The organism is Floridaenema fluviatile BLCC-F154 (assembly GCF_041929135.1).
Lineage (GTDB): Bacteria > Cyanobacteriota > Cyanobacteriia > Cyanobacteriales > Aerosakkonemataceae > Floridanema > Floridanema fluviatile.
In genome coordinates this window covers 1-57,671 of the sequence record NZ_JBHFNS010000040.1, presented here as the reverse complement: position 1 = coordinate 57,671, position 57,671 = coordinate 1, and the positions used below count along the sequence as shown (strand labels likewise).

Annotated in this window: 49 protein-coding genes and 1 tRNA gene (1 of these 50 running past the window's edge); 15 read left to right on the top strand and 35 right to left on the bottom strand. The window is 40.1% G+C overall.

The genetic code is table 11. The features are described from left to right. Positions 1-1,438 carry the 5' portion of an ABC-F family ATP-binding cassette domain-containing protein gene (locus tag ACE1B6_RS08935; RefSeq protein ID WP_413256906.1) on the bottom strand. It extends 485 nt beyond the left edge of the window, so 1,438 of the gene's 1,923 nt are visible here — the first part of the coding sequence; the start codon lies at positions 1,436-1,438; its stop codon lies beyond the left edge, outside the window. Positions 1,439-1,739: 301 nt separating this feature from the next. On the opposite strand from ACE1B6_RS08935, the gene ACE1B6_RS08930 reads away from it, so the two are divergent. Further along, positions 1,740-2,240: a GNAT family N-acetyltransferase gene (locus tag ACE1B6_RS08930; RefSeq protein ID WP_413256905.1), complete on the top strand. Its 501-nt coding sequence runs from the start codon at positions 1,740-1,742 to the stop codon at positions 2,238-2,240. A gap of 244 nt (positions 2,241-2,484) precedes the next feature. Here ACE1B6_RS08930 and ACE1B6_RS08925 read toward each other — a convergent pair whose 3' ends face one another. Together ACE1B6_RS08925 and ACE1B6_RS08920 are read right to left on the bottom strand one after the other, a co-directional pair. Continuing rightward, positions 2,485-3,477 (bottom strand): pentapeptide repeat-containing protein, encoded by a 993-nt coding sequence (locus ACE1B6_RS08925; protein ID WP_413256904.1) that lies wholly within the window; start codon positions 3,475-3,477, stop codon positions 2,485-2,487. 35 nt (positions 3,478-3,512) lie between these two features. Then, a complete protein-coding gene (locus ACE1B6_RS08920) occupies positions 3,513-4,316 on the bottom strand; it encodes a hypothetical protein (protein ID WP_413256903.1) in 804 nt (267 codons plus the stop codon). 287 nt (positions 4,317-4,603) lie between these two features. Between ACE1B6_RS08920 and ACE1B6_RS08915 the strand changes: the two genes are divergently transcribed. Both ACE1B6_RS08915 and ACE1B6_RS08910 read left to right on the top strand, forming a co-directional pair. Then, a complete protein-coding gene (locus ACE1B6_RS08915) occupies positions 4,604-4,954 on the top strand; it encodes a hypothetical protein (protein ID WP_413256902.1) in 351 nt (116 codons plus the stop codon). Between the two features lie 270 nt (positions 4,955-5,224). Next, positions 5,225-5,362, top strand: a complete 138-nt coding sequence (locus tag ACE1B6_RS08910) for a hypothetical protein (RefSeq protein ID WP_413256901.1) — start codon at positions 5,225-5,227, stop codon at positions 5,360-5,362. A gap of 119 nt (positions 5,363-5,481) precedes the next feature. Here ACE1B6_RS08910 and ACE1B6_RS08905 read toward each other — a convergent pair whose 3' ends face one another. From ACE1B6_RS08905 to ACE1B6_RS08880, 6 genes are all read right to left on the bottom strand, one after another. After that, positions 5,482-7,557, bottom strand: coding sequence for a cation:proton antiporter domain-containing protein (locus ACE1B6_RS08905; RefSeq protein ID WP_413256900.1), 2,076 nt, complete (start codon positions 7,555-7,557; stop codon positions 5,482-5,484). A 371-nt stretch (positions 7,558-7,928) separates the two neighbouring features. After that, positions 7,929-8,576, bottom strand: coding sequence for an HAS-barrel domain-containing protein (locus tag ACE1B6_RS08900; RefSeq protein ID WP_413256899.1), 648 nt, complete (start codon positions 8,574-8,576; stop codon positions 7,929-7,931). A gap of 73 nt (positions 8,577-8,649) precedes the next feature. Beyond that, positions 8,650-8,847: an NAD(P)H dehydrogenase subunit NdhS gene (locus tag ACE1B6_RS08895; RefSeq protein ID WP_413256898.1), complete on the bottom strand. Its 198-nt coding sequence runs from the start codon at positions 8,845-8,847 to the stop codon at positions 8,650-8,652. A gap of 176 nt (positions 8,848-9,023) precedes the next feature. After that, complete coding sequence (gene rodA, locus ACE1B6_RS08890; RefSeq protein WP_413256910.1) at positions 9,024-10,439, bottom strand: rod shape-determining protein RodA; 1,416 nt, start codon at positions 10,437-10,439, stop codon at positions 9,024-9,026. Between the two features lie 241 nt (positions 10,440-10,680). Beyond that, on the bottom strand, positions 10,681-11,751 hold the full coding sequence (locus ACE1B6_RS08885; RefSeq protein ID WP_413256897.1) for an Mrp/NBP35 family ATP-binding protein: 1,071 nt from the start codon (positions 11,749-11,751) through the stop codon (positions 10,681-10,683). A gap of 175 nt (positions 11,752-11,926) precedes the next feature. Then, a complete protein-coding gene (locus ACE1B6_RS08880; RefSeq protein WP_413256896.1) occupies positions 11,927-12,415 on the bottom strand; it encodes an SRPBCC family protein in 489 nt (162 codons plus the stop codon). A 289-nt stretch (positions 12,416-12,704) separates the two neighbouring features. On the opposite strand from ACE1B6_RS08880, the gene hemF reads away from it, so the two are divergent. After that, a complete protein-coding gene (gene hemF, locus ACE1B6_RS08875) occupies positions 12,705-13,733 on the top strand; it encodes an oxygen-dependent coproporphyrinogen oxidase (RefSeq protein WP_413256895.1) in 1,029 nt (342 codons plus the stop codon). 246 nt (positions 13,734-13,979) lie between these two features. Beyond that, on the top strand, positions 13,980-14,348 hold the full coding sequence (locus ACE1B6_RS08870) for an STAS domain-containing protein (protein WP_413256894.1): 369 nt from the start codon (positions 13,980-13,982) through the stop codon (positions 14,346-14,348). A gap of 117 nt (positions 14,349-14,465) precedes the next feature. On the opposite strand, the gene ACE1B6_RS08865 is transcribed toward ACE1B6_RS08870, so the two are convergent. After that, the gene (locus tag ACE1B6_RS08865; RefSeq protein ID WP_413256893.1) at positions 14,466-15,080 is read right to left on the bottom strand and encodes a chromophore lyase CpcT/CpeT; all 615 of its coding nucleotides are present in this window, start codon (positions 15,078-15,080) and stop codon (positions 14,466-14,468) included. Positions 15,081-15,433: 353 nt separating this feature from the next. On the opposite strand from ACE1B6_RS08865, the gene psb29 reads away from it, so the two are divergent. Beyond that, the gene (psb29, locus tag ACE1B6_RS08860; protein ID WP_413256892.1) at positions 15,434-16,156 is read left to right on the top strand and encodes a photosystem II biogenesis protein Psp29; all 723 of its coding nucleotides are present in this window, start codon (positions 15,434-15,436) and stop codon (positions 16,154-16,156) included. A gap of 376 nt (positions 16,157-16,532) precedes the next feature. Here psb29 and ACE1B6_RS08855 read toward each other — a convergent pair whose 3' ends face one another. The 16 genes from ACE1B6_RS08855 to ACE1B6_RS08780 form a co-directional block, all read right to left on the bottom strand. Next, complete coding sequence (locus ACE1B6_RS08855) at positions 16,533-17,285, bottom strand: phycobilisome rod-core linker polypeptide (protein WP_413256891.1); 753 nt, start codon at positions 17,283-17,285, stop codon at positions 16,533-16,535. Positions 17,286-17,340: 55 nt separating this feature from the next. Next, on the bottom strand, positions 17,341-18,090 hold the full coding sequence (locus ACE1B6_RS08850; RefSeq protein WP_413256890.1) for a phycobilisome rod-core linker polypeptide: 750 nt from the start codon (positions 18,088-18,090) through the stop codon (positions 17,341-17,343). 90 nt (positions 18,091-18,180) lie between these two features. Then, positions 18,181-19,020, bottom strand: a complete 840-nt coding sequence (locus ACE1B6_RS08845) for a phycobilisome rod-core linker polypeptide (protein WP_413256889.1) — start codon at positions 19,018-19,020, stop codon at positions 18,181-18,183. 115 nt (positions 19,021-19,135) lie between these two features. Further along, complete coding sequence (locus ACE1B6_RS08840) at positions 19,136-19,744, bottom strand: HEAT repeat domain-containing protein (protein ID WP_459562990.1); 609 nt, start codon at positions 19,742-19,744, stop codon at positions 19,136-19,138. Positions 19,745-19,869: 125 nt separating this feature from the next. Further along, entirely contained in the window at positions 19,870-20,700 is an 831-nt protein-coding gene (locus ACE1B6_RS08835; RefSeq protein ID WP_413256887.1) for a HEAT repeat domain-containing protein, read from the bottom strand. A 20-nt stretch (positions 20,701-20,720) separates the two neighbouring features. After that, on the bottom strand, positions 20,721-20,990 hold the full coding sequence (locus ACE1B6_RS08830; RefSeq protein WP_413256886.1) for a phycobilisome linker polypeptide: 270 nt from the start codon (positions 20,988-20,990) through the stop codon (positions 20,721-20,723). A 104-nt stretch (positions 20,991-21,094) separates the two neighbouring features. After that, entirely contained in the window at positions 21,095-21,958 is an 864-nt protein-coding gene (locus ACE1B6_RS08825) for a phycobilisome rod-core linker polypeptide (protein ID WP_413256885.1), read from the bottom strand. A 121-nt stretch (positions 21,959-22,079) separates the two neighbouring features. Continuing rightward, positions 22,080-22,568 carry a phycocyanin subunit alpha gene (gene cpcA, locus ACE1B6_RS08820; protein ID WP_413256884.1) on the bottom strand — a complete coding sequence of 163 codons (489 nt, stop codon included), beginning with the start codon at positions 22,566-22,568 and terminating at the stop codon, positions 22,080-22,082. A 94-nt stretch (positions 22,569-22,662) separates the two neighbouring features. Continuing rightward, on the bottom strand, positions 22,663-23,181 hold the full coding sequence (locus tag ACE1B6_RS08815; RefSeq protein ID WP_413256883.1) for a phycocyanin subunit beta: 519 nt from the start codon (positions 23,179-23,181) through the stop codon (positions 22,663-22,665). 709 nt (positions 23,182-23,890) lie between these two features. Continuing rightward, complete coding sequence (locus ACE1B6_RS08810) at positions 23,891-24,853, bottom strand: RluA family pseudouridine synthase (protein WP_413256909.1); 963 nt, start codon at positions 24,851-24,853, stop codon at positions 23,891-23,893. A 116-nt stretch (positions 24,854-24,969) separates the two neighbouring features. After that, positions 24,970-26,292: a hypothetical protein gene (locus ACE1B6_RS08805; RefSeq protein WP_413256882.1), complete on the bottom strand. Its 1,323-nt coding sequence runs from the start codon at positions 26,290-26,292 to the stop codon at positions 24,970-24,972. Positions 26,293-26,518: 226 nt separating this feature from the next. Next, on the bottom strand, positions 26,519-27,001 hold the full coding sequence (locus tag ACE1B6_RS08800) for a DUF2721 domain-containing protein (protein ID WP_413256881.1): 483 nt from the start codon (positions 26,999-27,001) through the stop codon (positions 26,519-26,521). Between the two features lie 4 nt (positions 27,002-27,005). Next, positions 27,006-27,809: a uroporphyrinogen-III C-methyltransferase gene (cobA, locus tag ACE1B6_RS08795; RefSeq protein ID WP_413256880.1), complete on the bottom strand. Its 804-nt coding sequence runs from the start codon at positions 27,807-27,809 to the stop codon at positions 27,006-27,008. Further along, entirely contained in the window at positions 27,806-28,600 is a 795-nt protein-coding gene (locus ACE1B6_RS08790) for a sirohydrochlorin chelatase (RefSeq protein ID WP_413256879.1), read from the bottom strand. Before ACE1B6_RS08790 ends, cobA begins: the two co-directional genes overlap by 4 nt. A gap of 240 nt (positions 28,601-28,840) precedes the next feature. Then, positions 28,841-29,530, bottom strand: coding sequence for a manganese catalase family protein (locus ACE1B6_RS08785; RefSeq protein WP_413256878.1), 690 nt, complete (start codon positions 29,528-29,530; stop codon positions 28,841-28,843). Positions 29,531-29,766: 236 nt separating this feature from the next. Further along, positions 29,767-33,579: a PAS domain S-box protein gene (locus ACE1B6_RS08780; RefSeq protein WP_413256877.1), complete on the bottom strand. Its 3,813-nt coding sequence runs from the start codon at positions 33,577-33,579 to the stop codon at positions 29,767-29,769. A 321-nt stretch (positions 33,580-33,900) separates the two neighbouring features. On the opposite strand from ACE1B6_RS08780, the gene ACE1B6_RS08775 reads away from it, so the two are divergent. After that, positions 33,901-36,003, top strand: a complete 2,103-nt coding sequence (locus ACE1B6_RS08775) for an NAD-binding protein (protein ID WP_413256876.1) — start codon at positions 33,901-33,903, stop codon at positions 36,001-36,003. Positions 36,004-36,054: 51 nt separating this feature from the next. On the opposite strand, the gene ACE1B6_RS08770 is transcribed toward ACE1B6_RS08775, so the two are convergent. The 3 genes from ACE1B6_RS08770 to rimM all read right to left on the bottom strand — a co-directional run bounded on the left by ACE1B6_RS08770 (position 36,055) and on the right by rimM (position 38,068). Next, positions 36,055-36,756 (bottom strand): 2,3-bisphosphoglycerate-dependent phosphoglycerate mutase, encoded by a 702-nt coding sequence (locus ACE1B6_RS08770; RefSeq protein WP_413256875.1) that lies wholly within the window; start codon positions 36,754-36,756, stop codon positions 36,055-36,057. Between the two features lie 292 nt (positions 36,757-37,048). Further along, entirely contained in the window at positions 37,049-37,420 is a 372-nt protein-coding gene (locus ACE1B6_RS08765; protein ID WP_413256874.1) for a DUF2237 family protein, read from the bottom strand. 81 nt (positions 37,421-37,501) lie between these two features. Continuing rightward, positions 37,502-38,068 carry a ribosome maturation factor RimM gene (gene rimM, locus ACE1B6_RS08760; RefSeq protein WP_413256873.1) on the bottom strand — a complete coding sequence of 189 codons (567 nt, stop codon included), beginning with the start codon at positions 38,066-38,068 and terminating at the stop codon, positions 37,502-37,504. A gap of 187 nt (positions 38,069-38,255) precedes the next feature. On the opposite strand from rimM, the gene ACE1B6_RS08755 reads away from it, so the two are divergent. The 4 genes from ACE1B6_RS08755 (at position 38,256) to ACE1B6_RS08740 (ending at position 40,499) form a co-directional block, all read left to right on the top strand. Next, complete coding sequence (locus ACE1B6_RS08755) at positions 38,256-38,972, top strand: ClpP family protease (protein ID WP_413256872.1); 717 nt, start codon at positions 38,256-38,258, stop codon at positions 38,970-38,972. 296 nt (positions 38,973-39,268) lie between these two features. Beyond that, the gene (locus ACE1B6_RS08750) at positions 39,269-39,496 is read left to right on the top strand and encodes a photosystem II protein, Psb35-related (protein WP_413256908.1); all 228 of its coding nucleotides are present in this window, start codon (positions 39,269-39,271) and stop codon (positions 39,494-39,496) included. A gap of 199 nt (positions 39,497-39,695) precedes the next feature. Continuing rightward, complete coding sequence (locus tag ACE1B6_RS08745) at positions 39,696-39,911, top strand: hypothetical protein (RefSeq protein ID WP_413256871.1); 216 nt, start codon at positions 39,696-39,698, stop codon at positions 39,909-39,911. 258 nt (positions 39,912-40,169) lie between these two features. After that, on the top strand, positions 40,170-40,499 hold the full coding sequence (locus ACE1B6_RS08740; RefSeq protein WP_413256870.1) for a hypothetical protein: 330 nt from the start codon (positions 40,170-40,172) through the stop codon (positions 40,497-40,499). A 42-nt stretch (positions 40,500-40,541) separates the two neighbouring features. Here ACE1B6_RS08740 and ACE1B6_RS08735 read toward each other — a convergent pair whose 3' ends face one another. From ACE1B6_RS08735 to ACE1B6_RS08715, 5 genes are all read right to left on the bottom strand, one after another. Beyond that, positions 40,542-41,246 (bottom strand): hypothetical protein, encoded by a 705-nt coding sequence (locus tag ACE1B6_RS08735; RefSeq protein ID WP_413256869.1) that lies wholly within the window; start codon positions 41,244-41,246, stop codon positions 40,542-40,544. A gap of 111 nt (positions 41,247-41,357) precedes the next feature. After that, complete coding sequence (gene glgX / locus ACE1B6_RS08730; protein ID WP_413256868.1) at positions 41,358-43,493, bottom strand: glycogen debranching protein GlgX; 2,136 nt, start codon at positions 43,491-43,493, stop codon at positions 41,358-41,360. Between the two features lie 577 nt (positions 43,494-44,070). Next, a complete protein-coding gene (gene glgB, locus ACE1B6_RS08725; protein ID WP_413256867.1) occupies positions 44,071-46,041 on the bottom strand; it encodes a 1,4-alpha-glucan branching protein GlgB in 1,971 nt (656 codons plus the stop codon). A gap of 83 nt (positions 46,042-46,124) precedes the next feature. Continuing rightward, positions 46,125-49,466, bottom strand: coding sequence for a maltose alpha-D-glucosyltransferase (gene treS / locus ACE1B6_RS08720; RefSeq protein WP_413256866.1), 3,342 nt, complete (start codon positions 49,464-49,466; stop codon positions 46,125-46,127). A 432-nt stretch (positions 49,467-49,898) separates the two neighbouring features. Further along, on the bottom strand, positions 49,899-50,729 hold the full coding sequence (locus tag ACE1B6_RS08715; RefSeq protein ID WP_413256865.1) for a DUF928 domain-containing protein: 831 nt from the start codon (positions 50,727-50,729) through the stop codon (positions 49,899-49,901). Between the two features lie 422 nt (positions 50,730-51,151). Between ACE1B6_RS08715 and ACE1B6_RS08710 the strand changes: the two genes are divergently transcribed. Together ACE1B6_RS08710 and hisA are read left to right on the top strand one after the other, a co-directional pair. After that, complete coding sequence (locus ACE1B6_RS08710; protein WP_413256864.1) at positions 51,152-52,804, top strand: transglutaminase domain-containing protein; 1,653 nt, start codon at positions 51,152-51,154, stop codon at positions 52,802-52,804. Between the two features lie 127 nt (positions 52,805-52,931). Further along, positions 52,932-53,705, top strand: a complete 774-nt coding sequence (gene hisA / locus ACE1B6_RS08705; protein WP_413256863.1) for a 1-(5-phosphoribosyl)-5-[(5-phosphoribosylamino)methylideneamino]imidazole-4-carboxamide isomerase — start codon at positions 52,932-52,934, stop codon at positions 53,703-53,705. 34 nt (positions 53,706-53,739) lie between these two features. On the opposite strand, the gene ACE1B6_RS08700 is transcribed toward hisA, so the two are convergent. Next, entirely contained in the window at positions 53,740-56,055 is a 2,316-nt protein-coding gene (locus tag ACE1B6_RS08700; RefSeq protein ID WP_413256862.1) for a sensor domain-containing protein, read from the bottom strand. Positions 56,056-56,377: 322 nt separating this feature from the next. On the opposite strand from ACE1B6_RS08700, the gene ACE1B6_RS08695 reads away from it, so the two are divergent. Together ACE1B6_RS08695 and ACE1B6_RS08690 are read left to right on the top strand one after the other, a co-directional pair. After that, positions 56,378-56,451 (top strand) — tRNA-Val (locus tag ACE1B6_RS08695). A 149-nt stretch (positions 56,452-56,600) separates the two neighbouring features. Continuing rightward, positions 56,601-57,671, top strand: a 1,071-nt coding sequence (locus ACE1B6_RS08690; RefSeq protein WP_413256861.1) for a tyrosine-type recombinase/integrase, incomplete at its 3' end; no start/stop codon positions are given.

Sequence of the window (57,671 nt, the reverse complement as noted above, 5' to 3'; positions counted from 1 at the left end):
CTAAAGTTTGCACATCTAAATCGTTTGTTGGTTCGTCTAAAATCAACACATTTGGCGCACCCATCAACACTTTTAATAAAAACAAGCGCCTTCTTTCGCCACCGGAAAGTTTACTAATAGGTGCATATTGTTGATTCGGCGGAAACAGAAACCTTTCTAACATTTGCGAAGCAGTTATTACACTTCCGTCGGAAGTTTCCACCAGTTCAGCGACATCTTTTAAGTAATCAATTACTCGCTGTTCTTCGTTTATATTTACATCATCCGAGTGTTGATCGAAATAACCGATGTGAATAGTTGAACCAATTTCTACAGTTCCCGAATCTGGTTGTACTTTTCCAATAATTATATCCATTAATGTGGATTTTCCTGCACCATTGCTTCCAATAATTCCGATGCGATCTTCGGGATTAAAATTATAGGTAAAATCTTTGATTAAAGTGCGATCGCCATAAGCCTTACAAATATTTTCGAGTTCAATTACTTTCTTACCAATGCGTCTTCCAACAGTAGAAATTTCCACTTTTCCTTGGGATTGTTTGAACTCTTGCGCTTGCATTTCTCGAATGCGATCGATCCGCGCTTTTTGTTTAGTACTGCGTGCTTTTGGCCCTCTTTTTAACCATTCTAACTCACGGCGCAAAACTCCGGCGTGTTTGCGCTGACTACTAACAGCTGATTCCTCAGATTCCGCTTTTTTCTCTAAATAATAAGCGTAGTTCCCAGAATAAGTGTAAAGGTCTGCGCGATCGATCTCAATAATTCGATTAGTAACTTTATCCAAGAAATAGCGATCGTGCGTAATCAACAACAAAGCACCACGAAATCGATTCAAATAACTCTGTAACCACTCCACCGAAAGCGCATCTAAATGGTTCGTTGGTTCATCCATTAATAACACATCAGGTTCGGATAAAAGCGCAGTTGCTAAAGCAATTCTTTTCCGATAACCGCCTGACAAATCGCCAACTTTTGCATCAAAATCTTCAATTCCCAACTTACTTAAAATCACTTTGGCGTTCGTTTCCAATTCCCACGCACCCACCTCTTCCATGCGTTGCGAAACACTAGACAAACGCGACATCAACTTATCATGATTTCCATGTCCGTGAGCTAATTTATCGGAAATTTCTTCATATTCCCGCACTAACGCCATTTGTTCGCCACTATCAGCAAAAACCTGTTCTAAAACCGTGTGATTTTCATCTAAATTTGGCTGTTGAGGTAGGTAAACAATTTTAGAACCCGCATTAACCCAAATTTCGCCACTATCAATGGGTTCTAAACCAGCGATCATTTTCAATAAAGTCGATTTTCCCGAACCGTTAGTGCCAATTAGCCCAACTTTATCACCCTCATCTAAACTAAAACTGGCATCTTTGAGAATTTCTTTAATGCCGAAGTCTTTTTTTAGCGATCGCAATGTAAAAATAGTCATAATTCCCAGCTTGTCTACCAATAACCTAGTGTAACGCTCTCCCAGACTTCTGTGTTATCAAACTATCATCAAAAATTATCTGCGTTCATCTGCGTTCATCTGCGGTAAAAAAAGACTTCCCATTTTTCAAGTTTATTCAAATTAGCAATCTAATAAATAATATAATGATTTGTGGACGTTAAAGAATAGAATTGTAGGGTGCGTCAGACATTAAACGTGATGGAAAAAATCAGAGTTTTAACTTCTGACGCACCCTACAGATTGTGCCAATTGCGTAATTCCTGTATTTGTAGAGGTTAAAGTGATTATCAGAAACGAAACAGATACGGATATTGAAGTAATTACAGAAGTTACAATAGCCGCTTTTAAAAATCATCCGATTAGCAACAATACGGAGCAATTTATCATACACGCCTTGCGTGCTGCTGGTGTGCTGACTATCTCTTTGGTTGCGGAGATCGATCGCAAAGTCGTAGGGCATATTGCTTTTTCACCAGTAACAATATCAGATGGTACAGCAGGTTGGTATGGACTCGGCCCAATTTCAGTATTGCCAGATTATCAAAAGCAGGGGATTGGCAAAGCCCTTATCAATGAAGGTTTGTCTTTGTTAAAAAATCTGGGAGCCCAAGGCTGTGCCCTTGTAGGAGATCCGAATTATTACAAGCGTTTTGGTTTCAAAAATTATCCAGAGTTAATTTATGAGGGAATTCCCCAAGAATTTTTCCTGATTTTGCCGTTTACCCAAACAATTCCCCAGGGAGTTATTGTATTTCATGATGGTTTTAAGGCGACTAACTAGGATTTCGGATCAAGAATATTATCGTTAATTCTGGAGTTTAGATTAAACTTTTTCCGCAGTTGTACAAGTATAAACTCGTTCTTGAGTTAACCACGCTGCATAAAGCAAAGATTGACGAATATCCTTTGGTTCTAAATATGTTTACGAGATTATTTTAGCGCGATCGGCGTTATTCTTTAGTCCGCGCAGGCGGACTTTGTTTATGTAGCAGCGATTTCAATCGCCCAATCATAAAGGGATTAGCTTAATCATGAATTGAACCATCAGGCATAGTAGCACCCTCCAATTCTGCACCCATTAAATTAGCACTACTCAATTCTGCCCTAGCAAAATTCGCCTTTCGCAAATCTGCACCAGAAAAATCAGCCCTCGCCAAATAAGCCTCAATTAATTCTGCTTCCGATAAGTTAGCTTCTCGGAAATCTACCCGACTTAAATCAACTTTAATTAATCTCGCCCGACTGACATTTGCCCGACTCATTTTCGCCCTACTCATCTTCGCATCCGTCAGCAACGAATCTCGTAAATCTACATTTCTCAAATCCGCGTCAGCTAAATTTGCCCGTTCTAATTTGATACTTCGCATATAAGCACCAGCTAAATTAGCGCCACTCAAATTAGCATCACTCAAATAAGCATTTCCTAATTTTGCCCCAGCTAAATTAGCGCCACTTAAATCCGCTTCCCGCAAAGTTGCTTCAGTTAAATTAGCGCCACTTAAATCAACTTTCGCTAAATTAGCGCCTGTTAAATTCGCCCCACGTAAATCAGCTTTATGTAAATTTGCGCCGATTAAATTCGCCGTGTAAATTCGCTTTTCTTCCCGGAAATTTGCCCCCCGTAAGCAAGCACCAGTGAGATTAGCCCCGCTTAAATTAGTTCCCCGCAAATCTGCATCTATTAAATTAGCATCTAAAAGATTGGCTAAAGTGATATCTGCACTGCGTAAATCAGCGCCTTGCAAACTAGCGCCGTGTAAATCAGCATTGTGTAAATTCGCAGCTGTTAAATTTGCTTGATTTAAGTTTGCTCCATCCAGTTTAGCCCGAATTAAATTGGCTTTTCGTAAATGTGCCCGACTCAAAAAAGCAAAAATTAAGTTAGCCCCATTTAAATCTGCCCCCGTGAGAGTGATGCCAATCAAATCTGCATTAAATAGATTGACACCTCGCAAATTAATTCCGACAAAGTTAGTTTCACCTGCGGCATAACGTTTTAAAAGTTCATTTGGGTTCATATTTTTCTAATTATGAATATAAATTTTTCCAGTTTTTAAGATGGGCGAATTTGACGAGTTTCTTCGCCTTCATCATCTCGATCGTCATTATCATCTTTAACTTTACCATCAAAATTCATTACAAAGTTTTCTAGTTGATAATGATTTAATTCTCGATTACCATAGTAACGTTTCATTGCTTGGTAAATTGCCCCAGCTGCTTGTGTATGTTCATCGGTTGGATTTAAGCTTTTTGCTGCTGTTTGCAGACGATATTCTAAGTCTTTTAAAGTTTTACATCTGTCAAATAACTTGTGCAACAAAACGTCTAGTTCTTTGGTTTTTAAGCTTAACCAATCTTGGGAACTAAAGTCAAAGAGATGATATACTACCGAATATGCCAAAATTTTTGCCCGGAGTGGATTAGTATATTTCATAATCTCTATTCGCAATTCAAAGGGATCGTAACTTATTGAAGGTTCCTCCCATCCTAAGTTAGGTTTATATTCCAAACTTTGTTGCATAGTTTGGTTTTTTATTACTACCTGTTGGGTAGCTTCTTCGGGTTCTGGATAAAGTCTGGTCATTTGTTCAACAATCACATTAGCTACTAAAGTATACTCTCCTGGTTTATTCAGAGTTTTGACAAGTTTATCTAAAGAATATTTCAAATAATCTAAAGTAGGATTGGCAATTTGTAATTCTTGAATGAGTTCTTTTAGTTTTATGCTATTTAACCTGTTGACATCATTTTCCCACTTGCTTTTACAAATTGCATAAATTAATTTTTTAATTCGTAAAGAATTTTGATGTTCTTCTAAGTTTTTGACCACTTCATCAAGCAAAGATAAAGCTTTCATTATCGCTACCACACTCAACTATTGAGATGAGAAAGTCTTGAGTCTATTTTATTACGATCGGACATTCCCAGACTGTAAATCAAGACTTCTTATAGATTACCTCACAGTGCAACCAGACTATCTCATCTTGACAAAGATTTAATTAACTCGTAGCGAAAATTGGAAAAAAATTCATACTTTGCCATCCTGCCTAAGATATATTAGTCTCCTCCTTTGGGTATACTTAGCAGAACAGTAATTTTTTAACGAACAAGCTGTACGTTTGGTAATTTACAAGGTGTTGTTGCATGAATTATTTCCAATTAGAAGAAGAAATTTCTAAGTTGACTACGGCAATGATGACTCGCCATCGAGAGATTGTTTCCGACTTAATTTTGAGTTTGAAAGCACAGCTGACTCTAGAAGAGTTAGCTGGTGTAGTGCTGGTAAGTATGGAAAGATTGTTATGGTTTGATGTAGATTTATTTTTTTGGTGTGCGGAAAATCTAATTCCGGCAGATATTAAAGGCGAAATCAAGAGAATAATTGCAATCACTAACTATAAACAGTTAATTGCCAAAGGTTTAATTCCCGGACAAGATTTTAGTATAGATCGAGACGGTAAACTGTTACAAAATCCTTGCCATCGTACTTACTAAGGGGCAGAGGGAGGAGGGAGAGTTGTTTTGTTGATGTAAATGTCAAAAACTTCCTCCCACCTCCCCAGTCCCGTAGGACAGGCATCTTGCCTATTATTCCCAGTCCCCAGTCCAGCCAATAGCTTTCCTGATAAGCAAAAGTTTTAGCAATTATGAGGAATTCCAAGCAAACTTAGCCAGCAGATAGAGTATAAATTACTAGAAATCGGTAGATAAAACGATCGCAATTGAGGGAATATTAGAAATAGCATAATGTTCAGGAGGCCAATTATGGCACCATACATTCCCTTCTCTTCAGCACTACAAACATTCGCACTTGCCTATTTAGTTCCCGTTGTGCTGCTATTGGCGCTCTCTTATATCGGTTGGGTGATAATTGAAATTATGGAAGAATCCCACGAAATTTAATTATCTCAACTCGCTCCTCACTAAAGAAGACAGAAGGCAGAAAAACTTGTCAAGGCAGGTTTTAGCCTTTTGATAAACGGATAGTTATTTCCGCCATTCTGCACTAAGAAATTTTTATTTTAGTAAGATACAACTCCTCGATAGTTTTTTTGTGGTTCTCCCAGTAACACTAAAGAGCAATTAAGTTGTTTCACTATTTCTGTAGTAATGTTACTCATAGCTAGTCCCGCAGCAGTGCGTTGCCGTTCCGATCGCAAAACTACCAAATCCGAAAGTTGTGACGCATAAAGTACTGCTCTTACTACATCATCATTAGCCAATACTTTAACATCAGTATTAATGTCAGGAATCCATTTTTCAATTAACAGATTCATTTGGGAAGTAGTCCAAGCAATTTTACTATCAGAAGTGCGGCGATCGCAAACATTTAACAAAGTTACCTGCGCTTGATTCGCATCAGCTAAAATCTTGGTAAATCTGATTAACCTCACAGCTTGATTAGTTAAATTTTCCACAGGTACTAAAATGCGCTGAATCTTGCTAGGTGAATCCAGCAACCGGGTAATTGCTACTGGGCAATGAGAAGCCCATAAAACCTCATCGATCACATTTCCAAATAACCGGGCGCGAAAACTCGTGCGATTACCCCAACCCATGACAATTAAATTAGCATTCTTTTCCCGACTAGCACGACTAATTCCTTGAGAAACTGAATCATCAATACGTAATATTGCTTCCGCCTCCACGCCAAATTCCCGACTCATTTCCATTGCCCGTTTGAGTAAGGTTTGATTCCGTTTTAAGGCACTATCCAACTCCGAAGCATCCATGTGAACATGAGCTTGGGGAATCGCTAAGGGCAAAATTCGACCGCCTTCATGCTTCGCCAAAATCGCCGCCATTTCAATTAAATACCTTTCCGTTTGGGGATTTCTGACTGGCACTACTACTGTGAACTTAGAGCTAAGTTTTTCCTCTGCTTCTATTTCTAATTTTGGTGGTAAAGGTGCGATATGAGACTCTTTTACCCGCAAGCCCGGAGCAACTTTACTAGTAATTAATGGCCCTAAAGTAGCGGTTACTAACATTAAAACTAAAACACTATTCAATACTGCTTCATTGAGAATTCCTGCTCGAAAACCAACCAAAGTTGCTGCTAAAGTTGCCGCTACTTGAGGGATAGACAACGACCACATTGTTAGCATTTCTTGCTTGTTGTAGCGGTACAATAATTTAGCGAACAAAGCAGCTAAAAATTTGCTGAGAACTAATCCGACAACAATTGCCAATGTCAACCAAACTGATGATAAACTTTTCACAAAGCCAGGAATATTAATTAGCAGTCCCATATCCACAAAGAAAACGGGAATAAATAGGACACTACCAACAAATATTACCTTTTCTTTTACTGGTCCTTCTCCGATCGCATCATTCACCGCCAACCCTGCCAAGAAAGCCCCAACAATTTTTTCCACTCCAATTAATTCTGCACCCAAAGCAGCCAGAAAAACTGCTAACAAGACAAATAAAAACTGATTACCTTGATCGTCACCTGTGCGGCGAAAAAATTGCCTTCCTGCCCAATCAAACCCGAATAAAACGATCGCAGAATAAACAATTAACATCCCCAACAAAGTGATTAAACTAGTTACAGAAAACTCACCTTTATGAATCGCAATACAAACTGCTAAGACTAACAAAGCACCAATGTCAGTGAAAATTGTCGCCCCAATTGTCACTGTCACCGCTTCATTTCCCACCACCCCAAGACGGCTGACAATTGGATAAGCCAAAAGAGTGTGAGAAGCAAATAGAGAACCAATTAAAATTGAAGCATTCCAGTCAAAACCAAAAACTCGCCCCACAATTGTTCCAAAAATTAGCGGCACAATAAAAGTAAAACTGCCAAAACCTGCGGAACGATATTTAGTTTTGCGGAACTGTTCCATATCCACTTCTAATCCAGCGACAAACATCAGGTAAACTAACCCAATGTCTGAGAGTAATTCCATCGTTGGCTGTTCAGTTTGCAGTATATTTAAAGCATTGGGGCCAAGAATCACACCTGCTGCTAGTAACCCAACTAATCCCGGCAATCGCAACTTTTCAAATAGGGGAGGTACAGTAAGAATTACTGCTAGCAAAATCGCAAAGGGCACAATTGGCTGCTGAACTACGTGCAAAATTGATTCCATAATGTGGCAGGTTAGATAAGGGGCTCCGTCATTCAATGAAGAAACATCAATAGTTGCTTTGTTTCTTAGGTTAGATTTTTTTCAGTTTAGGGTGTTGCAAGATTGCTCTGGCTAAATCAACAAGTATTTTTAATGTTTAATTTTAAGTATTACATTGTTCAGTTTATCCCAGCTTAATAAGTTGTGCCAAGTTAATTTAACCCGATCGAAAATACTTAGTCTACTAGTCTGTGGATAGATTTAATACTACGTCTTTAGGGGAAAATGAATATTGGTAACGTAGATTTATCTCTTAATTTTAAGCTTTTCGGCAATTAATTTATTGTTGCTAAAGCTACAAAGAAACTGATTAAATAGAAAAACCGATCCTTTTATAAATGGATTTGACTTAAAATCACTCTTAAGCGATCGTAATCATCCCTAAGTAAGGTACTTAAATAACGTCCAGCTTTTACCAACCAAGTACGATCGCCCTTTCGTAGCTGATAAATTTCGCGTATTGCTGCGGCGCAAAGTGCATCCACAGGCGCTTGTGGTACTTGTAATAGCATTCGCAAAAAATCCAACTCTTCACTAAACACAATTATTTCTTCACGTTCGCAAAAATAAACAGCTTGGTGAATTTGGGGAGGACGAGGAGGAATATGCTGATAAAAACCTTGCTGCTTTTTTCCCGGAAGTTTATAACCGACAATAGCGGCGCGAAACTCTGTTTTGAGCATCGCAAAAATTTGGGGTTGTTCTTCCCTCAACTCCTCCAAAGACATTCCTAAAGCACGGGCGCGATGAACAGAATCAATTGGCGAAGTAGTAGCATGATAAACTACAGCATAAATCAGATTATCTGACTCTTCATCGATCGATCGGACCCAACTCCCAAAAGGCGGCATCGCTGGAAAACTCAAAGTTTCTGGTTCCAAACATTGAGCCAAAAACTCCGAAGTAGCAGTTTCGATCACCTCAGCAAAATGATTAGGCTGGCGAGTTCCACCAGTAAATTGTGGTAAAGGAAGACGCATAATACTAGTTACTTGATAATTGGTAGTTGATAATAGGTAATTGCCAATTTAATTACCTATTACCTATTACTTGTTACTTGCCCTTTTTCTTACCAGCCGTTGTTTCTACCACTTCCAATTCCGAAAGGCGGAAAGTAATTAACTTATCCCAATTACCCCCTTCAAACAAGACAGCTGCCTTACCATCCGTGACTCGTTGTATTAACCCTTGAAAACCATAATAAATATCATTGACATTCGTAACACGCACAGCAGATCCAGGCAAAAACATGATTTTCTCCTCAGTGATTACTTGATTATTAGCTTACTATCAATTACTTCTGCTGGGAGCAGTGGAGAGTTGTTGATGTAAATTAAAGAACTTCCCCCCATCTCCCCACCTCCCCAGTGCCGTAGAACAGGCATCTTGCCTGTTATTCCCAGTACCCAGTACCCAGTAACCAGTCCCTAAAACTTAAGTCGCTGTCGATAATTTGCCACCGATTCTACCAATCCTACAGCAATAAAATTAGTCAACATAGCCGATCGCCCGTAACTCACCCAAGGCAAAGGAATCCCCGTCACAGGTGCCAAACCAATAGTCATCCCCACATTGATAATCACCTGAAACACAATCATTGCCAAAACACCAACAGCCAATAGAGAACCAAAATTATTCTTAGAACTCTCAGCAATCATCACCAAACGCAGACAGAGGAACCAAAAAGCCAGCAAAACCACAATACAACCCACAAAACCCAGTTCTTCGCCAATGGCAGAGAAAATAAAGTCCGTATGTTGTTCAGGAACAAAATTCCCCTGAGTTTGAGTCCCATGATACAGACCTCTGCCCCAAAGTTCACCAGAACCGATCGCAATCCGAGATTGAATCAAGTGATATCCCGAACCTAAAGGATCGTGTTCCGGGTTCAAAAAAGTAATGATCCGATTTTTTTGATAATCTTTCAACAGACTCCAAAAAATATGTCCAGCTTCACCACCAATTAAATTAATCGCCACCGCACCCACAGCACCCCTGACAGGCCAAGGTAGAGTTTGCCAGCCAATAAACGCCATTAACGCCGACCAAGCACACCATCCCGGCAAGTAAACATTAAACAAAATTGCGGAAATAATCGGAGAACTGAGCAAAATCAACCAACCAGGATTCACATTAGCCCAGTAAAGCATTCCCAGAGTAATCGCCCCAAAAACCAGAGAAGTTCCCAAGTCTGGTTGTAAAAATACTAAACCCCAAGGAACAGCTGTAATTGCTAAAGACCTAACTAAAGAGCCCATAGTCGCCGAATTTTTCGCACTTAACAGCACAGCTAGGGTAATAATCAACGACAACTTAGCAAATTCCGAGGGTTGAACATTAAAAGCACCAATACTAATCCAACGTTGAGCACCTTTGGCACTAGTACCAGCAAACATGACAAATATCAGAGACAGATTGGTAATGCCGTAGATCACCCAATGCCATTTAATCAAGTTTTCATAACGCCAGCGAGCGCATAAAAGCATTAAGCTTAAACCGACAACAGCAATGAGAATATGTTCCGCCCATTTAGGAGCCGCTAAAAAAGCTTTCATAAAAATCAAACCAAAAGCAATGCCACCAATCAACCATTGCTGCCAAGACTCGTGAGCGACATATAGTGCTACGACAACCACTACCACCAGCACTATTGCTAACACGCTACAAGCAAAGACCCAAGGTTGCCACCATCCAGGCGTAATTTGATTGAGTTCTGTGCTACGAATCATAATACCGCCCAAAATAGAAAGTCCCAAAGGCAGCAGAAATAACCAAAGGTCTGCTTGTTGCCAAGGTAAGAAAAGAGACTTCCAGCGAAATGATTTTATTGACTTCAACAACATGGTTTTTGACATCAGGGACTAGGGCACGCGGCAATTTGAGATTTCAAATTCTAGATTTTAAATGGAAATGGCAGGGAATGGGGACTGGCTAAGTTTTGAGTTGTAGGGGCGGGTTTAGCAGATAAGTCTGTAGTCACAGCAGAAGATTTAACAACAAAACCCGCCCTGGAGAGAGTTTCAGGAGTGAGAGAGTGAGAGTTTTGAATTCTCCTCTCCTCTGTCCCTGGGCTCCTCTGCTTTTTTAAGCTAAGGCAGCGAGGGAAACTTTGGCGGCTATTTGTCCCGCAATTTGCTTTAAGGCTTTGGCAGAGGCAGAATCTGGGTTAGCAGCCACAATAGGTATACCGCGATCGCCACCTTCACGCAAGGGAATTTCCAAAGGTACACAACCTAGTAAAGGTACACCTAATTCCGCTGCGGTTTTCTCGCCACCACCAGAGCCAAAGATGTCATACTGGCGATCGGGAAAATCAGGCGGAATAAAATAACTCATATTTTCTACAATGCCCAAAACCGGAACTCCCATCTGCTGGAACATCTTTAACCCTTTGCGGGAGTCCAACAAAGCTACATTTTGCGGCGTAGTCACAATTACTGCCCCCGCCATTGGCACAGCTTGGGCTAAAGTTAACTGAGCATCCCCAGTTCCCGGAGGCATATCCACAATTAAATAATCCAGTTCGCCCCATTCTACTTGGTAAAGAAATTGTCGGATAATACCATTGAGCATCGGACCACGCCAAATCACAGGCTGGTCTTTATCAATTAAAAAGCCCATTGAAACCATCTTTACACCGTGATTAAAAGCTGGTTCCAAAATTTCCCCTTGTGGAGTTTGCCGTACCTCTACCTTAGCCTCGGTAAGTCCTAGCATTGTGGGCACATTAGGGCCATAAATATCGGCATCAATCATTCCCACTTTCGCGCCAGCTTGCGCCAAAGCTACGGCGACATTTACGGCAACGGTGCTTTTACCTACGCCACCCTTACCGCTGGAAACAGCTAAAATATTTTTTACTCCAGTGATTCCGGTACGGTCAGGGAGAGATTTTTGCTGAGGTGTTTCTGCGGTAACATCAACTTTGACATCTGTTACCCCAGGTAGTTTCTTCACTGCCTTTTGACAATCTTCGACAATAAACTCGCGCAAAGGACAAGCAGGTGTCGTCAACACAAGAGTAAAACTGACATTGCCAGCATCAACCTTGACGTTGCGAATCATATTTAATTCCACCAGACTTTTGCGGAGTTCCGGGTCTTGGACTGGTCGCAATACTTCTAAAATTGTGCTGACATTGAGAACTTCTGACATTTGTGTTCTCCCCTTGTTCTTAGGGGTGATTTGAGGTTAATTCTTATAGAATCTTAACTAATGGGGGAATCTTAAAGTTAATGGGAGTTCATAAGTATAGATCCTTATCACCTTGTCCCCCAGTCCCCAGTCCCCAGTCCCCAGTCCCCAGTCCCCAGTCCCCAGTCCCCAGTCCCTACCTCAATAACGGCTTTTCCTCCGCTGCATCAGCTAATTGTGCCGCAACTCTTGCGGCGCTCGATCGAATCAACGACCAAATTAAAGGCGACAACCAACCCCGTAAGGTGACAGAATAAGATATCTGAGTGCCACAAACCGTGGATTCAACTTTGTAAGTCACTCGTTCCTCTAGTCCTGGTAAAGTGATGATACGGACGCTGAGTAACTCTCTGGGTCTGACTTGTTCGACAAAAATTTGAATCGGGATGGGTAAGATCGATCGGGTAATTGCCTGGTAAATTAAACCAGGTTTAGCCACCAAACCTTTAGGGACATTCGTGCTTGCTAACAAGGGATGCCAAGAAACATCAGCTAAATCGGTCATTTTCTGCCAAAGCGCATCCACCGAGGCGGAACTCAGGGCTTTATAAGTCCTGGCAAGGGAAACTCGGTATTTCTTTTGGACTCGTTTACGGACAGATTTGGAGAAAAAATTGGGAATCATGGCAATCCTCCCCTAGCAAGCCTCCAAGACAGCCTGATTGTATGCTAATTGTGTATTGGATAACATCCCCCCTTAAGAAATTTTTGGCAAATATTTGTTAGAACAAGGGGACTGGGGACTAGGAACTGGGGACTAGGAACTGGGGACTAGGAGAATTTTTATCGTCTGTTCTAAATTAAAGTTAACTTAGTTATTTATCCTTGAAGACCCAATTCGAGTTAATCTAAAAACGCTCTAATCTTTCTCGATGGGCTATTCGTTTGCGTAACATTGGAATTTAAGTGTTGATATGACGGCTTTTTCAACTTCCGAAGCAACCTCCTCTAATTCTGTACCTCCAGCTGATTCTAAAGCTAGAGTTAGCCAGTTTATGCGCCAAATTCAGGATGAGATTTGTCAAGGTTTGGCAGTATTAGATGGCGTAGGCACATTCCAAGAAGATTCCTGGGAACGTCCAGAAGGCGGTGGAGGTCGTTCTCGCGTGATCCGCGAAGGTGCAGTTTTTGAACAGGGCGGGGTTAACTTTTCGGAAGTTTGGGGCGAAAATTTACCGCCCTCGATTTTGGCACAACGCCCGGAAGCAGCTGGGCATGGTTTTTATGCGACTGGTACCTCGATGGTATTGCATCCCCGCAATCCCTATATTCCGACGGTGCATTTGAATTATCGTTATTTTGAAGCTGGGCCAGTTTGGTGGTTTGGTGGGGGTGCTGATTTAACACCTTACTATCCTTTTGCTGAGGATGCGGCTCATTTTCACAAGACTTTTAAGCAGGCTTGTGATGCTCACCATCCAGAATACTATCCGACGTTTAAATATTGGTGTGATGAGTATTTTTACTTGAAGCACCGTCAGGAAACCAGGGGTGTTGGTGGGATCTTTTTTGATTACCAAGATGCTCAAGGGGAATTGTATCGGGCAAATAATACCAATGGGTCAGCAGCGGCTCATAGTGCTAAGGTTGGTACATTGACTCGCTGTTGGGAAGAGTTGTTTGCTTTTGTCCAAGAGTGTGGTCAGGCATTTTTACCTGCTTATGTTCCGATCGTAGAACGTCGCCGGAATTTGGAGTATGGCGAAAGGCAACGGAACTTCCAACTCTATCGTCGAGGTCGCTATGTTGAGTTTAATCTGGTGTACGATCGCGGCACAATCTTCGGTCTACAAACCAACGGACGTACAGAGTCGATCTTGATGTCTTTACCACCTCTGGTACGCTGGGAATATGGCTATCAGCCAGAACCTAATACACCGGAAGCTGAGTTGTATGAAACTTTCTTGAAACCTCAAGATTGGGCTAACTGGACTGCTTCCTAAGCAGAAGTCTGAGTTAAACTACTCAGATGAGCTACTCAAAATTAGACAGGTTATTCATTTTTGCCTTAGCCTGGGAACAATAGTAAGAGAAACAAAAAATACTATTTCCTAAAACCTCAAAACTGTACAACTGTCGATTTTCTAAATTTCATATTCGCACCCATTTACTTGGGATTGCTTGATGGTTGATTAGATTGAGGTTGCGTGCAAAAACTCCAAACTCTTACGAATTAAAGGGGAGGGTCAGTGATTCATATCGAACAAAAAACCCACACGACCCAAGACGGCAACACTGTCATCGTCTTGACACCAATAGGTCGCCTGGACATTACAACTGCATGGCAATTTCGCCTAAAGTTGCAAGAATGTATTTCTAAACTCAGCCGTCATGTGGTCGTGAATTTGGGTCAGGTCAATTTTATCGACAGTTCTGGCCTCACGTCATTGGTGGCTGGAATGCGAGATGCAGATAAAATTAAGGGGAGTTTCCGCATTTGTAACGTACATCCAGAAGCTAGATTGGTTTTTGAAGTAACGATGATGGACTCGGTATTTGAAATATTTGAAACCGAGGAAGAAGCTTTGGAAGGTGTACCCCGCACCATTGCTAGCTAGTGGCAGAAGGCAGAAGGCAGAAGGCAGAAGGTAGAAGGCAGAAGGTAAAATTCCCCTTGTCCTTTATTCCTTGTCTCCCCTGCTCTACCTGCCTCGCTGCACTAGGCTGTGAGTACATCAGATGGTTATTTCCGCAGAAAAATCCTGACGTTTGGTGAAGCGAAAAGGGCCAAGTAAAGCTCCCCAAATCGCTTTTCCTGTTTGGGGATCGATGCCTTTGTCATAAGTTAAAAATGCTTCTGGGGTGGCTTCAAATCCTAGAGAAACTTGGTAGGTTTCAGTCTGATAGGTGAAGCAACAGCGGGCTTCTGGGGGCAAAAATGCTTGAAAGTGATAGCCTGGGGTAGTTAAGGAGTTTTGGGTAACGTTAAGGGTACAACCGGGTAAGAATTCGATTTGTTCTGTGGTTAGGGTTTTTAGTTTTTCTCGATCGCGCCCCGCCCCCTGCACTAATCCAGGGTCTTTGAGCATATAATACTGCACTTCAAGGGAGGAGTTCCCGCCAGTTCCTGGCCGCAAACGAATAATTCGGGGTCGATAAGCTTTTTCTAAATTAACAATATTGGCTTGTTCGGCAAATAAGGTAATGCTATCTTCCGTAAACAAAGGTACAGGTCGCTGCCAAAGTCGCAGGTGAACGTACCAAGCGGGATCTGCGAGCGCCTGTGCCTGATTATCAAACTCACCCGCCATATAGCTAGCTAAAGCAATTAATTCCTCAGAATATCTCATCTTAAGACCAGATGTTCGCCATTTCAAATTTTAATTAATAACTTATAATTTTTTTCTCCCATCTCCCCACCTCCCGATCCTCTACCTCATCAAACTGGTTGACCTTGGGGAAGTGTCAGGAATTGACTTCAGGGTAATCTTTTGGTAATTTAGGGAAGTTGCTGAAAACCAAATAGGGTGGGCTAGACCCGAATTTACGCCTGTGGACAACAAGAAGATGCTGACATCCTTGGTGGAAGCAGGAAGCAAACTCTCTAGAAGCGATTGATTCTAGTTAAATGGTGAGAATTGAATAAGTTTAACCAAGTTTTGTGTAGCAGACAATAAATTTAATTCCTCCTTAATTGTTTTCCGTGAACAACGTCCGCACTGTCTCAGATACTAAGCGAAGTTTCTACTCCCTCCACACTCGCCCGATTAACACGATTTATCGGCGAGTGGTAGAAGAATTAATGGTGGAAATGCACTTGCTTTCGGTCAATAATGACTTTAACTATGACCCTATTTATGCTTTAGGGGTGGTGACTACCTTTGACCGCTTTATGCAAGGTTATCGCCCGGAAGCGGATAAAGAGCCGATATTTGCTGCACTTTGTCAAGCGGTGGGAAGCGATGCCCAAACTTATAAGCAGGATGCTGAAAGGTTAAGGGCTTTTGTGGGGCAGCGATCGGCAAAAGAGGTGATTGATAGCTTAAGTGAAGAGTCTTTTGCTAATACTGGGGATTTACAAGGAACTCTGCAAGCGATCGCCAACAACCCAAAATTTAAATACAGTCGCTTATTTGCTGTCGGTTTATTTAACTTAATTGAACAAGCAGATCCCGAATTAGCCAAAGATCCTAAGCAACTGACTGAAGCACTAAAACAAGTTTCTACTGGGTTGCATTTACCAGAAGACAAAGTACAAAAAGATTTGGAACTTTACCGCAGCAATTTAGAAAAAATGGCTCAGGCATTAGTAATTATGGAAGATGCCGTAAAAGCTGAGCGCAAAAAACGCGAACAACGTGCTGCCGATCGAGGTGTAGTAGTTGCGCCTCCTAATGGGCAAAAAGGTTCTAGCGAAAATAAATAGATAAATAAATCACCTGATTTCAGGTTTTTCAGGGGAAGCAATACTAACAAATTATTGCTTCCCCTGAAGTGTTTCCAGTAATCAGAAAAAGTCAGAGATTGGGGGAAATTGACCAACGCTTTTTCCCAATTTTCATTATTGAACTGCGTTCGCGTAAGACGCGAAGAGAAGAGGAAGAAGATCAAGGGGTAGCGAACGCGGATTGGGATCAAAAGTTTTTCCTTTCCGAATAACTACAACAACTGGGTCTAAACCGCTGAGATCGATAACAACTAATCAAAATATTAGTTAGCTATCTCCCAAAGGTCAGACCCAGCTAATAGATATTGGATTTTAGATGTAAGATTTAATCCAGCAAAGTGGAATCAAATCTTAATTAGCGTCTTGGTACTTTGTTCAGGTAATCGATGCTGGAAGCAGGGATATTTTGAGCATAGTAACGTTTGGTGTTGACTGCTGCTGCCATATCTTTGAATTTGCCAGGATCGCCTTCTGGTAAACGGCGTTCTTTGGCCTTGGCGCTGTAGAATTTGTCCAAGGTAAAGCGCCAGTCGGTAGTAACTGTCCCTGCTGTTTCTTGGAAGTCTTCGCCGTAGCGAGGTGTTACCAAGTTGAAAGGACGACCTTCCATACGCTTGCGTTGGTAAGGTACGGTGAAATCACCAAAAGCTTCGGTGTATTCTTCGCTGTCTAGTAAAGCATCAACAAAGCCGCTAAAACCTTTGGTCGCAATGACGATCGACCAAGCGATTTCCTCTTCTTTGTTGTAAGGTGCGCGACCTAAAAAGCGTTTCAGGCAGATTTCCACCAAGCGATAGTTGTTGTTAACAGAAACAACTAAACGGTAGAATGCTTCCGATTTTGCCAATTCCCGAATCAAGTCACGAACTGTGATCGAACGGTTAGCGAAACGAGTTTCTACAGTAATTTGGCGGTTGAATTTCAGGATTTCGTGTTCGCTGAAAACTTGACGATAAGCGGCCCAAATTAAAGTTCTAATTTCAGCAGGAGAAGCGGCATCTTCTAGGCGATAGATATAAGGTGTATCTTCGTTAAGATCCGCGATTCCAAAGCTTTTCACCCGCTGATTTTGGGATGATGGTTTGTATGTCAGCAACGGCAGCGCCATGCAATAATCTCCTAATTTGGTAAGATTGGCTGTGAATAAAATTGCTTTCGATCACCTATTTACGGGCAGGGAAGGTTGCCACTGGGTTAATCGATACGCGAGTGCCTTCTGGCTTATTATCCCTTGTTGTGTCAGGAATTTTGATATTGGCGGTGAGAATGGTAGGCTTTTCGATGACTGGCGTAATTTTGATCGATCGCGCCATATCCAAAAAGTTATTGACATCGCCCCATTTGTAACGGGAATCCTCTTGTTTGTTGCGCCAGTAATCAGCGTAACGAGGCGTAACTAAATTAAAGGGACGGTCTTTATACCGACGACGTTGATAAGGTACTGTGTTATCACCGAAAGCGTTTTGATATTCTTCGCTATCAACGAGTGCGTCAATAAATCCGCCAATGCCTTTGGTAGCAATGACAATTGACCAGGCAATTTCCTCGTCTTTACTGTATTGAGCACGTCCCAAAATGCGTTTGAGACAGAGTTCCACAACGCGATAGTTGGAATTTGTTTCCACAACTAAGGTATAGAATGCCTGAGTTTTTGCCAAACCACGCACGAAATCCCGGACAGTAATAGCGCGATTTTTTACTTGAGATTCTAAAGCTGGTTGACGAAATTGTTTGAGGATTTCATGTTCGCTGAAGAGTTGTCGATAAACCGCCCAAATTAATTCTTGGAGGTCGGTTTCATCAACACAGTCTTCCATCCGATAGATATAGGGTGTATCTTCGTTGGGTACTTCATAACCCCTGACTCGCTGATTTTGCGAGGAGGGTTTGTAAGCAAGCATTGGTATTGACATGAGCCTTTTTTGTGTTTTGAATTGTGTGCTGTGTGAAAAATTTTAGATTGAGATTTCATCTAAAATTTAAACCCTAAAATCTAAAAATTACTAGACTTTAGGATCAGCAGGGATGTAGCTATAAGGAAGGGCAACTTCGGCGCGGCTGACGGATGGTTTAACGGTGGCACCTTTGACAGTCATTTCGGGAAGTTGAACGCTTCTAGCGGTGTTGATTGCCCGATCGCGATCGCGCTGGAAGTCGATTTGAGGTGTTGCCATTCCCTTAGCCATTTCCAGAAATGTGGTGGGAATAGCAGAACGAGCCGATCGTTTTTCTGGTGCTCCTTGGCCGGAGATTTTAACTTCGTAGTAGGTTCGACCTTCTAGGGCAATTAACTGAGTCCGCCAGTAGTCGCTGTAACGAGGATTAACTAAGTTAAAAGGTCTTTCGTTGAAGCGACGGCGTTGATAGGGTACGATGTCATCGCCGAAATTTTTTACGTATTCTTCGCTTTCGACGATCGCATCAATAAAGCCATGTAATCCCTTAGTTGCAATTACAATTGACCAAGAGATTTGCTCATCTTTGTTGTAACTTGCGCGTCCTAAGAAGCGTTTGAAACTGATATCAACCAACCGATAATTCGAGTTAGTATCTGCTACTAATTGCCGATAAACTTCCGACTTTCCTAATCCGCGGACAAACTCTCTAACAGAAATTGCGCGATTCCGCAGTTGAGATTCCAAGGCTAGTTGACGATGACTTTCTAAAATCAGTTGTTCGCTGAAGATTTGGCGATAGGCTGCCCAAATTATGGCATCAATATCGGCATCAGAAATTGCATCGGCTAGACGATACTTTGGGGCATCATCTTCGTCTGGAACTTCGTAACCTGGTACACGCTGGTTTTGCGTAGTGGGGGTAATTTCTAGGAGTGGTATTGACATTTTAACTAGTTCTCTTTTGCTAGTTGATTAGTCACTGGTCATTAGTCATTAGTCATTAGTTATTACTGATTGGAAAGCTAACAAATAACGAAAGACAAATGACAAATGACTTTAATTATGAATTGATTGCTAATTGCACTCTAGCGCGAACAGCTAAGTCGGTTTCTTTTTGGCTCATTTGCTGAAGATGTGCCAAAATTTTGCTTTGGAAATCAGTCTGATTAGCCATTGTATGCAAGCCAACAATTGCGGCATAACGAATCGACCAATCTGTATCTTGACAGATTGCCACTAAAGTTTGAAAAGCTTTTTCTTGGGCGATTCGGACTTGACTAGGTTCGAGTTGATTCCAGTGCAAATTTCCCAATCCTTTGCTAGCGGCGCGACGGACGCTGGGGGCAAAGTCGCTTTTGGCGGCGGTGAGTAAAACTTCCAAAGCGCGGGGATCGGCGATCGCAGCTAAAGCGCGAATCGCGTAAGCTCTCGCACCGTAGTTATACCCATCGAGCAGTTCTAATAATAAAGGTACTGCTATTGTTCCCATTTGAACTAATCCGGCGACTGCTGCCAAAGCTGCTCCGGGGTTGTTATAACCTAAAGCAGCGATTAGAGTGGGAATTCCCGCTTCGCTGCGGGCATCTGCTAGGGTGCGAACTGCTGCAATTAGGCGTTCTGGTGAATCTGCCTGTTCTACAGCTTGAATGAGTTGCTGATGATCTGTCATTAGGTGATTAGTCATTGGTCATTAGTCATTAGTTGAGTGTAAAAGTAATTCCCTAAGCTACCCTTAAAAATCACTTTTCCAGATGACAAAGGACAAATGACGGATGACGAAGGACAAATAACAGACTATAACAGCGAATCCATCAAAGTCATAACTCTGATGGCTGCGTCATTAAGCGAGTGTGCTTTTTCTGGGTTAAGTTGGTGTTCGAGAATGCCTTTGAGGGCAATTAATTTGAAGCTATTTTCGGTTGCGGAAGAGGCGATCGCTTCTGCTGCGGGGAGATAACCAATAGCACCCAAGTCTGACAAAGCGACTCGGCGCAGTTGAATATCCTTTCCCGACAAAGCTTGTACCAAGCGTTCCCCGTAGATAGGATCTTGAGTCAACTGATACATAGCTCTGGTAGCGGAATACTGAACTCGTGCGACTGAGTGTTCTAGGAAGGGTTGAATCAAAGGGATAGCGGTTTTTGCGCCCAATGCACCCAATGCTTCCATGACTGCTTCGTAAGGTTCTGCCAGGTGAGGTCGTCCCGGTACTGGCACGGCGGCAGCTAAACCACCAGATAGCAGCTGCTCCAGCACTGGTATACAGATTGGATTGCCCAATTTGCCCAGCGACTGTGCAGCTGCTTCGCGCACGTAGAAATCAGAACAATCCAAACATTTAATTAAGCCTGGTACTGCTCTAACATCTCCCAGTTTTCCTAATGCTCTTGCAGCATTACGTCTTAGAGGATAACCGCCTAACTCTGTGCGATCGGCTTCATCTTCTAAAGCCGCAATCAGAGCTTCGATTGCCGCTGCTTCTCTCACCTGAAACTTACCCAGCCACCACGCTGCATAGTAACGCAGACTTGTGTCTTCGTGGCTTAGGTTGGCGATCGCTTGTGCAATTGTCAGCGACGGAGAATTTTCCATTTCGCCAAAGTTTTCAGGATCGGATTCCTGCATAGCTGAGAATCAAGTTTCCCTTATTCTTCTGCTTTAGCGGTTTCTTTGGGGGCTTCTTCTGCACCCATTGGATGAATGCCGACGATTTTGCCACCCAAGCGGGTAATGCGCTGCATTTCTTCATTCATGCGGCTGTAGGGTACGGTGACAAACACACTACCGCTACGACGAATAGAGTAGTTGTTTTTGTCAGTTTGGTCGTTTTGACGTAACCCAACAACTTCGTAACGAAAAACGCGGCTACCAGAGGGTGTATTAGCGGCGCTACCGATAGCGGTTTGACCGAGCATTTAATTCATTCCTCCAATTTGGTTAAGTTTTGAGTTTTAAGTTTTGAGTTTTGAGTTTTTGGATTAGTTACCAAAACTCCTAACTCTTAACTCATCACTAATTATTAAGCTTGGGTAACGCTAATGATTTTGCCGCCAGAACGAAGAACTTGTTGCATTTTGTTAGACAAGTTTTCGTAGGGGACCAAGAAGGCGACGCTGCTGCGACGGACTCCTGGGTATCCTGGTTGGCGAATCCCAGCGACTTCCAGGCGATAAACGCGACCGCTTTCGCCATAAGATCCACCCAAACAGTTGCGGGGTGCGCTGTCGCTAGAGGCGCTGTAGAATGACCAGCCACCTTCGCTGCCACTAGGTTTGACAATGGTTGTGGGTAAGTTCATTGCCAAATCACGGGCGAGGCGAGAGTTGCTACCACCAGCTTGGGAACGATCGCTGTTGGCATAACCCCGGTACAACTTAAACATCCGGTTAAAACCGACTTGTTTTTGACCTGTTTGGGTTTCAAAACCGCGATAGAAAGGTACGATGTTATCGCCAAAGCTAGCTGTGTACTCTGGAGAATCGATGTATGAATCGATTTCTGCATCGTAACCTTGATCGTTCCACAAATCGAGGTGATAAATTACCTCTGATTCGTCATAAGGGGCACGTCCCAACAGATGTTTATAGTTGAGTTCAATGACCCTAGTTTGAAAGTTGTTGTAGAAAAATTTGGTTTTGTATAGCTCTGATTTTGCCAGAATGCGAACAAACTCTCTAACTGAGATGTTGCCATCTGCTAGCAGAGATTCGGCGCTGGTCAATCTTTCAGAAGCCATTAAATAGTCATTGCCAAGTACCTGACGGTAAATGGCTCGGATTACGTTTTGAACATCTTCTTTGCTGGCATTGGGACGCAGTTCTACTTTAGCGGTGTCGCTAAATGCTGAAGTTCCCAACCGAGATGCTGCTGCTGTTATCGCCACAATTCTATTCTCCCAACACAACAAACAGAGCACTTGATTTAGATACAACAATGCCCGGAGAAGTACGCACCTGCTAGTTTCGCAGCTAGCAACTGCATACCTTTCCGGGCTATGCGATCGATTAGCTTAAAGCGTTGATCGCGTAGTCGATGTAGGTATTAGCTTCGTTAGCAGCTTGACCAGACAGACCGTGGTTAGCTTTGACGTATTTCAAAGCTTCAACGTACCAGCTGGGAGACAACTCAAATGTGCTGTTTACTTCATCCAAACCAGCAATCAAGTATTCGTCCATTGGACCTGTACCACCAGCAACCAAGCAGTAGGTTACCATGCGGAGGTAGTAGCCGATGTCACGAGCGCACTTGGCTTTGCCTTCGGGAGTGGAGGCATAGTTGTTGCCTTGCATTTGAGTGGTGTAGGGGAATTTGTTGTACACCGCTTGGGCTGCGCCATTGATTAAGCTTTGCGCGTTGTTGGTCAGAGCGCGAGCAGCTTCCATGCTGTCAGATGCGCGTTCGATGCGACCACGAACGATTTGTAGTTCGGTGTTGCTCAGGTAACGGCCTTGGGTATCAGCTGCGGCGATCGCTTCGGTAATAGGGGTCTTCATGTCTTTGGTATCTCCCAACAATGAAATGCAGTTTTTTTTCTAAAGGTTAGGCAGAAAAAATTGCCTGGGTTTTTTGTACTGAGTTGCTAATTAATTAAGCAACAGCAGCAGCAGCACGATCGAAGTAGCTAGCTACTTCAGATACCAATGCGCTGCAATCACCTTTGGTGATACCGTTGGGGTCGTTAGCAATTGCGATCGCAGCATCTTTCATTTTGGCTACGCCAGCTGCTACGGAACCACCAGGAACTCCTAGAGCTTGGTAGGTTTCGCGCAGACCGTTCAAGCAACGATCGTCTAATACGCTGGAGTCACCTGCGAGGATTGCATAAGTAACATAGCGTAATACGATGTCCATGTCGCGCAAGCAAGCAGCCATGCGACGGTGGGTGTAGGCGTTTCCGCCAGGAGCGATCAGCTGAGGTTGCTCTGCGAATAAAGCGCGAGCAGCGTTAGCAACAATGGTGGAACTGTTGCTGGTAATGCGGTTTACGACATCCAAGCGCTTGTTGCCTTCACGAACCATGTTGGTTAAGGCATCTAATTGTCCGGCGCTCAGGAATTCGCCTTTAGCATCAGCCTGAGAAACAACCTTGGCGAATGCGTCTAACATGAACTCAATCTCCTACTTGAATTGTTGTTGAGTGCGTTTGAAAAGCAATTTTCGGAATCTCTGGTTCAGCTAACTCTTTAAATTTGACTTAGCCTAACAGGGTCGAAATCACAGGCCACAAAACACTTTTTTCTGACCTATTTCCTTAATCGCTTGTTACTGATGAGCTAACTTCATCTTTCTACAAGCATAAGGCATAAATCTGAGAAAATTTCTCGTTTTTATGAGAAACGACAAAACTTACTTGCAAGAGTGCTTCGTGTAACTTTTGCCTGCGTTGTAGTCCCTACAGGTTATTTTTATACACTGCCTATTGTGATTTATTTATTACGAATTATTAAATACCTTGGCTAAGTATGGCGAAACGCTGCAATTCCTTTATTTATCAGGTTTATCTGGTCTTATTTACCCCATTTTTTTTACATTGCTTAATAAAAGTAGGTGATTTTCGGCTCTGTAGTTGTTTTTTATATTTTCTTAATTATTCTCTCTAAAGTTTACTTAGTAAAGGTTTGACCTTTAATTTCTCTCAAAATTCTCTTTTTAATTTATATACTTATGTAAAGGAAACTTTACATAGCTATGTAAACTCAGGGCAAAATTTTTGGCTAATTGCTGAGTTCGGGGGGAATTTTGGGGTTAGGGCGAGTGAGAAGGAGGAGAACGATCGCCTAAGTCATCCATCTTTAGACAGAGAGAAACGATAGATTTAAAATTCAAATCTATTGGAGGAGAGACCGCAACGCCGTCGCAAAACTTCGAGGAGAGTGAGCAAAACCGGGGGAGGTGGGGCAACGACTTGGATCGATTCTCCAGTAACGGGATGTTCTAGGGAGAGTCGCCAAGCGTGTAAAGCTTGTCCGGGTAGATTAACACCCACATCTCGCCCAGAACTGTAAACTGAGTCACCAACGATCGGATGACCGATGTGGGCGCAGTGGACGCGAATTTGGTGAGTGCGACCTGTTTCCAGTTGGAAGTGCATTAAAGTGTAGTTTCCCAAACGTTCCTTGACCCACCAGTGAGTTACGGAGGGGCGACCGCCTTTTGCTTCTGGGACGACTGCCATTTTTTTGCGATCGACGGGATGGCGACCGATCGGTTGGTCAACGGTGCCGCTTTCAGTTTTGGTAGCGCCGTAAACTACGCCTAAATATTCCCGACGGGCGGTTTTGGCTTTGAGTTGGGCTTGTAGGTGTTGGTAAGCTTGGTCAGTTTTGGCGATCGCAATTGCCCCAGTAGTATCTTTGTCTAAGCGGTGAACGATTCCGGGACGCTGAACGCCGCCAATTTCGGCTAAGGGACAATGGGCTAACAAAGCGTTAACTAAAGTTCCGGCTTCATGTCCAGCTGCGGGATGAACGACTAAACCAGCGGGTTTATTAATTATTAGTAAATGGTCATCTTCGTAAAGGATATCGAGAGGAATTGTTTCTGGTTTTAATGGGGAAGTTGTAGTTTCGGGGATAGTAATTTGGATGCGATCGCCTGTTTTGACGGTACGATTTTTGCTAGTACAAACTTCGCCATTAATTGTGACGTTTGCTTGTTGAATTAGTTTTTGGATGCGCGATCGAGAGAGTTCTGATACTTGACTAGCTAACCAAGTATCTAAGCGATCGGTTTGAGTTTGTTTGAGGAAGTCGCTAGTTTCTTGAACTGAGAGTTGGATGTGAGAGTGAGAAATAGTTGTTTACCTGAATTCGTCTTTTTTTATTTTAGGGAAAGGGGAAAGGGGACTGGGGACTGGGGAATGGGGACTGGGGACTGGGGAGGTAGTCAGTTAAACTATTTTCTCCCCTTGTCCTCGGAACGCCACCATTGGGAGACAAAGTAGCCGGAGATTAGACCGATCGCTAAATAGAGAATTAACAGAGTAATGCAGGTCAACAAGATATTATTAGTTGATGGTTCTTTAATAATAAATGGTGCAGAAGTAGCGGCGATTAAGGTAGAAGTACCAATAGTAGTAACGAGAAAAATTACTGTATCTTGAAACTTAGTATTTTGACTGGCTATTTGACGGTCTTGTTCGGCTTGAAATAACTCAATAAAAGTGCGAATGCTATTAATATATTTTTCTCTGACCTGTAATTGTGGCACTAATATTCTATAGTCTTGTTCCATTTGCCAGAGATAATCAGCCGCAGTAAATTCACCGAATTCTTCTAAAAAATTGAGTTTAGTCAATCCGTTTTCTTCAGCAGCTTTATTTTTGATTATTGCTAAACGATTTTGATAGTTTTGCAGGTTTTGACGCAAACTTTGCAACTGCACCTTCAAGGTTTCCAGTGCCATTGTGTATTTAGCTAAAATTTGTAAATTTGCGCGAAGTTCGTGATTGAAGTAATCAAAGTTTTGTTCGATTCCACTAATTTCTGGTAATTTAATAATAACTTCATCTATGTGGTTATCCTGGGGGAATATCCCCTCTAGAATTAGCATTTTTTTGATGTGATTACTACTTTGATAGTTCCAAATTATTTTATGTCGATAGTAGAATAACAACATTAATTCGTATTCAAAGGTTTCAATTCTTTCTACGATCTTTTTGTGGGGACAAATACAAATTATTACATTTTCATTTTCCGGAGTATTTGTCCAATTTTCTGAGGATTCCCAGATTTCAAAAACTGAACTACCTAAAAAGTGATTTCCGGGTCGGAGTTGTGGTTCTGCGAGATTTTTTCTAAATGACTGGTAAGCTTGTTTAGCGGTTGTTTCTTTATCTAAGTCAGTGGCGGAGTTTACGTAGCCTAAGATTAGCCATGTTTTGCCGATCGTACCTTTAGCTTCTAGTTTTTTCTGAAAATCATAAAAGTAATCATAACTTTGCGGATTTTCCTTGTCTTTTGTTGCACAACAAACTAATAAGCTATCGGTATCTCCCAAGGTGTAACGACGATAAAAACCTGTTACGCCTTCTAGGTCGTCTGGGGTAAAGGGATAGTTTCTTTCTGGGTGGTAATCTGCTTCTGGGTCAAGGTTGAGGCGATTACGCAAACTTTCCCAGGATTGCTGCTGGGGTGTTAGTTGAATGTCTTCCTGTATTGTTCGCAGGCTATAGACAAATAGGAATAGATGTGGGTAATAGATCGACAATGGCTGCACAGAAATTTTGTCCAATCATATACACTATAATCTTTTTTCACTAGGCCAACACCCGGAAGATGAAATTTTTGTGTGGTTGGGGATTTATAGAGGGGTGGCTTTTAGTTGCACCACTAAATTTTCTTTCTTTAAACAGATTAACATAAATTTTGGAAGTAAGTTTAGGATTGTTTCTTTTAGTTGGGAATTTAAACATAAAGTTTTGCAACTGACTGTGTTGTTTCTCTTAACCTTCGTCTTTGACTTCTACTAAAATTACTCTAGAAGAGATAAATATATCTAGAGCCATACAGGTAACACCACACAAAACTAAAAACATCCCGCTTAAGAAAAAATAGATGGGTACACCTTGAATAAAGCGATGAGAAATTGGGAAATTGACGGCGATCGCAAATGAAGTTAAGACAAAACAAATTACTGCTAAAATATGGCACAAAATGGCGTTTCGCACGTACCAGGTAGCGCGTAATAAAGCATTGACCTGGGTGTTAATGTGACTTAATCGGATTCGATCGAACTCTGCCAATTTTCCCTGTTCAGCTAGTTGTCGATGATGATATCTTTTTTCATCGTTGAGTAATCTAACTCTGGTTAAAAGTGCCACATATCGGGAACTTAATCCTAAAAAAAATAAGGCACTGGAGGAAATCATCACTGCCGGTGCCAAGATAGTTTGAATTACTTGAGTTGAGGTAATTCCACTAATCATAATTTCATGATACTGATGGACGAGCTACTGACAGTATACTATGTAAGTTTACAACCGAGCCAATTATGGCGATCGCTGGGGCGCTGAACTGAGTTTTTTCTACTTGTTCAACAATTGTTTTTAGCGTACCAATTAATTCTTCTTGGTCTGGTCTAGTACCCCAACGAATTAAAGCTACGGGTGTATTGGCGGCTAATCCAGCTGTTAGTAATTGTGGCACAATTTGAGACAAATTATGTACGCCCATATAAATTACAATGGTTTCAGAACCTTTTGCGATCGCTGACCAATTGATGTCCGGGCGATATTTTCCGGTGCTTTCATGACCAGTGACAAAAGTAACAGAAGAACTATAATTTCGGTGAGTTAGTGGAATTCCGGCGTAAGCTGGGGCAGCAATTCCTGATGTTATTCCGGGAATTACTTCTACGGAAACTCCGGCATTAATTAAGTCTTCCATTTCTTCGCCGCCACGACCAAACACAAAAGGATCGCCACCTTTGAGGCGGACAACTATGGCATGAGTTTGGGCTTTTTCGATTAATAATTTAGTTGTTTCTGTTTGTAATAATGAGTGTCTCCCCATTCTTTTTCCGGCATCAATTTTTTCGGCTTTGGGGTCGATCATTGCCAGAATTGAGGGGCTGACAAGTGCATCATAAATTACCACATCTGCACATTGTAAAAGAGCTTTTCCTTTCAGTGTCATTAATCCAGGATCTCCTGGCCCTGCACCGACTAAATATACTTTGCCCAAATATGTTGTCCTTTTTGTTTCTACTGTGATGTCCAATGTGTTTTGATTCATTCTCTGCTTAAATCCAAGATTAATTCAGCTAATGCAGGATTGGTGCCCAAGGGTTTAGCCAAATAGAATTTTACCGCAGGATACTCTTGTTTAATTTGTTTTACTGATTTGGCGATCGCATCAGTAATTCCCCCGGGAAATAAGAAATAAGGCAAAATACCAATGCGTCTTTTTCCTTGAATTAGTAAACTTTTTGCTTGGAATTCCCAGTTAGGAGGTAAAGACCAATAAGCTGCTAATACTCCTAATTGATTTGCTAATGCTTCTACTGGATAATTACCACCTGGACGGCGACTACCGTGAGATAATAAAATCCAAGCTTCGGCGGCAAAAGAGTTCAAATTAGCGGTTAACAATTGACTAATTTGCGGATGAAATCCTAAATAAGGTCGCACTTCAATTGTTATTTTTGCCCCTAAATTCTGCTTGGCTTTTGTTACTTCTGCGGGGATATCTTCCATAACATGAACTCCCGGTAGCAGGAATAATGGCAAGATTTGGATATGCTTAAAACCTACTGAATAAGCATATTTTCCAAACTGTTCAATTTGTTCATGCAATGGCAAAGGAGCTAGTTCTAAACAAGCGGTACCTACTAAGGGTTCTCTAACAGTAACTACGCTAACAGATGAGTTTGTTAATATTTCGGTTTCTGTGAGTTCCTGAGTTTTGGCGAGCATTTCCCCACGCAACTTTTGGCAGAGCAATTGGGCTAATTGCTCTGCGCCAGCTTGGGGGCGAGGGTCACTACTTCCGTGAGTTACAAGTAAGTAAGCAGATAGCAAGGGCAAAATCCTAAAGGGAAGTTTTGGCTCAGATATCTTTTTTCATAAATATCTTGGAATTTCCGATCTTTCTGTATAAACTGTTTCTAATTTAAGTTTTTAGCATTTTGGTCAAGGTTTGGCGATCGAATATTTTTATTATTATACATAATTTTTAGTAAAGAAAAGCAAAACTTAGGAGTTTGCTCGAAAGATAGAAATTTGGCGAGAGTTTCCCGCCAAACTTCTGTCTTTAGTAATCAGGGTTTATGATTGCTTTTCTGCCAGTGGATCGGCAATATATCGGAAGTTAGGCTGAGAATTCCAAGGCCCACGCTCATCCTTGCCGTTTTGCGATAAATTGTAGTAAATATCGACAGTTTGATCGGGTTGAATATTACCAAAGAAAGGATCGGTTAGCTTACCTAAAGATTGCAAAGCTTCCATAAACATTTTAGTGTGAGAAACTTCGCGAGTTAGCAAGTGTACCAAAGTTTGTTTAGTACCTTCATCAGGTGCTAATTTAATCAATTCTTCGTAAGTTTGACGAGCACCAGCTTCCGCAGCAATATCTGCTCGTAAGTCGCGAACGATATCGCCACCTTCATTCAGATAAGCAGCAGTCCAAGAGACTCCTTGACTATCTAAAAAGTGAGGACCTACACCACGCAGGGCAAACAATGTACTTTTATAAGCTTCTGTTTGATCGGCGTTTTTAGTATGTCCTTCTATTAATTTACCTACCATTTCGAGGTGACTAAATTCTTCAATGGCGATATCTTGTAACATATCGCGAATCCCTGGATTTTCACAGTGAAAAGACTGAACCCAATATTGTAAAGCGGCGCTTAATTCTCCAGTTGCTCCACCAAATTGCTCTAAAAGTAGTTGAGCAAAGCGAGGATTAGGTTGGTTGATATTTACAGGTTGAATTGTTTCTTTTTTATGAAAGAACATCAGATTATTCCTCTAATTAAATAGCTAATAATTGCGGTTGCAAAGTCTTAATCACCGCTTTTTTAAGCTTAGAAGAGAGGTTAAGTTCTATCCTGCCTCTAAAGTAGTAATTGCGAGGGGAACGGCTCTACCGGGAGTTATAACCTGTTAGCAGTAAATGACTGAAGTCGCTACAAAGAACCTGTTTGTCCGTTGTGAGGAGTTTAGTCCTTCTTTGAGTATTGGTTATTGTAAATTTAGTTGGTTTGATGAATGGGGATTTCAATAATAAAAGTCGATCCTTGATTGATTTGAGATTCACATTTAAGGTTTCCCCGATGTTTATCGACGACTATTTGGTAGCTGATAGACAGTCCTAAACCTGTACCTTTGCCTACTGCTTTCGTAGTAAAAAATGGGTCGAATAGGCGAGATTTTACTTGTTCATTCATACCTGAGCCGTTATCTGTAATGGAGACGATCGCAAGAGTTTTATCAGTAGAAAGTTTGGTATTAATGATAATTGTAGGTAAGGATTGTCGATCTTTTTCCCAATGTGTCATTTCTAAAGCATCGACGGCGTTGTTGATGAGGTTCATAAATACTTGATTTAACTGTCCGGCGTAACATTCTATTAAAGGCAGTTTGCCGTATTCTTTAATAATTTCTATTCCGGGGCGATCGCTTTTTGTTTTAATCCGATTTTGCAGAATTAGCAATGTATTATCAATGCCTTCGTGAATGTCTACATCTTTCATTTCTGCTTCATCTAAGCGGGAGAAATTGCGTAAACTTAGGACAATTTGGCGGATACGTTCGGCTCCCATTTTCATTGAACCTAATAATTTAGGTAAGTCACTGATGAGAAAATCTAAATCAATTTCTTCAATTTGTTCGGCTATTTCTTCAGGAGGTTGCGAGTAATATTTTTGGTAAAGTTCAATTAACTCGATCAATTCAGAACTGTATTGTTCGGCGTGGGCTAAGTTACCGTAAATAAAGTTCACTGGATTATTAATTTCGTGAGCAACGCCTGCTACTAATTGCCCTAAAGATGACATTTTTTCGGTTTGAATTAGTTGAGCTTGAGTTTGTTGTAATTGTTGTAAAGTTGACTGTAATTCTTGGGCTTTTTGTTGAGCTTCTTTGGCGGAATTTTGCGATTTAGTGTAGAGTTCTGCTTGGGAAAGGGCGATCGCTAATTGATCGCTCACAGCTTGTAACAATTCTACTTCATCTTCACTCCAATATCTCGCTTCATTATATTGAGCGCAACAAAGTAATCCCATTTCACCAGAAGACATTTTAATTGGCAAAGCTAATAAAGCAGTAAAACCCCAATTTCGGTGTAGTTCTCGGCACTCGGAATTAGCTGCATTTTGCATATCGGAAACACAAATCATTTGGCGATTTAAAAATTTATTAATTAGGGAATCAGCGGTAATTGAACGTTTTCCAATTTGACTGGGTATAGTGGATATTTGTGCTTCTGCTACTACATCCCAAGTTGGTGGATTGGTCTGATAACAATACCAAGCAAAGTAACATTGTTCAACTTGTAATAATTTTTGAATTTCGCGGACAATTGTTTTCAAAATTGTATTAACATCCAACGATCTACGGATGTCGCTAGCTAAACGGTTCAGTAATGCTTCCCTTTGTGCCAGTTGTTTGTATCTGGATTCCGATCGCAAAATTTCTTCAGCTTGAAGCTTTCTTTCTGTGGCATCAACCGCTAAACCAATTAAACCAATTCCTTGACCATTAGCATCTTTAATTTTAACTTTAGTAATTTCCAAATAATGCAATTTACCATCAACAAACGGTAAAATTTCTTCTGTTTGATATGGTGTTTCTTGTGTCCAACAAGCTATATCAGAAGCCATACAATTAGCAGATTCCTCAACCCCTAAAATTTCCGAGTAATGACTAGCTGCCAAAAATTCTGACTCTGGAACACCTACACTTTCGCAGAAAGTTTTGTTAATAAATTGCATTTTTCCTTTAGGATCGGTCATCCAAATCCAAATAGGTGTGTTATCCAAAATTGCTCTTAAAGTTCGCTCTTGTTTAGCTAACAATTTTTCAGATTTTTTCCGTTCGCTAATATCACGCATAATTGTCGAAAAATATTGTACTTCGCCATCTTCAGATTTATGACTCATCATTACTTGAGAAGTCGGAACTAAGCTACCGTCACGATGCAATAATGAAGTTTCGCCACTCCATGAACCTTTGGCAATGGTAATTGGTATTACCTCATTAAAAACAAAATTTTCTACTGATTCTGGCAAATAATCCGCGATTAAAGTATTAGTAATATCTTCGTTTTCTTCTAGTCCTACCATTTGCCGACCTGCTTTATTTATATAAAGAACTTGTCCCTTAGCAGTGGCAATTCCAACAAAATCAGGTGTTGCTTCTAAGATAGCGGTTAACCTAGTTTGTGTTTGTTCAGCTTGTTTGCGCTGAGTAATATCTCGGACTACGGCAATTATTTGATTCTCTAATAAAGGTAAATACCTGCATTCATAAAAACATTCACCTTCCGGCATTGATAAGGAATATTCGCAAGTAGCAAAAGATTTAGTTTCTGATACTTTATCTATGGCATTGTAGAATTTATCTGCTAAATCTGGAGGAAAAATTTCTCGCATTGTTTTACCGATAAATTCTGACGGTGGCATATATAATTTTTGCGATTGTCCGGTAATGCAGTCTAATATAGTTCCATCTGTATTAAGGCGAAAATACATATCAGGTAAAGCTTCAAAAATTGCTTTTAATTCTGCGGTAGTTTGGTACAATTTTTCCTCGGCTTGCTTACGTTCTGTAATATCAGAAGCAACGCCGTCAATTCGCATTAATTTGCCAGTTTCGTCTTTAATTAACCAGGCGCGATCGAGAATCCAACGCACTTCGCCATTAGGTCTAATAATCCGATATTCAATTTCTTTATTACCACTTTCTAAAAGTTTTTGATGATGACTAAAAGCATATTGTCGGTCTTCTGGATGAATAGTTTCCACCCACAATTTTGAGTTTTCATAAAATTCTTGGCAAGATCTACCATAAAGTTTTTCTGTGGCTGGATTGAGATATAAAATCTGAAATGTAGTTGCAGAAACTGACCAAACTGCATCTTTTAATGAGGTGAAAATACTGTTGAGACGCGATTCACTTTCCTTGAAAGCTGCTTCAGCTTGTTGGCGTTGTTTAATTTCCGATTCTAATTGCACTACTAAGCTATTTAATTGAGCAGTGCGTTCTTGCACGCGAGTTTCTAAAGTTTCATTAGCTTGTTTCAAGGCGGCTTCCATTTGTTTGCGATCGCTAATATCACGCGCAATCATCGAAATCAATTCTGGAATTCCATCACCGGAATTGTGTGCCAAAATTACCTGAGAAACTGGAATTTCTCTACCATCGCGACTCAAAAAAGCAATTTCTCCACTCCAAACACCCTCGCGCAATGCTGTAGGAATTCCGATTTCTAAAGCAATTTTGTTAGCCCATTCTGGGTGTACTTCGGCAAGATTTGCTTCAGTAACATCTTCATCCATACCTATACCTAACATCCGCCGTGCCGCTTGATTAAGGTAAACACCTTTTTGTTGACGAATGTTATAAGTACCAACAAAATCAGTTGTAGTTTCTAAAATTTGCACCAAACAGTTGAGGGAATTTTCTGTTTGTTTTCGTTGAGTAATATCATGAGCAACAGCATACAATAACCCTTCTTCTGGAGAAGGACTGGTATTCCAAGACAACCACTTGTAAGAACCATCTTTACAGAGATAACGGTTTTCAAAAGAAATAGTTTCTGCGCCTGTGGTTAATTTTTCGGCTTCTGTGAGAGTTGAGGCTCGATCTTCTGGATGTACAAATTCAATAAAAGGTTTTGTCATCAGTTCTGCTTGTGTAAAACCTAGCGTTCTCTCCCAAGCTGGATTCAAACGCTTAAAATAACCATCAAAACCTGCAATACATAGCAAATCTACCGAAATCTCAAAGAATCGGTCTAAATTTGCCCTATTTGATTCGTTGGTGTTGGCAATTTGAGAATTCATTATCCAGCCTCTTTTCTCTAGGCAGATTTATCAATCGTTTTATACTTTTCTTATTGTTCCCTGATTGAGTTCAAGAATTACTTTAAACTGACTGAAATTTGCTGAATTTCGATCGCGCAGTTTGGGGATCATCTAGGATAATTTTCTATTCTAAAAGCACGATCGCCAATTTGAAACTCATATTTTGCGAAAATTTTTCTAGTTGAAAGTTAGCGATTTTGGTTACTATCTGGTAATTTTTTGTATATCAGAAAACATTCTTTTTTGAAAAATTAAACAAAGTAAAATATCATTGACGATCGCAGAAGCTATTTATAAAATATGTGTATTAAAATTAGCCAAGCGATCGAGATGTCGTCACAAAAAAATGTTAATACATTCTCTAATTTACCAACAACGTCAGATATTTTTCTCGTCTGTGGATTAGGGAGTTTAGGGCAACATTGTGTAGTCGCTCTGAAAAATTTCGGTGTAGAGGTTATAGCTATTAACGAACAAGAAAGAAAGAATTGGGAAATTTCAAATTTACCGAATTTATTAAGTAAACTAATCGTCGGTGATAGCCGTCAACCAGAAGTTTTGCAATTAGCTAAAATTCAGCAATGTCGGGCGGTACTCTTAGTTAATAATGATGAACGAATTAATATCGAAACTGCTTTAATAGTTAGAGAAGTTAACCCGCAAGCTCGTTTAGTAGTGCGTTCAGCGAAAGAAAATCTTAACCAAATGTTGACTGAGTATTTGGGAAATTTTGTTTCTTTTGAACCAACTCAATTACCTGCTTCTGCATTTGCGATCGCGGCGCTAGGTACAGAAGCATTGGGATTTTTTAATGTGGAAGGACAATGGTTAAGAGTAGTGCAGCAAAAGGTTCAATTTACTAACACTAATAGTTCTAACTTTCGTTGGTGCTATCAACGTCATTTACATGAATTAAATAGTCGCAAACGTTTAATTTTAAGTTGTATTTCTAATACTCTTGCATCAAGCAAATCCTTTCATTCTTTTTATGAATGGGAACCAGACACTAAAGTAGAATCAGAAGATACTTTAATTTATATAGAAACAACTACTCCTACAATTGATTTCTCGGAAAAACGCCAGGATATTCGCCAAAAGCAAAAACATCCTTGGCAATTAATTCGTCATTTTAATTTACTAACGATTAAACAAAAACTTATTGATTTTTGGTATTCCTTAGATGCAAATAAGCTGAAAAAAATTGCTTTCTTTTGTGGGACTACAGTACTTTTTTTGTTAGTTTTTGTAATGATATTGTATAAAATAACCTATCCTAATATTAGCATAGCTGATTCTTTTATGATTGCAGCAATTTTACTTTTAGGAGGTTTTGGGGACTTATTTGGTGGCTTTGATTTTAGCTTACCTGTACCTTTTTGGTTACGCTTTATCAGTTTGGTAATGACATTAGCAGGAACAGCTTTTGTTGGCATACTTTACGGATTTTTAACTGAGCGAATTTTAGCTTCTAGATTTGAGTTATTGAAGCGTCGTCCTCCAGTTCCACAACAAAATCATATTGTAGTAATGGGAATGGGAAGAATGGGACAAAAAACAGCTGCTTTACTAGCAGAATTTAAACAACCTACGGTAGGAGTTAGTTTTAATGGGGATAATGATTTAACAATTTTACCTAATCTACCATTAATTTTTAGTAATCCAAAAGATGCGATCGCTAAAGCCAATTTAACCACAGCAAAAAGTGTCATAGTTGCCACAGATGATGAGATCCTAAACTTAGAAATCGGCTTAATGGCACGGGCGGTGAATCCGAAAATTAATTTAGTAATTCGAGCTTTAGAGCAAAGATTAACTGATAGTTTATCTCACTTATTACCAAATGCTAGCGTACTTTGCGCCAGTGCATTAATTGCAGAAGCTTTCGCTGGAGCAGCATTTGGCGAAAATATTATTAGCTTATTTCGGATGAATAATCAAACAATTTTAGTCACGGAATATAACATTGAAGCTAGCGACACTTTGCATGGTTTACTATTAGCTGAAATAGCTTACGGTTACGGAGTAGTACCAATCTGGTATCAACAACCCAATAAATCAGCAGTCTTGATGCCATTGGATGATACAATTTTAGCAGTGGGCGATCGCTTAATAGTTTTAGCTACAATTGACGGTTTGCAACGCATTGAAAAAGGTAAATTAAATCGACGACTAAAAAACTGCTTAATTAGGGTAGAGAAAGTATTTAATGAGCAGGTAATATTTGAGGGAGCAAATGCGATCGCCAGAATTTCTGGATGCGAACTCAGCACCGCCAGAGATTTAATGAATCATTTACCACAAACCTTAAAATTTCCGTTATACAAACATCAAGCATTACGACTAGCCAGAGAATTGAAAAAAATCCAAGTATTAGCCCAAGTAATTCCCATAAATCACCCATAAACCACAATTCTATTGTAGGGTGCGTTAGTAATAACGTAACGCACCGAAATACTATTTCAAAATTATCTTATTAGTCGCCTCACCTGACTCATCAAAATCATAGATAATCGGCACACCAGTTGCCAATTCAAGTTGAGTAACTTCCTCTGGACTTAAATTATCTAAACTCATAATAATCGCCCGTAAAGAGTTACCATGAGCCGCAACTAACACATTATCTCCATGCTTAAGATGAGTAATAATCCGGTTTTGAAAAAATGGTAAAGCTCGCTTCATTGTATCCTCCAAACTTTCACCGCCCGGAGGAGGTACAGAAAAAGAACGTCGCCATTCATGAACCTTTTCCTTACCATATTTTTCCGCAGTTTGGGTCTTATTTAATCCTTGCAATGCTCCATAGTAACGCTCATCTAAAGCTGCACAAGTATAGAGAGGTAATTCTTCTTCTGGGTTCCCTTCATACTTATCCCAACCATGCCAATCTTCATCAGTTGCATCATGTTTAATAATTGGGGTTTTTCCGCCACAAATTTCATCACACTCTGTCAAACAAATTACGGCAGTTTCCATTGCCCGAAATAGCATACTGGTGAAACAAATATCTACATGATATTTGTTATTCTTAAGTTTACAAGAAGCAATTGTCGCTTCAGCACGACCTTGTTCACTCAAAGGAACATCCACCCAACCTGTAAATTTGTTGGCAGCATTCCAAAGACTTTGACCATGACGGAGTAAAATCAATTTAGCCATTTACTCACTTCCTAAATCTCTGTTGCTGAAATGATACTCTTAATAACTTTATGCTGCCAGTATCTTTTGTTAGAGATTTAATTAAGCTAAATTTAAATCAAGATTAACTAGTTTTTATTGGTTTTGATAATACTGATTTGGTGGGCAAAATGCCCACCTGACAACTTCTAAGCTGTTACGCATTTAAATCACTTATTAACGAGTAGGGTGCGTCAGACGGTAAAGCCTATGTAGAAAGGAAAATATCTAAATCTGACGCACCCTACAATATGACTTTTAAATGCGTAACAGCTTAAACAGGATCGAGAGAATTTGCTTTCAGTTCATTTAGGGAAACATATTCCACAGCTGAAGCATGGGTAGAGGATAAAATTACCGGAGGTGCAACACCAGCATCGAGAGCTTCTTTCCATCTTAGAGCACATAAACACCAGCGATCGCCAGGTTTTAACCCAGGAAAATTAAACGCTGGAACTGGTGTTGATAAATCATTTCCTCTGGCTTTACTAAAAGTGAGAAATTCTTCAGTTACTTGAGCACAAATAATATGAGCGCCCACATCACCTGCACCAGTGTTACACTTACCATCACGATAAAATCCCGTCATCGGTGAAGTGCAGCAAGTCTGCAAATCTCCCCCTAAAACATTTCTAGCACCTGTCATAAGCACAACTTTTCCGAAACTTTTTCTATGTTAATGTTAATGTATTTTTTGACGGGCAAGATGCCCATCCTACGAAATTGACTATTGATTAATTTCTAACAAACCGGGAGGGGGATTAATTTCAATCCGTTTGTTTTCTAAATCTACAATTGGTACAATATCTTTGACAAAGGGAATGAGAATTTCGGTTTTTTTTCTGTCTTTTTCATTAACGACAGATGAATCATGAGGGCTGACTAAAAGTAAGTCATTTCCTGCGGGAATTAAATCTTTAACAACCCCGATTTTTTCACCATTTAATTGGTGAAAAACTTCTAAACCAACTAAGTCTAAAATATGATATTCATCTGCTTCTAATTTTGGTCGATCGCTCGCTGAAACCATTAATTTACATCCCCGTAATTCTTCGGCTTGATTGCGATCGTTCACTCCCGCTAATTTGACAACATACAAATTTTTATTGGGAATGAGTCTACCACTGAGCAATTCGATCGATCGGGGTTCTGTTTCCTGGGGATGCAATAACCAACGTTCTCCCGGTTTTTCAAAACGTTCAGGAAAATCCGATTCAGGATAAACGCGCACTTCACCTTTTAAACCTTGGGCGGATACGATCGTACCAATTTCTAGCCAGTCTTCTGTACTCATTAGCAATTAACAAATTCACTGTATTTCTATTGTCGCTGATTTGCGATCCACATTACGAAGGAACAGGCAACAGAGGTACTACGTATTTGTACTTATGTCTTTTGTAGTGAAAAATGTTACATAAACTCCTGATTTATAGATTGAGATATTCGATTATGATCGGGTTGCCTGTAGGAAAATAAACTAAATGAATTGCCAAATTTTTTTACCCCTGGTATCTTCTATTTCTTTAACTATTCTCACTATCACTCTCAGTCCGAATATAGTGCTAGGAAAAACTCCTCAAGAAATTAGTTTTCCTAAACTTATCAATCCTGTTACTCAATCTTTAAATAACAAAGAGATAGATCTAGATATTGCTAAATGGTTACTCACCAAAAGAATCATCATCATAACTGGAGAAGTAACACCTGAATTAGCAGAGAGAGTTGTATCTCAGTTAATTTTTTTAGATACCAAAGCACCGGGAAAAGATATTTACTTGTACATTAATTCTGAGGGTGGTGAAATAAACTCAGGGTTAGCGATCTACGACACTATTAAATCTCTTAAATCTGACGTAGTTACAGTCAGTTTGGGTGAATGTAGTTCAATGGCAACTTTGTTATTAGCCAGTGGTACTAAAGGAAAGCGTTTTGCTATGCCTAACTCAAGAATTATGATTCATCAACCTCTGGGAGGTGTGAGAGGACAAGCAAGTGATATTGCAATTAAAGCTAAAGAAATGTTGCGTTTAAGAAGTTTACTTAATAACTTACTAGTTCAATTAACAGGTCAGCCACTAAGCAAAATTGAAATTGATAGCGAGCGAGATTTTTTCATGTCGGCGCAGGAAGCTAAAGCATACGGAATAGTTGACCAGGTAACTAATCAATTACCCTCAGCTTCTCAATCGCTAAATTAGTAGCTATCAATTGAAAATTTACATAAATGGCAAAATTTGTTGCAGTTACAAAAGCGATAAAAACTCTTACGGAAGCTGAATCAAGTACTGAAACATTTAGGGCAAAATATCACTAATCCATAAGTTACTATGCAGGACGATGTATGTAGTAGTAAGAAATTCTTATGGATGCTGAAACGCTCTGATTGCTACGCCCATATACCTAATCGCCCTTTTTTAGTCAATATTTGTTTACATTTTGTAAAACTATGTTATATTAGTTTACATAAGGAAACAAACGAGAGGGACTATAAATGATGACTATCCTGATTGCTTTATTTATCGTCGGTTGGCTGGCTGCTTCTGTAATTGGTACTCAGGCTTATTTTCGTGGCGAACAGTCTAAGCCAATTCACGATCGCAACTGGCGTTCTCAATCTTTTGCAAAGTTGGCTGAATCCATCACTGGCACTGAAATTGATTACAACCAGCGTGTTCCCGCTTATCAGATGGATGCTTATGCCAGCAACAATTTACCTAATTAATTATTGGAACTTGGCAAATTCTCGCCCCAGCAACCCCGCTGGGGTTTTTTGTTGCTTGTATTTATGAGTACAAAATATCTTACTTAAAGCTAATACTTTTGATAGAAGCAATGCCCCTACTTGAGTTAGAAGCTGAATAATTTTATCTTGGTTATTTTTTTAATATGAATCCTACTTTATTAGTAAAGGTGGCAAGTTTATGAGACTTCATGTATCAGGTTTACCCAGATATGCCAAGAATCAAATGGTATCTTTCATGGGTGGTATAGGCAGAATTATTAATTATCATCCTGATTCTAATAGCTGGCGATATGCTGTGGAAATGGAGCTAGGGCCAGAACCAGATTTTGGGAGAATTGGTTATGAAACCACAATTTTGCTAAATGAATCAGAAATTAATGCTGTGTTGAGTTAATAGGGCTTTAGCGATCGGGATAATAGTTAAACACTAAAAAAACTACTGGCCAAAGAAATACTTTATTTTTTATTATCTCTGACTTGCGAAAGAGGTTAAATAAAACAAGGAATTTAATGAAGCTTAATAACGTAAGTTTTTCCTCAGTAAAATACCACTTGTAGTTCGGGAAACTACTTCCTTTGAAAGAGTGTTGGGCTGTTTCAGTTTTCTAGACTGAGTTTAGGAAAAGATAAATTATGTATGGGGAAAAAGTTCATGGATAACCAAGAAGAAAAACGCATAGATCAACCAGTAAGTGTAGACTGGCATTCTCAAGAAGAACCGAGAGCAAAGGAAAGAAATTTAACAGCTAATCCGGGCGATCGCATTGCTGATGAACCTCAGTCAATAGAAGAAAAAGCTAAACAAGTTGCGGTTGATTCACCTGATATTACCGGGGATCATATTACAGTACCAACTTACTTTATTGTCGAGCATCCTGATGGACATGAAGAAGCACTCCACCATGTAAAAGATGCAGAAGAAATCTCGGATGTAATTAGACAAGCGAGAGTTGACGAAAACGGAAATCGGATTTGGTGGTAATAGTTTTCCAGTCCTCGCTGATTAAATAGTGAGGACTTTTCATTATTGACCTAATGAAATTTGAAAAGGGCCTAGTCCGATCGAAGCTCGACTAGCTGCTTGTTCAACTATTTCTGCAATTGTTGGTAAATTAATAAAGGAAACTGCTTCTGGGGAATTAATCGATATTTTTCCCGGAACTTGATGTGATTCGCAAAGTTTAATTAATAGTCGCAATGAATAACTATCTCCTCTATTAAAAGGTTCTAGCAGAAAATCTATTTCTGATTTAGATTCGGTCAGGGTGATAGGAGTTAATAATTTTAAATGATGATAGCGATCGCTTGTTTTTGATTCTGCATAAATGGCAAGGTCATTATTTGACAGTTTCACTCCGAATTTAAACTTAGGAAAATCCTCTTTACTTCTATTAGTTAAAAGAATTTCGATTTGAGCTAACGAATTATATTCATATTCTTCTTTTCCATCAGTCACAATAATTTTATAAGTATCAAGTAATTTTGCCTCAAACAACGGATTAAACTTGGATAATATATCTATCCTAGTATTAATAATTGGCTTTTTATTGCGATAAACAGAAACAGCAGCCTGAACTAAAGCGCCGATAACAGCACCAATAGTTAAAATTATGCCAATTACCATAATTGCATACCAATTAACATGAAACATAGCTTTGAGTTCCGATTGATTTTCGACAACATCAATTGCACTACCTAACATGATTTTCAAAACCCGTTGAATATCCAAGTTTTATCTCTGAATAAACAGCAAATTATCAGCCAGTTGTGAAAAAAAATCAGAGGTGGGAGTGAGGAGGTAGGAATAAGTCTCCCCTCTGCACCTCTGTTTCGCTGCTAGTTATCCTAGACGACGCAGCAATACTAGCGATCGATCTACCACAGGCACGGCTCGATCGCCAGTTAAAATTCTCTTTTCCCGAATAAAGCGTGGTTCCTTAGTATCAATTATCAAAGCCCACTCTCTTTTATTTAGCCCAAAATCAGTCGGTAAACTGAATTCAATTGTTTCATAATGGGCATTAAAAAACACGAGAAAGCTCTCATCACTAATGCGTTCACCTTTGGGGCCAGGAGTGAGAATTTGATTACCATCTAAGAAAACAGCGATCGCCTTAGCATAACCAATATTCCACTGTTCTTCTGTCATTTCCGTCCCATCAGGATTGAACCAAGCAATATCACTTACACCTTTACCGTGAATCGCCCTACCTTGGAACCATTTACGCCGCCGAAATACCGGATGTTGACGACGAAAATAAATCAATTCCCGACAGAAATTAACCAAATCCTGATTATCTTGATTTAGCTGCCAATCAAACCAAGAAATTTCATTATCTTGGCAATAACTATTATTATTTCCCTTTTGCGTCCGTCCCATTTCATCCCCACCTAACAACATAGGAATGCCTTGAGACAGCATTACAGTTGTCAGGAAATTCCGCCTTTGTCGTTCTCGCAACCGCAAAATCTCTTGGTCATCTGTTTCCCCTTCTACTCCACAATTCCAAGAACGATTATGGCTTTCACCATCGCGATTATCTTCGCCGTTCTTTTCATTATGTTTTTCGTTATAACTAACTAAATCATTGAGCGTAAAACCATCATGGCAAGTAACAAAATTAATACTTGCATTTGGTCTTCTCCCATTCAAAGAATACAGGTCGGGACTACCAGTAAAACAGTAAGCAAATCGTCCTAAACTTTCATCAGTTCCCCGCCAAAAATCTCGCACAGTATCGCGATATTTGCCATTCCATTCTGACCACAGAACCGGGAATTGTCCTACTTGATAACCACCTTCACCAATATCCCAAGGTTCAGCAATTAATTTTACGTCTGCTAGTACTGGATCTTGGTGAATAATATCGAAGAAAGCTGATAGGCTATTTACTTCATATAACTCTCGTGCCAAAGCAGAAGCCAAATCAAAACGGAAGCCATCAACGTGCATTTCTGTCACCCAATAACGCAGGCTATCCATGATTAGTTTTAAAACTTGAGGATGGCGCACATAAAGAGAATTTCCGCAGCCTGTAAAATCCATGTAGTAACGTTTATTGTCGTCTACTAAGCGGTAGTAAACCGAATTATCAATCCCTCGTAGCGACAAAGTTGGGCCTAATTGATTGCCTTCTCCAGTGTGGTTATAAACTACATCCAAAATCACTTCAATTCCGGCACGATGTAGAGTTTTTACCATTTTTTTAAATTCAGTTACTTGCTGCCCTAAACTACCACTAGAACTGTAACCAGAGAAGGGAGCAAAGTAATTAATTGAATCGTAGCCCCAATAGTTAGTTAATCCTTTATCAACTAAATGTCCCGGTAAAGCTAGAAAGTGATGAACGGGCATTAATTCAACAGCGGTAATTCCTAATCTTTGCAAATGTTCGATCGCCGCTGGATGCGCGATTCCCGCATAAGTTCCCCGCAGTGATTCTGGAATATCTGGATGCAGTTTAGTAAAGCCTTTAACATGAGTTTCATAGATGATTGTTTCATGTCCGGGTATTCGCAGTAACTTATCTCCTTCCCAATCAAAAGATTGATCGACTACCACTGATTTTGGTACTAAATGAGCATCATCTAAATCTGAAAAAGATAAATCTTCGTGATGATTTTCCCAGGAATAACCAAACAGTTCTGGGCCATGTCCTCGCAGCACTCCATCAATTGCTTTGGCGTAAGGATCGATTAACAGTTTGTTCGGGTTAAAACGATGACCTTCATGAGGTGAATAAGGGCCATGTACTCGAAAACCGTAACGTTGTCCTGGGCCAACTCCTGGTATATAACCATGCCAAACAAAGTTGCTAACTTCTTTTAGTTCTACCCTTGTTTCTTGGTCGTCTCGATCGAACAAACAAAGTTCAACAGCTGTGGCATTTTCACTAAATAAAGCGAAGTTTGTTCCTTTTCCATCCCAGTATGCACCTAAAGGATAAACGTTTCCGGGCCAGAGTGCTATGTACATAGATTTACATCCAGTGAACAATCTAAAAATAAACCTCGATCGACAATTTTTTCTCCATTAATTAGTAGGTGAAAAAATTGAGTCAAGGTATTTTTGTAGTTTTACAATCGGAATTTCTTCTTTCTGAAAACTTTTCAGAAAAGATGCCTAATGTTTTACAAAACTAGCATTTGCAGAGTAATTATAGGTTAATTTTACAACAAGAATTACTCAAAATTTTGCAGGTCGATATCAATTCAGCACTTAGATAGATGCGAATTAAGTTTGGTTGATTGCTTGGTTAATTAGTTAGATTTATAGACAGATTAGAGCGATCGCTTACTTTTGTCATCTATCGCCAGAGATAAATTAGGCTGATTCTTAAAAAAATTTAATTTTCTTTAAGAATAGTTACCTGGAGCGATCGGAAAATCTCCCCAGGTAAGCTAATGAGTTGGTTAAATCATGGGATAGACATTTGTGAATTTAAAGCTTTTTTCTTGTCAAATAATCCCCCGAAAGACAGGTAATAGAAAGCGAAATTTTGTGTTATTCGCCACTATCGAGTAATTTGAATTGGGAAAAAGGCTACAACTTCTTAAGCTGAAATCGTAGTTTCTGGGCGATCGCTATTAACTTTCATAAACAAAATGCCCAAAGGTGGTAAGTGAAGATTGAGGGAGAAATTGCGATCGTGACAAGTAATTTCTTCCGCTTCTACACCACCGAAATTACCCACACCACTACCACCATAATCATGAGAATCGCTATTTAATAACTCTTGCCAAAAACCATCAGTCGGCACACCTAAACGGTAATTGTAACGAGGTACAGGAGTAAAGTTTGCCACTACTAAAATAGCTTCATCAGTTGATTTTGATTTGCGGATCAAACTAATGATACTTTTTTCCCAATCATTACAATCAATCCAGTCAAAACCCTCCCAACTAAAATCTAATTCATGCAAAGCTTTTTCTTGACGATAAAGGTGATTTAAATCTGTTACCCACCTTTGCAAACCTGCGTGCATTGGGTTATCTAAAAGATGCCAATCTAAACTTCGATCGTGACTCCATTCTTGCCATTGTCCAAACTCTCCACCCATGAACAAAAGTTTTTTTGCTGCTTGGGCGTACATATAACCAAATAACACCCGCAAATTAGCAAATTTCTGCCAATAATCTCCCGGCATTTTATTAATTAAAGAACCTTTGCCATGCACAACTTCATCGTGAGAAAGTGGTAAAACAAAATTCTCATTAAAAGCGTAAAGCATTCGGAAAGTCAGCAAATTATGATGATGTTTCCGGGCAATTGGATCGAGGGACATATACTTTAAAGTATCGTGCATCCAACCCATGTCCCACTTCAAACCAAAACCTAAGCCACCATCATAAATTGGTCGCGAAACTTTTTCCCAAGCGGTAGATTCTTCAGCAATAGTTTGCACATCGGGAAAGTGGGTATAAACTGCTTGATTGAAACGTTTTAAAAAGGCGATCGCTTCTAAATTATCTCGCCCACCATATTGATTAGCAATCCATTCTCCCTCTTTGCGGGAATAATCCAAATAAAGCATCGATGCAACAGCATCTACCCGCAGTCCATCAATATGACATTTATCCAACCAAAAGAAAGCACTACTAATTAAAAAACTGTTAATTTCATGCCGACCATAATTAAAAATACTGCTTTGCCAATCAGGGTGAAAACCTTGACGAGGATCGGCGTGTTCAAAAAGATGAGTACCATCAAAATAACTCAATCCATGTTGATCTGTCGGGAAATGAGAAGGCACCCAATCCAAAATTACACCAATACCTTCTTGATGCAAATGATCGATCAAATACATGAAATCTTGAGGAGTTCCGTAACGACTACTGGGGGCAAAATATCCCGTTGTTTGATAACCCCAAGAAGCATAAAAAGGATGTTCTGTAATCGGCATTAACTCCACATGAGTAAATCCCAAACGCTTCACATATTCTGATAACTTAGAAGCGATTTCCCGATAATTTAAAAAGCGATTTCCTTCTTCCGGTACGCGCATCCACGAACCTAAATGTACTTCGTAAATGGAAATTGGCGCATCCAAAGAATTATATTTAGCCCGGTTTTCCATCCATTCACGATCGTGCCAAGGATAATCAGTATCCCAAACAATTGATGCAGTTCGAGGCGGAATTTCTTGATGGGAATTAAAGGGATCGGCTTTATCTACCGCATAGCCATTATAACGATGAATAATCCGATATTTGTAGAGGCTACCTTTAGTCATTCCGGGAATAAAACCTTCCCAAATTCCTGATTGTTCTCTTAAGGTAAGGGCAAAACCTTCCTGATGCCAATCATTGAAATCACCTTTGACAAATACTTGTCCGGCGTTAGGTGCCCAAACTGCGAAATAAGTACCTTTTACGCCATTAACAACTATCGGATGAGAACCCAATTTTTCATATAAATGATAGTGAGTTCCTTCGTTGAATAAATAAAGATCGTGGTCAGTAATTAAACTGACACGATCGGAGTCAGTTTCTAGATAGTTGGGGTTGACTGTTAGTTGGGTCATAGCTAGTTAGTAGTGAATAGAACAGGGGTAATTAGTCACTGATTAATAGGTTTAATCAATGACTAATCACCAATGATTACTGACTAGAATTGCAGCAATCGTTGTAAGGGAATTTCTACACAATCAGGTCGATTTTTCAATTCGTAACCTAAGTCGTAGATGAATTTTTCCAACAAGTAAGCATCCAAAAGCACTTGCAATTCGGCTTGATTTTTTGGTAAGAAAGAATCCTGGCTAGAAGTAGTAAAGTAACTATTGAGGAAAGTTGCACTTACCCAGTAATACCAAAAGTCAGCCCACTTTTGCATTAAGGGAAGATCTTCGGAATTAATCGTACCGTTTTCTACTTCATTACGAAGTGCTTGCGTAGCGGCATAATTGAAAGATTGCAACATTCCGGCTACGTCTCGCAAAGGCGATCGCTTCATCCGCCGTTCACTTAAACTACGTCCTGGTTCCCCTTCAAAATCAATGATAATGAAGTCTTTACCTGTGTAAAGAAGTTGTCCCAAGTGATAATCTCCATGATAACGAGCTCTCTTCGCTGTGATTTTTTGATTGAGAACTAATTGATAGCGACCAAAAAATTCTTCTTGGCGGTTTAAAACCCCTTGGGCTAATTTTTGCGTGTCGGATGGTAAAGTTTTTAACTGCTTTTTCAAGTCGAGTAAAACTTGTCCGGTGAGATTACGCGCATACTGGTAAATTGAACGTTGGTAGAAAGAAGAAAAGGGTTCAGGGGCGAAATTTGGGTCTTCAGAATTAGCAGCTAAAGCAATATGTAATTCAGCAGTAACCTCACCAATTAAATTGGCACTAGCTAGATAAGAACCAATTGTTTGATGCGCTAATTCTGGCAATTCCTCTTGCTGTAAATCTAACAGCGAACCTGATGGAATAGTCACAGATGAAAGTTCACTTTGTTGGACTGTAATGCGTTCAAAGTAGTCGCGTAAACTATCAAGAGTATAATCCCAGCTATTCCTCGCATCAGGGATAAAGTCTTGCAATAATCCCACTGTTTGAATACCTTTACCATTGCGGTATTCTAATGCACCTGCAATTCGGGCAAAGTGTTGTAAACTTTTTTGTTCGCTGAGGAAACGGCGCACTTCTAAATCTGGATTGATGCCTTCTTCAATCTGATGGTAAATTTTTAACATCAGGCGATTTTGTAAAGCCGATCCGCTTTTTGTAGGATCGCTGTAAATGGCGCAGGTGTTTTTCTGTTCTCCCTTCAATAAAATGGGATCTAAAGGTGGAATTTCTGAAGGGAAGATATCAGTAGAAGTAGCAATTAATTCTCCTGCTGTACCTTTATAGGAACGATTATTGGCGATCGCATCTAACATGGTATTCAGGAAATTGCGATCGGCGATCGCATCAAATAAAACTCCCGTTTCTTCCTTCCCTTCTTCTTGCAAATTGGCAACTATATTTTCGGGCATTTCCATCTCAAGTTCTTTAGCTTTCATTCCTTCTGCGTAAGCTAAAGGTAACAGATAAGTATCTGGTTCTCCTTGGATATAATCCACTTTTAACCAGATAATCTGTGCTGATAAACCTTTATAAATGATCGGGATAGATTCCTTAATTTGCGTGGACTGAATCGTGCGATCCTTGCCATTGAACCAGCGGCAACTGTACAAATAATCCGAGAGAATTAACTCTAAAGTATTTCTCAAATCCCTTTGAGAAAAGACGTTTTGCCACTTGCCAGCCACCACCAAAGTTGTGAGATTTGTTTGTCGTTTTGGTACAGAAATTAAGCTGGGTTGCAACTTCAAGCTAAACCAATAAAAAGCATAAGGTGCAATACTCAAGAAGTAGGGCGAATCAGTAATGGGTGGAAACTCAGTTCGCCCAAAAATTTCTACCGGAACCATACCTTGAAATGGCGATAAATCCAATTCTACAGTTTGCACAAACCGGGATAAATTCGCCACTATTAAGATATGTTCATCGTTATAAGTGCGGGTAAAAGCCAACACTTTGCGATTTTCGGGATGCAGTAATTCAAAACTACCTTTACCTAATGCTTGAAGATGTTTCCGAGTAGCGATTAAGCGTTTCATTCCATACCACAAAGAATTCGGATTTGCCCTTTGTGCTTCTACATTTACTGTGGCATAGTGATATTCGGAATCTACAATTACTGGCAAATAAAGTTTTTGGGCATTGGCACGACTAAATCCGGCATTTCTATCAGCATTCCATTGCATTGGCGTGCGGACACCGTTGCGATCGCCCACATAAACATTATCTCCCATGCCAATTTCATCACCGTAATAAAGTACAGGAGTTCCCGGCAAAGACAGCAACAAACTATTCAATAATTCTATTTGGCGGCGATCGTTTCCTAATAGCGGCGCTAACCTCCGACGAATTCCTAAATTCACTCTCATTTCCGGATCTTGGGCATAAACCCGATACATATAATCCCGGTCTTCATCTGATACCATTTCCAAAGTTAATTCGTCATGATTTCGCAGGAATAACGCCCATTGACAATTATTTGGAATCCTGGGAGTCTGTTGTAAAATATCCGAAATGGGAAAGCTATCTTCCATTCTTAATGCCATAAATAACCGTGGCATTAATGGGAAATGGAAATTCATGTGGCATTCATCACCACATCCATAATATTGGGCTGCATCTTCCGGCCATTGATTAGCTTCTGCCAGCAACATTCGATTGGGGAATTTCTCATCTACATGACGGCGTAGTTGCTTGAGAAAATTATGAGTTTCTGGGAGGTTTTCACAATTAGTTCCTTCTCGTTCATAGAGGTAAGGAACCGCATCCATCCGCAGTCCATCAACTCCCATTTCCAACCAGAAATCTAAAACTTGAAATACCGCTTTTTGGACTTCTGGATTATCATAATTTAAGTCTGGTTGGTGAGAGTAAAAGCGATGCCAATAGTAAGATTGGGCAACTGAATCCCAACTCCAGTTAGAAGCTTCAAAGTCTTGGAAAATAATCCGGGCTTCTTTATACTTGTCTGGGGTATCATTCCAAACGTAAAAATCTCTTTCTTTACTACCTTTAGGTGCTTTGCGAGATCTTTTAAACCAAGGATGTTGATCGGAAGTATGGTTAATAATTAACTCAATAATTACCCGAATACCTCTTTGATGGGCAGCTGCTAAAAACTCCTGAAAATCTGCTAAATTGCCATAGATAGGATTGACATTTGTATAATCAGAAATGTCATAACCATCATCCCTCAATGGTGAAGGAAAAAATGGTAACACCCAGACTGCTGTAATTCCTAAATCTTGTAGGTAATCTAGTTTTTCTGTCAACCCCCGAAAGTCGCCAATTCCATCACCGTTGCTATCGGCAAAAGCACGTACTGGTACTTCATAGATGATGGCGTTTTTGAACCAAAGGGGATCGTTATTCAACATTGAGTTTTGCATTGCCAGGTTTCTACCTTAAAGTTTTCGCAAATAATATACTATCTATTATTGCTAACATCTTCGGTTAACTAACTTAAGTAAATCAGTAGCTTCCTAGCATCTGGCTAGAGTTAGAACCGTTTCTTGGTAATTACTTAAGGTTAATAATTTTTAAAGATGAATTGTTAAATAAGCATCAACCTTTGGGTAGAAATTAAACCTCAAACTTAGGCATCAATGCTATAGCAGAAGGCAAACGGCAAGAAAAGCCACGGTTTCACTCAATAACAAAGTTCCGTGAGGTAAAAAATTTAAAAGGACTAAAGATTTAGGCTTTATAGGACAAAAAGCGATCGGTCTTGAACTTTCGGGAGTCTCCGTCCCCAGTCCTTAGTCCCTATTTCCTATCCGCTAATACAAGAAAGCTCTTTTGGCTGAATTTAATAATTGCATTTAATCATTGCGAGACACTGATGAGTTCAAGAAATTTCTCCCTACTACAGGTTGAAATAGTGGTTCTTTGGCAAGTTTTTCCATATCTACTGACTGTAGCAGTTCAGACCAATCTTTGATGAGAATTGGATCGTTGGGATTGCGCCGTCGCAGTTCAGCTAAATTATTTAAAGCATCATACCAAATCCCGGCTTTAGCATAGATAATCACTCGATCGCGCGATGATTTCGCTGCCTTTAATTCTTGCTGCACTCTTTGATTTGGGGTGACACGCCGGATCGCTCCTTCTACTTTTTGATTGCCAGAGTAATCACCTCTATCTGCTACTGCAATTGGATCGCAAATTAAAGTTACTGACCAGGAATAATTTTTGTTTAATTCCAATGCTGGTAAGTTGCTGTTATTAGGAAGGCTAAAACTAATAATTCCTCCTCCTTGTCTAACATTAAATTTAGTTTTGTAAATCTCTTTTTGGTCAGATGTTTTCAGGACAAATTCTATCTCTGGATTACTTGCAGGCGATAGGGGAGGCAGATAAATTGAGAAGGTAGGATACTCGGCTGTAGTAGTACCAAAACTATTAGTTGGCACCAAAGCCATGACTCGATCGTTGACACTACTCTGAATACAAGGGCCTCTTGTGCCTCCACCTTCTCGCCTCCCAGGACTACCAATACTCCCGTCAGGTTCGTAAGCGCCCCAGTTTGTTGGTAAACTTTGGTTATTTGGTCTGGGTGATTGTGCAGCAACTCGGAGGGGGAGGGGAGAAGCGATCGCCAAAGCCAAAAATAACCAGATCCAAGAATTAAAAAACGGTTTAGTCCGAGTCATAGCTAAAATAACAGTACCCCTAAAGTACTGAGGAAGGGTTTACTAGTAACAGACGAGTGAATCTACGTGAGAGTTTCTGTTAGTAGCAATTTACTCTGAGGAACCTCGTCTTTACCCAAGCGAAACACCATCAGGAATCAAGCTACTGAACATATTTATCTTTTAACTTGGGTTTGGTGTTACATTTGAGCAGTTCAAAAGCCACAAACTTGTATAAAATCTTAACTAGCTTTGTTCTCCTTACAGACCAATTTAGCTTATTTGTTAAGGTAGCCTGTGGTTAATAGTTTATTGTAACAAATTTAACTGTTAACCATAAGCAACCGATTCTCTATATTGGATAAGGATCTCAAGCCGATCCCAGATCCCTAGAGTTTAACAAAAGGGCGCTTACCTCTAACTAACTTTTACCTGATATGGCTATGGTTTCTTCAACGCAAAACCTTCTATTTAGGACGATTAGACCGTTTGCAGCTTATGCCATTCAAGATATTAGCTGCTGGGGCGATCGCTTAATTGCCCTAGATCCCACAACCGGATATCTGTTACAAGTTAACCTAAAAAATGACGACACCACTATTTTAAATTCCTATCAGGTAGAGGAATTTTTAGATGCAACTGGTTTGGCTGTCTGGGGGGACAAGTTGTGGTTTACCAAAGATGAAGATGTTTACTTTTGTACTTTAACTGATTTTACACCTCAGCATTTTGTCAGTTTACCTTACACAGCTAATGGCATCGCAGTTTGGGAATCAACTGTTTATGTAACCTGCCAAAAATCCGGTTACATCTACATTTATGATGCCCACAAAGGTAACTTAATTACCAGATTCTATACACCGGGAATAGGCAAGGAACATTTAACAATTAGAGGCGAAGAAATTTGGGTCGCTGATGATGAAGAACAAACAGTATTTTGCTTAGAACGGGCAACGGGAGAACTGAAATTTAGCTTATTAACTCCTTTTGAAAATCCCACTGGTTTAGTTTTTTACAACGACCCAGAAACTAACAAAGAAGTGCTTTATGTTGCTTATGCCTATAAAGAATCTTTTGTCAGAGACGATCCGAATTCTGACCCACCACAGGAATTGGATTATCGCGATCGCACTTTCATTCATCCCCTCTACTTCCAATATTATCCCGAAGGAAATTACGCTTTATCTAATGGATATTTAATGGAAGTCAGCTACGTTGAAGAACTCTCTCAATTAGAAGAAGTCCAATTAGAAAACTTAGAATGGCGCATTGCCTTACCATCAGAAACATTGCGCCAAAAAATCCGGGAAATTTATCCGATCGGTCTTCCTTTTACTGAAGAAATCATCAACGGACAAAGAGTAGCAGTATTTAAATTTGACAAACTGACATCAAGAGAAAGATTCATTTTTGGCTGGAAAGCACTAGTGGAAGTTTACAGCATTAAGTATCGTTTAACTCCCAGAGATGTGGAAGATTTGCCAGAATTAGCCCCAGAATTTCAAGAGAAATATTTGGTAGATAACGATGATTTGGCAATGGATACAGATATTATCCGTGATGCTGCCAAAGAAGCAGTGGGCACAGAAACAAATTTGTTGCGAAAAATCTATAAAATTCGCAACTTCGTTTATGATAAACTTTCCTACGGCATCAAACCTCACATCGATCGACCAGATGTTGCCTTAAAACGAGGTGTCGGTTCCTGTGGTGAATATTTAGGCATTTTATTAGCCCTTTCTCGCTTAAATGGGATCGCCTGTCGCACAGTTGGACGTTACAAATGTCCGAAAAATCCTGAATATCAAAATGTACCTTTAGCCCCAGATTTTAACCATGTTTGGATGGAATTTTTCGTCCCTGGTTTTGGTTGGTTGCCAATGGAATCTAACCCTGATGATGTGGTAGAAGGAGGCCCTTATCCCACAAGATTTTTTATGGGTTTATCTTGGTATCATGTAGAAATTGGTAAGGGTATTTCTTTTGAAAATCTCACCTCTAATGGTGTACTTTTGAATAAAGAAGTTGTATCGATCGGCGATTTATCCCTAAATCATATCCGGTTTACAATTCTTTCAGAATTACCACCTTCTTAGAAGATGGGGAAATGGGAAAATAGGGAAATGGGGGGATAAATTAACTACATCTTCAAATCTCCTCAGTCCCCAGTCCCCAGTCCCCAGTCCCTAATCCCTAATCCCTAATCCCTAGAAAAGAAAGAAAATGGAAGTTATCCCAGCAATTGATTTATTAGATGGTAAATGTGTGCGACTGTATCAAGGAGATTATTCTCAGTCGCAAGTGTTTGATGAAAATCCGGTTGCTGTCGCTAAACAGTGGGTAGAACAGGGGGCGACTCGATTACATTTAGTTGATTTAGATGGGGCAAAAACGGGAGAATCGGTTAATTTAAAAAGTATTGAAGCGATCGTGCAAGCAGTACCCATCGCGGTGGAAGTTGGCGGGGGATTGCGCGATCGCACCAGCGTTGCCACACTATTAAATATGGGCGTTCGCTGGGCAATTTTAGGAACCGTTGCTGTAGAAAAACCAGAATTAGTTGCCCAACTTTGTGAAGAATTTCCCGATAAAATTATCGTCGGAATTGATGCCCGAAATGGTAAAGTCGCTACTAGAGGTTGGTTAGAAACTTCCGAAGTTACCGCCCAAAATTTAGCCCAAGAAATGGCAAAAATGGGTGTAGCAGAAATCATTTACACGGACATTCATCGCGATGGCACTCTTCAAGGCCCAAATTTAGAAGCTTTGCGAGAATTAGTTAGTAGTCTCTCAATTCCGGTAATTGCTTCTGGTGGTGTCAGTTCTTTAACTGACCTTTTAAGTTTACTTGCTTTAGAACCTTTGGGCGTGCGAGGTGCGATCGTCGGACGCGCTTTATATACTGGAGATGTTTCACTGAAAGAGGCAATTCAAGCAGTAGGTTCTGGGCGTTACCAAGATGTACCCCCAGATTTAGGCAACTCAACTTTTGCTTAAGTTGCCCCAATTAATTAGGAGAAAAGTCAATCCTCTAACTGGCAGCTTGAATTGCTTGAACTTGTTGGGAATTAGAGATTTTTCCAACTAAGGTAATATGATTATGAGATTGGATCAATTGGCTTTTCTCTTCTGTTTTAACCTGACAAAACCACTTTGGTTGAGATGTTAATAATGCTTCAGTTGCCTTACTATCTAATGGTCTAGAGAAGAAATAACCTTGAGCGAATTCACAGTTAAGTGCTTGTAATTGAGTCAACTGATAGCTACTTTCCACTCCTTCACCAACTACATTCATCCCTAAAGTATGGGCTAAAGTAACAATTGCTTTAACTATTTCTACGTTTCTTCCACCAGCATCAAGCCGACTGACAAAAGATTTGTCTATCTTTAAAGTATTGATGGGGAATTGATACAAGCGATCGAGAGAAGAATAACCAATGCCGAAATCATCTATGTCTAATTTTACTCCCAAAGCTCGCAAGTTTTCCAAAATGGAATTAGCATCACTATGATCCATGATCGCGCTTTCAGTAAGTTCGAGTTTTAAAGAATTGCGATCGCACCCAGTTTCCCGTAAAATTAAATCCACCTGTTCAATTAATCCCGGTTGAGCAAATTGTTTACCCGAAAGATTGACACTCATTGTTAAAGGTATTTTCCGGGGAAAAGTTAACTGCCAAATTCGCAATTTTAAGCAAGCCTCCCGCAATACCCACCAACCAATCGGATTAATTAACCCAGTTTCTTCAGCTACAGGAATAAATTGATCTGGAGAAATTAAACCCTGTTCTGGATGCTCCCAACGTACTAATGCTTCAAACCCAGTAATTTCACCAGTTTTTAAAGAAACAAGTGGCTGATAATGTAATCGCAATTCTTGCCGTTCTAAAGCCCGTCGCAAATCTGTTTCTAAGCGTAATCTACTCACCGCAATTTGGTGCATAGTTTTGTTAAATAGGCAATAACGGGCTTTACCCAATGCTTTAGCCCGATACATCGCAATATCAGCATCTCGCATTAAATCTTGTGAAGAATCATAGCCCGCAGTAGATAAAGCAATACCAATACTAGCAGTAGTAAAAACTTCTTGTCCTTCAACTTTTAGCGGTTGTCTAACACTAGCTTGAATGCGATTAACCACATTAGAAATATTTTCCAATTCCCGAATATTGGTAAGCAAAATCCCAAATTCATCACCGCCCAATCGTGCTACAGTGTCGGTAGGTCGTAAGGTTGATTGCAGTCGTTTGGCGATCGCAATCAGCAGTTCATCTCCTGCTAAATGCCCTAAACTATCATTAACTAACTTGAAGCGATCTAAATCTAAAAATAGTACAGCAAACAAGTAATCTTGACATTTTTGGGCTTTAGCAATTGCTTCTTCTAAACCTTTTATCCATAATGTCCGATTCGGCAAACCTGTTAAACTATCATACAAGGCATTATTAATTAATTGCTCTTCTGCTTTCTTGCGTTCAGTAATGTCTCGTTGCACTCCTAAATAATGAGTTATTCTACCTTGGTTATCCCGAATAGGTTCAATATGCCATTCATTATAAAATTCCGTCCCATCCTTACGATAATTAATTGCTTGTCCATAAAATACTTCTCCAGTTTCTAAACTTTGCCGCAATTTATTTAAAACAGTGCGGTCTGTATTTGGCCCTTGTAAAAAACGCGGATTACGACCGATCGCTTCTTGGGCAGTATAACCCGTCATTTTAGTAAATGCCGGATTGACAAAAAGTATAGTTGGACCGGGAGATTCCAAATCAGTAGAAGTAATCATGATTGCATCTTCAGCACTATTAACTGCTGCGGCTAACAATCGTAATTGCTCTTCTGTTTGTTGATACTTAGTAATGTTGAGTACAGAAATTCCGACTAAACCAACAATCTCATTATTTTCCTGAATTAAAGGGATAACATGATTGTCGTACACCATGTTAGCGATCGTTGATTCCCAAAAAACTTCCTTACCACCTAAACCAGCATGAATATTAGTTAAAAAGTTGGGTATATGTTCAAAAATCTCGAATATTGACTGGCCGATTAGTTTGTTTGATTGTAATTCTAATGTATCCCAAGCTTTGCCCTCAGCTAAGGTAAAAATACCTTGACTATCCAAACAGTAAAAAAATACTGGCGCTAATTTGATTACTTGTCGAAGTAAAGCTTCTTCTCCACCTACATAAAGTTTAAGTGCCTGATGTGCTTCGTGGCTTAGGAAATTCTGTAATGGTACGACTTTGCCATGATGGTGATTGTGATTAACATTGTCATGGCTTTCTTTAACTTCGCCTGGTACTCCTTGAGGTTGGTTGTTTGTACTTTCCAGGCTGTTCATATATCCTCTCAGTAGCATAGTTTCAGGTCTAAGAATTTAAGTTAAGGAGCCTTATTCACTCAGTTGAACAGTTATATAAGCTGTCACTTGTGAGTTGATTTGGGCGATCGACAAGTTACTTAATTTTTACAATTCTCAATATATATTAAATCTGTTTAACAGTAAATATTAAATCTATCTTAAGAAGTAGATGCTTTAAGGAAATTTATGTGTATCATAGAAAGTTTTGAAGAATTGTGCGATCGATCACAAAACCAACAAATTCTGATTTTTCAGAAATTTGACTATAAATCGAAAATTCATGCTATATTGATAAATCCGAGGACGCATAGCTCAGTTGGTTAGAGCACTACGTTGACATCGTAGGGGTCACTGGTTCGAGTCCAGTTGTGTCCATTCCCCAAATCCCTTTCAGACAAAGCCTTCTAGCCTTGGTCATCCCTTACTCCTGACCATTATCTGACCTAAAAGGGTATGACATAAAATGCTAGTTTCAGCCACTTTAAAGGATAAATTTAAGATACGAGATTTCAAGGGTTTCAGACATGGCTGGTCAACGGAATCGAAAAGGGACAGTAGCAGTTCAGAATTTCAAGGGAGTACTCAGACTTGTATGGAGTTACATGGGCAAGCAGCATTATCTCTACTGTGGACTAGCTGATACACCGTTAAACCGGATTGTAGCAATCGGGAAAGCCAAGGTAATCGAAGGAGATTTAGCTACAGGTAACTTCGATCCAAGTTTGGCAAAATACAAACCAGAGCGACAAAATCAAATAACGGCTCACGATCTTTTTCAGCGATTTATGGAGAATAGATCAAAGCAGGTTTATGACCGCACTTTAGTTAAATATGAAGGACTTCTCAATAAAATTGAGGCATTTTGGCCGTCGAAACCTGCGATCGCAATTACTTCAACTGAAGCTCTGAAATTTAAAGAACAGTTAGCATCTCTTGTAGCTCCTGTCACTTTAAAAGAGAGAATTGGTTTACTGAAAGCTTGCTGGAATTGGGGAATCAAAAATAAATTAGTAACCGAAAATCCTTGGGATGACATCAAAGTTCGTGTCCCACCTAAACAAAAACCTAAACCTTTTACCAAAGAAGAAATCATTAAAATTGTTACTGCCTTCCGAGAACAATGTCCTCACTATGCCGATTTTGTAGAATTCCTCTTTGGTACTGGTGTCAGAACTGGTGAAGCGATCGGCTTACAATGGAAACATCTTAATGATGACTGCACTCAAGTTTGGATTGCTGAAAGTTTAAGTCGTGGTCGCCGCAAAGAAACCAAAACTGGACGCGATCGCACCATCAATTTAACTCCGCATCTTCAACAAATTCTTTTATCTCGTCGTCCAGTTGATTTCCATCCTGAAGATTTGATTTTTATGGCTCCACAAGGCGGCGCGATCGATGACCATAATTTTCGTAATCGCGCTTGGAAGCCTATTCTAGATAGTTTGGGAATTCCCTACCGCAAACCTTACACTACACGCCATACTTTAGTTTCTCATGCTCTAGAAAAAGGTATGAATCCAGTTAATGTTGCGGAACTTACTGGTCATAACGTGAAGACTTTGTATGAACATTATGCTGGTGTAGTCAACAAAACT

Coding starts and splice junctions, on each gene's coding strand:
- ACE1B6_RS08925 (WP_413256904.1), bottom strand. CDS start 3,477: ATGAACCCAAATGAACTTTTAAAACGTTATGCCGCAGGTGAAACTAAC.
- ACE1B6_RS08920 (WP_413256903.1), bottom strand. CDS start 4,316: ATGAAAGCTTTATCTTTGCTTGATGAAGTGGTCAAAAACTTAGAAGAA.
- ACE1B6_RS08915 (WP_413256902.1), top strand. CDS start 4,604: ATGAATTATTTCCAATTAGAAGAAGAAATTTCTAAGTTGACTACGGCA.
- ACE1B6_RS08910 (WP_413256901.1), top strand. CDS start 5,225: ATGGCACCATACATTCCCTTCTCTTCAGCACTACAAACATTCGCACTT.
- ACE1B6_RS08905 (WP_413256900.1), bottom strand. CDS start 7,557: ATGGAATCAATTTTGCACGTAGTTCAGCAGCCAATTGTGCCCTTTGCG.
- ACE1B6_RS08900 (WP_413256899.1), bottom strand. CDS start 8,576: ATGCGTCTTCCTTTACCACAATTTACTGGTGGAACTCGCCAGCCTAAT.
- ACE1B6_RS08895 (WP_413256898.1), bottom strand. CDS start 8,847: ATGTTTTTGCCTGGATCTGCTGTGCGTGTTACGAATGTCAATGATATT.
- rodA (WP_413256910.1), bottom strand. CDS start 10,439: ATGTTGTTGAAGTCAATAAAATCATTTCGCTGGAAGTCTCTTTTCTTA.
- ACE1B6_RS08885 (WP_413256897.1), bottom strand. CDS start 11,751: ATGTCAGAAGTTCTCAATGTCAGCACAATTTTAGAAGTATTGCGACCA.
- ACE1B6_RS08880 (WP_413256896.1), bottom strand. CDS start 12,415: ATGATTCCCAATTTTTTCTCCAAATCTGTCCGTAAACGAGTCCAAAAG.
- hemF (WP_413256895.1), top strand. CDS start 12,705: ATGACGGCTTTTTCAACTTCCGAAGCAACCTCCTCTAATTCTGTACCT.
- ACE1B6_RS08865 (WP_413256893.1), bottom strand. CDS start 15,080: ATGAGATATTCTGAGGAATTAATTGCTTTAGCTAGCTATATGGCGGGT.
- ACE1B6_RS08855 (WP_413256891.1), bottom strand. CDS start 17,285: ATGGCGCTGCCGTTGCTGACATACAAACCATCATCCCAAAATCAGCGG.
- ACE1B6_RS08850 (WP_413256890.1), bottom strand. CDS start 18,090: ATGTCAATACCAATGCTTGCTTACAAACCCTCCTCGCAAAATCAGCGA.
- ACE1B6_RS08845 (WP_413256889.1), bottom strand. CDS start 19,020: ATGTCAATACCACTCCTAGAAATTACCCCCACTACGCAAAACCAGCGT.
- ACE1B6_RS08840 (WP_459562990.1), bottom strand. CDS start 19,744: ATGACAGATCATCAGCAACTCATTCAAGCTGTAGAACAGGCAGATTCA.
- ACE1B6_RS08835 (WP_413256887.1), bottom strand. CDS start 20,700: ATGCAGGAATCCGATCCTGAAAACTTTGGCGAAATGGAAAATTCTCCG.
- ACE1B6_RS08830 (WP_413256886.1), bottom strand. CDS start 20,990: ATGCTCGGTCAAACCGCTATCGGTAGCGCCGCTAATACACCCTCTGGT.
- cpcA (WP_413256884.1), bottom strand. CDS start 22,568: ATGAAGACCCCTATTACCGAAGCGATCGCCGCAGCTGATACCCAAGGC.
- ACE1B6_RS08815 (WP_413256883.1), bottom strand. CDS start 23,181: ATGTTAGACGCATTCGCCAAGGTTGTTTCTCAGGCTGATGCTAAAGGC.
- ACE1B6_RS08800 (WP_413256881.1), bottom strand. CDS start 27,001: ATGATTAGTGGAATTACCTCAACTCAAGTAATTCAAACTATCTTGGCA.
- cobA (WP_413256880.1), bottom strand. CDS start 27,809: ATGAATCAAAACACATTGGACATCACAGTAGAAACAAAAAGGACAACA.
- ACE1B6_RS08785 (WP_413256878.1), bottom strand. CDS start 29,530: ATGTTCTTTCATAAAAAAGAAACAATTCAACCTGTAAATATCAACCAA.
- ACE1B6_RS08780 (WP_413256877.1), bottom strand. CDS start 33,579: ATGAATTCTCAAATTGCCAACACCAACGAATCAAATAGGGCAAATTTA.
- ACE1B6_RS08775 (WP_413256876.1), top strand. CDS start 33,901: ATGTGTATTAAAATTAGCCAAGCGATCGAGATGTCGTCACAAAAAAAT.
- ACE1B6_RS08770 (WP_413256875.1), bottom strand. CDS start 36,756: ATGGCTAAATTGATTTTACTCCGTCATGGTCAAAGTCTTTGGAATGCT.
- ACE1B6_RS08765 (WP_413256874.1), bottom strand. CDS start 37,420: ATGACAGGTGCTAGAAATGTTTTAGGGGGAGATTTGCAGACTTGCTGC.
- rimM (WP_413256873.1), bottom strand. CDS start 38,068: ATGAGTACAGAAGACTGGCTAGAAATTGGTACGATCGTATCCGCCCAA.
- ACE1B6_RS08755 (WP_413256872.1), top strand. CDS start 38,256: ATGAATTGCCAAATTTTTTTACCCCTGGTATCTTCTATTTCTTTAACT.
- ACE1B6_RS08750 (WP_413256908.1), top strand. CDS start 39,269: ATGACTATCCTGATTGCTTTATTTATCGTCGGTTGGCTGGCTGCTTCT.
- ACE1B6_RS08745 (WP_413256871.1), top strand. CDS start 39,696: ATGAGACTTCATGTATCAGGTTTACCCAGATATGCCAAGAATCAAATG.
- ACE1B6_RS08740 (WP_413256870.1), top strand. CDS start 40,170: ATGGATAACCAAGAAGAAAAACGCATAGATCAACCAGTAAGTGTAGAC.
- glgX (WP_413256868.1), bottom strand. CDS start 43,493: ATGTACATAGCACTCTGGCCCGGAAACGTTTATCCTTTAGGTGCATAC.
- glgB (WP_413256867.1), bottom strand. CDS start 46,041: ATGACCCAACTAACAGTCAACCCCAACTATCTAGAAACTGACTCCGAT.
- treS (WP_413256866.1), bottom strand. CDS start 49,466: ATGCAAAACTCAATGTTGAATAACGATCCCCTTTGGTTCAAAAACGCC.
- ACE1B6_RS08715 (WP_413256865.1), bottom strand. CDS start 50,729: ATGACTCGGACTAAACCGTTTTTTAATTCTTGGATCTGGTTATTTTTG.
- ACE1B6_RS08710 (WP_413256864.1), top strand. CDS start 51,152: ATGGTTTCTTCAACGCAAAACCTTCTATTTAGGACGATTAGACCGTTT.
- hisA (WP_413256863.1), top strand. CDS start 52,932: ATGGAAGTTATCCCAGCAATTGATTTATTAGATGGTAAATGTGTGCGA.
- ACE1B6_RS08700 (WP_413256862.1), bottom strand. CDS start 56,055: ATGAACAGCCTGGAAAGTACAAACAACCAACCTCAAGGAGTACCAGGC.